This is a genomic window from Bifidobacterium psychraerophilum (genome assembly GCF_000741705.1).
GTDB lineage: Bacteria > Actinomycetota > Actinomycetes > Actinomycetales > Bifidobacteriaceae > Bombiscardovia > Bombiscardovia psychraerophila.
Genome location: NZ_JGZI01000011.1, coordinates 1 through 57,671 on the forward strand (window position 1 = coordinate 1; position 57,671 = coordinate 57,671).

Genomic DNA, 57,671 nt, shown 5'->3' on the forward strand with positions numbered 1-57,671 from the left:
GTCACCAGTTCAGTGACACGGCGCCCCCAGGCGCACGACGATGGTTTGGTGGGCAGACTACCCCTTGTTGTTGGCGCTCTCCACGCCGCTGTCTCCGGCGTAATCCACACCCTTGGTCTCCTTCATCAGGATCAGGGAGATCAGGGTGAGCACCGCCGCCACGGCGAGATAGACGCCGACCAGCCATGTGCTACCACCTGCGAGGGTCCACAGGGCCGTTGCGATGATCGGCGCGAGGGCCGCACCGAGGATGGAGCTGACGTTATAGGCGATGGCCGAACCGGTGTAACGCACATTCGTGGGGAACATCTCCGGCAGAAGCGCACCCATCGGGCCGAAGGTAACGCCCATCAGGGAGAAGCCGATGATCAGGAAGGACTCCACCATCGCCCCGTTGAACGATGTGCCGCCCTTATTGTCCAGGAACAGCGGGAAGGCGAGTGCGAACACGATGATGATCACCGTGATGATGAGCAGCAGCTTGCGCCGCCCCATCGAATCGGCCAAGGGACCGGAGAACATGGTGAATATGCCGAAGAAGACCACACCGATGATCTGCATGATCACGAAGTCCGTGTAGGTGATACCCAATCCGGCCGGCGATGCGGTCGTGGGTTTCGTGCCATAGGTCAGGCTGAAGGTGGTCATCAGGTAGAAGAGCACATAGGTGGCGAGCATGGCGAAAGTACCGAGCACAACCGCCCTGAAATGATGCTTCATCGTGTCCACGAAGGGCACCTTGACGATTGCGCCACGCTGCTGCGCCTTTTTGAAGGCATCCGATTCCACGAGTTTGAAACGCACCCACAGGCCGATGGCCACCATCACCGAGGAGAAGATGAAGGGTATGCGCCATCCCCACGAGAGGAAGGCTTCGGACTGCATCAGGCTGCTGGTCGGATGCGGCAGCAGGAAATTGATGATCAGGAACAGGCCGTTGGCGATGATGAAGCCGATGGGAGCACCAAGCTGCGGGAAGGTGCCGTACCAGGCACGCTTACCGGCGGGGGCGTTCTCCGTGGCCACCAATGCGGCACCCGACCACTCGCCGCCTATCGCGAAACCTTGCGTCAAACGCAGCAGCAGCAGCAGGATCGGTGCGACGATGCCGATGTGGTTGTATGTCGGCAGCAGTCCGATGACGAAGGTCGCGATACCCATGGTCAGCAGGGAGGCGACCAGGGTCGCCTTTCTGCCGCGCTTGTCCCCCATATGCCCATAGAACACGGCGCCGATGGGTCGCGCGACCATCGCGGCCCCGAAGACGGCGAAGGACGCCAGCAGTGAGGCGGTGTCATTGGCGACGGGGAAGAACAGCTTGGGAAACACCAGAACCGCTGCTGTCGCATAGACATAGAAGTCATAGAACTCGACGGTGGTACCGACCAGACTGGCGGCGATCACCCTTGCCGGCGAATTCAGAGGCTTGGAAACAGGTTTGGACACAGATGCAGGCGCGTTGGCCTGCGAGGACGCTGAAGACACGATGACCCTTCTGCTCGTGTAAAAAAACAAAAACCATGACCCAACCGTCATGGTTAACTCTCTGCTCAGGAGCTTCGTCCTTGTGGGATCCCGCTGGACAGTCACCATATCACCAGCACACCACATATTGAACATCTGTCCACGATGAGAACAATAAATTGTATTACGTCGCACATTCACATAAGGGTGCCCACCCGGAGGCATGTCATCCCCATCATTGCAGATGATGCCATCCCGGTGAGACGCTTAGGCCAAAGCTCCGGTCATGCGATCAGGAACGACGGTCGAGTTTGGTGTAGGATCCCTCAGCCCGTGGACGGATAACCAGTGAATCGACATCGACGGTGTCCGGCAGATCGACCGCCCAACGGATGGATTCGGCGATGTCACCGGCATGCAGAGGATCGGGGACGCCTGCATAGACGTCTGCCGCCTTATCCGCATCACCGCCGAACCTCTTGACGGCGAACTCATCGGTTTTGACCATGCCCGGCGAAACATCGATGATGCGTACGGGTTCGCCGATCTGCTCCAGACGCAGCACACGCGCCATCACACGCTCGGCGAACTTCGAGGCGCAATACCCCGCGCCCCCTTCGTATGGCTCGATTCCCGCAGTCGAGGAGACGATCAGTACCGTGCCTTCGGATTCCTTCAAGGTCGGCAGCAGCTTCTGCGTGATACGCAGGGTGCCGATCACATTGAGTTCATACATGGCCCGCCAATCATCGAGATCGGCACTGGCGACCGGATCCTTGCCTATCGCGCCGCCTGCGCAATTGATCAGCGCCTTGACCGGTCCTTCGGCGATGATCCGGCGAACGGCCGCGTCGGTCGACTCTTCATCCGTGATGTCACAGACCACATAACTGCCGACTCCGCCTGACGACTCGATCTCATCCACCAGGGCTTCCAACTTGTCCTGACGCCTGGCCAGAAGCACCACCTGCCATCCGTCCTTCGCCAGCACCCTTGCCGTCTCGGCACCGATACCACTCGAAGCACCGGTCACCACCGCACGTCTGCCCCCGTCGAATGCATGTTCCCGTGTCGTCGACACCTCAGTCATATCGCATCTCCTCAGATATTCGAGCATTGTTGCTCCCGCACCAACCATCAACAGGCTAACCCATCATGACCGGACCGCGCATCCCTTGATTCCAACGGCATATCCGCCGCGCGGCACCGCCAATTCACACAAGCCTCAGCATCCGGTCGCCGTCAGCACCTCGTCCAGTATCGCGATGCCCGCTTTCGCCTCGTCATCCGTGATCACGCATGGAGGCACCACATGGATGCGGTTGTCGTGCACGTCGACGAGCAGGCCCGATTCCTTCGCCTTCGTATGGATGGCGGCCATGGTTGCCGCATCAAGCATATGTTTATCGTCCCGGCTCGAAACCATCTCCACAGCCCACATCACGCCCTTGCCCCGCACATCGCCTATATGCCGATGCCTGAGCTTCAGATCTTCGAGACCCGGTCCGATGACCTTCTCGCCGACCCGACGGGCATTGGCGACGATGCCCTCCTCCTCCATGGCCTCCTGCGCCGCGACGATGGAGGCCATGGCCAGAGGATGACCGGAATAGGTGAGACCACCCGGGAATACACGCTCATCGAAAGCATGCGCCACCTCATCGGAGAAGATGACCCCACCGGCCGGAACATAGCCCGAATTGCATCCCTTGGCGAAGGTGATCAGATCCGGCTCATAGTCGAATGCATCCAGTGCGAACCACTCCCCGGTACGGCCGAATCCCGCCATCACCTCATCGGTGATCATCAGAATGCCGTACTTCCTCGTGATCTCACGCACACCTTCGAAATACCCGTCCGGAGGCACCATGACCCCGGCGGTTCCCGGAATGGACTCCAGCAGCACCGCGGCAACGGTGTCCGGCCCTTCAAAACGCAGCACCTGTTCGAAATGCTCCAGGGCGCGGGCGCATTCCTCATCCTCGCTTTCGGCGAAGAAAGGCGAACGGTAGAGATACGGGGTCATCACATGCACATGGCCACGCGAATAGTCGTTCGGCTTGCGTCTCCAGTCACCGGTCGCCGCGATGGCCGCACCGGTGTTGCCGTGATAGCTCCGATATGACGAGATGATCTTGTCCCGACCGGTGAACTGCCGCGCCGCACGTATGGCATTCTCGTTGGCGTCGGCGCCCGCATTCGTGAAGAACACCTTGCTGAAGCCTTCCGGCGCCCGTTTCGCAACCAGGCTGGCCGCACGGCCGCGTGCCAGATTCGCATACCCGGGACCGAGCGTGCACATCAGTCTGGCCTGCTCCACGATGCCTTCAATCACCCGTGGATGCTGGTATCCGATATTCACATTCACCAGCTGGCTGGTGAAATCCAAGTACTCACGACCCTGCCCATCAACCAGGGTGGAGCCATGCCCGGAAACGATTTCGAAAGGATGCACCTTCCCCTGCGCACTCCAGGAGTGGAACACGTGCGCCTTGTCCAAAGCCGAAGCATCATCCCAAATCGTCGAATCTCCGGGAAAATCGTGTCCCATAGTGCACTCCCCCACCATTCATGTAGTCGATTACCTCAGTGACAGGTATTCATCGGATACATCACGATTCTTCGGCATGAACATTTCCCGGTGATTTCGGCTCGCGAAATTCTCTTCGCAGGAAGGCGCGTCTGCTCGCCCAGGATTTGTATCCATCGTGCGTGATACTGGGAATATGTGTGGAAGATTCGCCGCAAGCCTCGACTATCCCTCCCTTGCCGCCCGTTTCGGCACGGCGATGGAAGGCGGTCTCCCCTCTCCATCATGGAACATCAGCCCTTCCCAACGCATAGCGGTCATCGCCCAGGACGAGCAGGGCGGGAGGCATCTGACTGCCGCGACCTGGGGGCTGGTGCCGACCGCCTCACCCACCCGAAATCTTGGCTATCCGACGCATAACGCGCGGATCGAAAGCGCGCTGAGCAAACAGACATTCGCCGCCGCGGCGCGTGCACGCCGAGTCATCATTCCGGCGACGGGATACTACGAGTGGAGCAAGGACCATCAGCCCTACTATTTCCGCAAGAACTCGCAGGAGGCGCTGCTCATCGCCGGATTGTGCTCATGGTGGCGGGAGGATGAGGACTCACCCTGGGAGTTGACGGCGACGATACTGACGACCGAGGCCGTCGGTCGGGCTGCCGAGGTGCATCATCGCATGCCCGTGTTGATACCGGACGATCTTGCCGAGGAATGGATGGATCCGTCAAGCGACGCCGAGGAGGTCTTCGCACGCGTGGCCGAGGAAGGTCCCACGCTGTCGCGGCGTTTGCTCTCACACCCGGTTCGCCCGCTCACCGGTCGGGATGACGCCGGACTCACCGACGCGATCTCGATCTGAGCGCTGCGAAGGGCATCCGAGGGCGCAATGGACGCGGCTCGGGTGGCTACGGCATCCCCTAGAAGCCCAGGCGGGTACGTCCGAATTGGTCCAGCCAACGCAGGATGGCGCCTTCGCGCAACGCCCACGGGCAGATTTCAACCTGCTCCACGCCGAGTCTGCGCATGATCTCCGAGGCGACGATGCCGCCGCCGACGATCTGCACGGTGCGCTCAACGGTGATACCCGGCAGCGCGACCCGCTGCTCCGGGGAGATGGCGGCCAGGCGCGGGATCCAATCATCCAATTGCTCCCGTGTCATGATCCAAGTGTCATCACCGCCGGGCGAGCGCACCTGGTTACCGGCCAAACGCGCCAGCGAGCGGAAGGTCTTCGATGTGGCGACGGCATGGTTGGGGTTCGTCTCGCCGTCATACGATTTGCCGATCGGTTCCAGAATCTCCCGGACCTTGGCGCGGACGGAATCCAGCGCCTTGGAGGAAGCCATACCCTCCGGCAGCAGCTCCCTGGTGATTCTTCCGGCTCCGGCAGGAACCGACATGGCAAGGGAAGGGTCCTCATCGCTACCCAGCGCGACCTCCAGGGATCCCCCACCGATGTCCAGAACCAGCAGGCGCCCGGCATCCCAACCGTACCAACGTCTGGCGGCGAGGAAGGTGAGACGGGCCTCATCATTACCGGAGAGCACCGCAACCCCCTGGCCGATGCGCTGCTCGATCTGCTGCAGGATCTTATTGCCGTTGGGAGCCTCACGGAGGGCGGAGGTCGCCATCGGAAGCAGCTGTGTGACGTTGTATTCCTCGGCCAGTTTCATACCCCGGTCCACACCGCCCAGAATCGCCTCGGCGCCCGATTTCTTGATGCTGCCATCCTCTTTGAGGTACTGCATCAGCCGAACCGTGGATTTGGCGGATGCCTCGGGATCCGGTCTGGAACCGGGAGCCGCATCGACGATCAACATATGGATCGTGTTGGAGCCGATATCAAGCACACCCAAGCGGGTACTGTCCGAACGATGTTTAGCCATGATTCTCGACCTTAGCAAGCACCGTAGTCGTCGGGTCATTCACCACCGTGCGAGCACGGTCCTATCAGAGCGTGAAACCCAGTTCCTTGGCGGCATCGCGCGGAACAGGATCATAGGCCCATAGCTCTTCGAGGTTCTCATTGCTGGTCAGGCTGCGGATCTCCGCCTTATCGATATAGATTTCACCGGAGAGATGATCCGTCTCATGCTGGAATATACGTGCCGGCCACCCATGCAGATGTTCCTCGTGCTGCTTGCCTTGGGCATCCTGCCAGCGTGCAGTGATATCCAGCCAACGTCTACGGACCGCCTGGTAGCCATCGAAGGAGAGGCATCCCTCGTAGAAGCTCCTGGTCTGGGTCCCTATTGGCTCGTAAGTCGGATTGATGATCTCGTGGAAGGGGAGCTCCGCTATCTCACGCGGATCCTCGCCCGCGTCGTCGGGATCATCCCCACCCTCGTCCTCGTACTCATCGGACTCCGCTTCCGCATCGTCCTCATCACCGTCGTCACGCACATGGTCCTCGACAACCGCAATCGCCAGCCCCAGACCGATCTGCGGTCCGGCAAGGCCAACGCCCGGTGCCTCCAGCATCGTCGCCCGCATGGCTTCGATCAACCTGTGCAGGGTTCTGCGGGAGAGCTGCCCCCGCAACGCCTCGGTGGGCTGACGGAGCACCGCTTCGCCCATCTGCACGATGGGAAGCAGATGATTCCTTCCCGCATCATGCAGAAGCTGCTCCACCTCCCGGTCCAGCGTCGATCGTGTTCGCATCGCCATACCCCGTATCCTTAGTGTCTCTTCATGCCATGGTCGTCATCGATGCGGCCGCGCGGCCAAGCCGGTAACCCGGGCCCGAACTACAGGCTCAACTCGTCGGCCACAACCTGGGCCAGACGCTCGCATACCTCATCCGCCTGCTGTTGCGTCTCCGCCTCGGCCATCACGCGCACCAAAGGCTCGGTGCCACTCGGCCTGAGCAGCACCCGCCCGGTTTCGCCAAGCAGGGCCTCCTCACGCTTCACGGCTTCCTGAACCTTCGCATTGGTCGGCGCGGCGAGTTTATCGACATTCGGCACATTGATGAGCTGTTGCGGCAACTGTGGGAAGTCCGAAGCCAGTTCCTTCAGGCTGCGTCCGGTGCGCACCACTTCATTGGCCAGCGTCAGGGCCGTCAGGGTCCCATCGCCCGTCGTCGCGAACTCGCGATTGATGACATGCCCCGACTGCTCACCACCCAGTGTGAAACCGCCGCGCAGCATCTCCTCAAGCACATAACGGTCCCCCACGGCCGTCTGAACGGTGGCGATGCCCATGTCCTTCAACGCGAGTTTGAGACCGAGGTTGCTCATCACCGTGACCACCAGGGTATTGTTGGCGAGCTTTCCCTCGCGCTGCTTCGCGTGGGCGAGGATTCCCATGATCTGATCGCCATTGACCATCGTGCCCTCTTCATCGACTGCGAGACAGCGGTCGGCATCGCCGTCGAAAGCCACTCCCATAACCGCATCCGAGGCCTTCACCATCGCCTGCAGCTGTTCGGGATGGGTGGAACCGGCATGTTTGTTGATGTTGTATCCGTCAGGGGAGGCGTTGATCACCACCACATCCGCTCCTGCCTGACGCAGAGCCTCAGGTGCCACCACCGATGTCGCACCGTTTGCGCAGTCGGCTACGATGCGCAGACCCGCCAGGGGTTTCGGCCTGGTTTTATCCGTGCCCGTCGGGGCCACAGAACTAACCAGATGGTCGATATACATATTCGTCGCGGTTACGGTGTCATGGGATACGCGCCCCACACCCTCACCGGTCGGACGCTCCCATTCCTGGCCCAGGACCTTCTCTATATCGTCCTCTTTGGTGTCGGCGAGTTTGAAGCCGCCGCGCGCGAAGAACTTGATGCCGTTGTCGGGCATCGGATTATGCGAGGCCGAAATGACCGCGCCCATCTCCACGTTCAGCACCGAAGTGAGAAAAGCGATTCCCGGGGTCGGAATGATGCCGACATCGATCACGTCGAAACCACCCGAACTCATACCCGCAGCCAGTGCGGAAGCCAGGAAGTCACCGGATACACGGGTATCACGACCGATCAGCGCACGACGCCGCCCGCCGTTCTGGTCGCTGCTTCCCAGCACGCGCACGGCCGCATCACCCAAATCCAAAGCCAACTGCGCTGTCAGTTTTCTATTGGCCAGTCCTCGCACGCCGTCAGTTCCAAATAGCCTTGGCATCTTGCTCCTCGTCTCTGTGCCTACCACCAAACTACATGGTAACCATGAAGCCCTATGTCTCGGCAAGATGACGCGCAATCGCCCGGAACTCTCCGCAATTCGCACCCTCCTTCGATTCCCGGTGCCATGCCCCGGTCCACGCAATCGCCTGTATCACAGGGTTGCGGTCAGGCACCTCACCCGAAGTAGCCTTCCGAACAGAGCAACTCGCATGATTCCAGAAGACGTTCGGCATCCTGCTGGGTGAACACCAGCGGTGGTCGAAGTTTCAGCGTGCTGCCCTCCGCGCCGGCGGCTGAGATGAGCACCCTCTCGTCACGAAGACGGTTGATGATCGACCGTGCAGCCTGCGGATCGCCGCCGTGGCATCCGCTGGAATCCCGGCCGTCGCTAATGTCGATGCCGATGAACAGACCGGCATGTCTGATGCCGCCGAAGCGTGATCTTCCGGCGAGCAGGGATTCCAGCTCCGTGCTGATGAAATCCCCCATCCCTTTGGCGTGGGACTGCAGATGCATATCCTCGATCTGGTCAAGAACCGCGCCCGCTGCCCTCATCGAGACGGGATTGCCTCCGAAGGTATTGAAATATCTGGTGCTTTCCGCAAAGGCATCGCCGACGGCCTCCTTGTACACCACAGCCCCCGTGGGGATGCCGTTGCCCATCGGCTTGCCCATCGTCACCACATCGACCGCGGCATGATGCCTCTCGAAACCCCAGAATTCATCGCCTGTTCGGGCGAAACCCGACTGCACCTCATCGGCGATGAGTATGCCGCCCACCTTATGCACCGCTTCGGCTATATCGTCCACCCACCCGGGCGCGCCCGGAAGAACCCCGTCGGAGGAGAAGATCTGGTCGAGCAGCACGGCCGATACGCCATAACCCGCAGCGTGCAACTGCCGGAAGGCATGCTGGAAGCGGCTGAGCAGGGTGGCACGGATCTCCGCTTCGGGCAACCCGCCCGTGAGCAGGTCGCTGACCTCGACCGTGGCGAGGAACGGCGCCAGCGGCACACCCGTCCCGAAACTCGGCGACACCGAGGAGACCAATGATGTTATGCCGTGATAGGCGTTCGAAGTGACCACCACCCCTTGATGACCCGTGTACACCCTCGCCATGCGCAAGGCCAGATCATTGGACTCGGAACCCGAATTGGTGAAACTCACCCGGTTCAGCAATGCCGGAAAATGCCAGAGCAGACGTTCGGCATAATCCAGAACCTCATCCTGGAGATACCGCGAATGCGTGTCCTGGAGTCCGAGCTGCCCGTTGACCGCCTCGCGCACCTTGGCGTTGGCATGGCCGACGCAGGCCACGTTGTTGTAGCAATCGAGAAAATCGTCCCCCTGCGCATCGAAGAGGTGGGCGCCCTCCCCGCGGACCACATGGATGGGCCGGTCATAGAACAATGGCCCCAGCGTGCCCAGCACCCGCCTGCGCCTTTCGACCAGCGCGCGTTCCTGCGGATTCAGGGCCTTCATCCCCTGAGCGAAATCAAAGGCGTTCGACACCTGCTTCTTGCCCGATGCGGATTCACCCTGTGCTGATTCACCCCGTGACAGTGACATATTGCTTCCCTTTCCTCGACGTCCGTCCAATTCGAAAACATTCACTTCGCCATCATTCATTCCGATGCCCGTAGCCTCCCTGTGGGTTGCCCTCCGCGGGGATCAGGATCATCAGGTCGACATCCGATCTCCCGCGGCCCGGGGATCCTCCCGCCCGGCATCGCCCAGGCCCAGCATCTCCAGGAGTTCCTGCTTGCTGTGGCTTTGCATCACATTCAGGCGTCCCAATCGTGCCTGAGGTCCGGAGAGGTAGTGATCCGGGTCCACGCCCGCTTGCAGCTGCGCCATAATCGGAAGCACCAGGGCCAGGGCGCTGCGTGCCTCCATCAGGGTCGGCAGCAAGGCGAGTGTATCCTCGTCGCCGTGCATCACCTGTGGTGATGATGCATCATTGCGCACACTCCAGAGATACCCCTGCAGCAATCGTCGGCAGGCCTCCAAGGGGGCCTGGGAAGAGGCATCCGCATCAACCCCATAGCAGAGGCACGTCCCCACATCGCAGATCGGCGGCATCATATGCATATCCCCGAAATCCATGATTCCGGCGAGGGCATTCGGCCTCGACGGCTCGACCGTCAGGTTCCCCGGATGGAAATCTCCGTGGCACATGCTTTCGGGAAGGCTCTCCACCTGCGACGACACAGACAGGTAGCTCTCCACGGCATGCTCGACCGCGCTGCGGATTTCGGCATTGTCCATCTCGGGAAGGGTCCCCTCGGCGATCTCCGGCAGCAGACGAATATCCCAAAGCACTCTACCGAGTCGATCCTCGAAAGCCCGCTGGCGGGCCAGCACGCTTTGGATACGCGCCAAGGAGTCCCCCATGGCGAAGAGCAGCAGGTCGGAGGGCGCATGCTCCGACTGGGCAAGCACCTGCCCTGGAAGGAAGGTGGTGAGTGTGACGGCCCGACTCTCATCACCCTGCCGGTATGCGGATACCAGTTGCCCATCCGTGCCGGCCAGGATTCTCGTCACCGGCAGATCGGGCTCATGTTCCTGCAGCGATCGCAGGGCCTCGGCCCTCATCCTCACGGCCTCCCGGCTTTCCATGGGATGTTCGATCTTCAGAATCCACTGCGGCCCACTCCGCCCCGATGCCGTCACAGCGAAGGTGTCGTCTCGCTCCGTGGCGATGCGCCTGAGATTCGCCCCTCTGATCGCGTAGCCGTCTTCAAGCACCGCCAAGGCATCATGCTCGTCGACAGGACGATGCGGCACGCACAGCGCCTGGTACCCTTCATAATCCTGCATCCCCATGATGATTACCTCACTTTGATCATCGGTTTGATCGTGCGTCGCTGATCCATATCGGCATATGCGCGGGCGATGTCTTCAAGCCCGTACTCCTGCGTGTACACCATTCCGGGGTCTATCTGCCCATCGAGCACCGCGGGCAGCAGGGACCCGATGTAGTGATGGGCCGGCGACATACCGCCCGTGATGGTGATGTTCTTGTAGAACAGGGTTTTCACATCGATTTCCACCCCATGCGGCAGACCCACATAGCTGAGCGAAGCGCCCGCTGCGCACATGTCGATCGCCGTGGTGAAGGATTGGGCGGAACCGACGCATTCGAGCACCACGTCGGACATGCTGCCCGATGTGAGCGTCCCGACCATCTCCACGGCTTCCTGTCCCCGCGCTTCGATGACCTCATCGGCTCCGAAGAGGCGTGCAAGCCTGTGCCTGTCCTCATGGGAGCTCCCGGCATTGATCACACGCCCGGCCCCAAGGAGTTTCGCCGCCATGATCGCGCAGAGACCCACCGCCCCATCACCCACGACGGTGACGGTATCGCCGGCTTTCACATGGGCGCATACGGCCGCGTGATAGCCGGTGGTGAACACATCGGTGAGCGTCAGTAGGCTGGGGATCAGGGATTCATCAGGTCTGCCCCCATCGGGAAGGGCTTTGACCAAGGTGCCGTCCGCCTGCGGCACGCACGCGGCTTCGCCCTGACCGGCATCGATGCTTTCGCGGCCCCAGAAGCCACCGTTGATGCAACTGGTCTCCAAGCCTCTGCGGCAGTAGTCGCACTCACCGTCGCTGTACCGGAAGGGGACCACAACCCAGTCCCCCGCCTTCACACTGCTCACCTGCGAACCGACTTCACGTACCGTTCCCACGAATTCATGCCCGATACGGCTCGGCGCATCGGCCCCCTGGCCACGGTAGGTCCACAGATCGGAACCACATACCCCTGCGTATTCGATGTCCACGATCGCATCGGTGGGTCGCGCAATCACCGCATCGGGTACATCATCAAGCGTCACCGAGTGGTCTCCGTGGTATACAGCTGCCTTCATATTCATTCACCTTTCTGTTCCGTCATATACGGCAATCGTGTTCCCTGATCCCCGAGACAATGCACATGGCGCGATAATCGGGGGATCTTCGCACCACGACGGATGCGGGACCCTCGATTCGCCGCACCCGCCCGGGATGCTGGGATGCCACGGCTTTCAATATTCATTCGTCCAGCTCCCTGCGCTGATTTCGGCATTCCGCTGCCGAAGATTGCGCAAAGCCTTCGGCAGCATCACGCTGAAACCGATAAGACCGATGATCCAGATCGGATATTGCGCCAGCACCGCAATGCGCATCGTGTGATCCGAGTAGAGATTCGGATTGTCCGCACCCTGCCAGTCGAGCAGCAATCCCACGCCGAGCAGCACCAGACCGGATGAGAGGAAGCCTCCGATGTTCGCGAGCCCCGTGGCAGTGCCCAGATCCCTGGGAGCGTTGGCCTCCCGCGCGAAATCGAAGGCCAGACTCGAAGCGGCCATACCGCTGGAAATGGCAAGCAGCAGCGCGATCATCAGCACTCTGGAATGCGGTCCCTCCGTCAGCAGCAGAATGGTCCAACAGAGCATCTGCGCACCGACGGTCCCGTACACCAGCAGCACACGACCCCGCACCGGATGCGAACTGGCGAAACGGCCGAAAAACATCGCCAACACCACGCAACTGAGCGTGCCACTGGCCAGGTATGCGCTCGCCTGCGCATATGAATACCGCTCGACTGCGAGCAGGAAAGGGAAACCCCATAACTGGTTCATCATCGTATTGGAGAACCAGGTGATGCTGTGCACCCAGAAACCGCATACCGTTCCCGGTATCCTCGCCACGGTACCCAGATTCCTGATCGCATGGTGTCCGGTGCCGACGGGTGGCCGTATGGCGGGTGCGGATGGGTTCGCCGGGCTCTCTCGCAGCAGCGTCATCACGCAGAAGGCGATCATCAATCCGACGCCGGCGAGCGACAGGAAGGCGGTCTGCCATGATGTCAGATTCATCACCCACACGAAGGGGTATACCGAGATGATCTGCCCCAGATTACCGATCTGTCCTGTCAGCTGGTTCATCAGAGGCAATCGGCGCAAGGGGAACCAGGCAGCCAGCAAACGGATCACCGAGATGAAGATCAGGGCATCCCCTGCACCCACGATCGCTCTGGCCACAACCGCCATGCCGGTGACCGTGGAGACCGCCAGCAGCCCCTGTCCCAGTGACATCAGGCAGCAACCCGCCACAATCATGGCCTTCGGGCCGAAGCGGTCCAGCAGCATGCCGGCAGGAATCTGCATAATCGCATAGACGAAGAGCTGCAGATAGACGAATGATGAGAGCGCCGAGCTGGAGATGTCGAAATACAAGGCGGCCTGAATGCCTGTGGCGGAAAGCGATGACCGGCACGTCGCCGCGAAGATATATCCTCCCAGCGCCAGCGCCCACATCGCATATGCCATAGGGCTGCCGCGGCGTATCGTACTCATCTCACCTCTCTCCTCATGCTGCCATTCCTCCGCTGTTCATGACCGTGACCGGCCCCTCAGCGCTTTCACTGCGTGATGTTCCCTGCCGTCGGCGGTCAGGAACGCGTGTACCGCACGACTCCACCGATAATCGTCTGCATCACCGCGATCTCATGCAATGCTCCGGGTTCGACGCGATGGGGATCTTCGTCAAGCACGGCGAAGTCGGCGAATTTCCCGGGACTGACCGATCCGAGCACATCCTCCTTATGCGAGGCGTAGGCGCTGCCATAGGTGTATGCCTTCAAGGCATCATCAACACTCAGACGCTCCTGCTCCCCCAGGAGGAAGCCTTTGGCGGTCAGCCGTGTCACCATGCCCTCGATCGAGGTCAGCGGATCGACGGGTGCGCAGGGGGCATCGGTGCTGCCGGGGATCAGTGCCCCTCTGTTCACGAATGCCCCCATGCGATAGGCTCGGCGAGCCCGCTCCTCACCGAGCAGTTCAACGTAGGCGTCACCGTTGTTCTTGATGAAACTGCCCTGCGGATTCGGGATGATCCCATCGGCGATGATCCGCTCGACGGTGGCGTCGTCGGCGATGCCGCAGTGTTCCAGACGATGACGTGCATCCTTCCTCGGATACTTCGCCTGGGCGTATTCGAAGGCATCCAATGCGATGTTGATGGCCCTGTCCCCTATCGCATGGACAGCGACCCGCCATCCTTCACGCTGCAAGGTCGCCACGTGGTGTTTGAACTCCTCAGGATCCCAACTCAGCACCCCGTGGTTTTCAGGATGCCCCAGATACGGCTCGCTCAGCAGGGCGGACAGGCTGTTGAATGCGCCGTCCAGAATCACCTTGGCCGGGCCGATGTCGAGCAGTCCTCCTTCGAATCCACTGCGGATGCCAAGGTCGAGACCGAAACCTTCCGTGATGTCCCCGGTGAGCTGCCCAAGATCATGCAGCGCGCTGTAGTACGGCATCATCGTGCCGCGCTGATGGATGAGCCCACGATCATAGGCGCTCTGGAACAATCCGATATCATCCGGCGTCTGCCCGATGCCCTCCCAGTTATGGTCGGTGCCGGTACCGCCGTCGGTGAAGCTGGTGATGCCGAGGGCGAGGGTGTGTTCACCCGCCAGGCGCAGCTGGTGCAACAAGGTCTCCTCGGGCACGCGGTTCGCTACCCCGGTCAGCATGAAACAGAATTTGTCTTTTACCAGACCGGTGACCTTCCCGTGCTCCTGAATCACCAGATCGGTGTCTTCAATCTCCTCGGGACGCTCGAAGCCGGCGCGTCTGAACGCTTCGGTATTGACCACGGCCGCATGATTCGACAGATGCAGGATCAGCAGGGGGTGCCCGTGGGAGATGGAGTCGAGCCGCTCGATATCGGGGAAGGCTCCAAGTGAGAATTGGTCGAATCCCCAGCCAAGCACCCAGCCTTCACCTGGCGCGGATTCACAGGCGGATTCGACTTTTCGGTACAGCTCATCAAGCGTGCCGGTCGTCTGCTTGCGCAGATCGACCTGGTTGAGATTCGCCCCGAGCAAGGAGAAATGCAGGTGCACATCGTTGAAGCCCGGGCACACATACCTTCCCTGAAGATCGATATGCTCCTTGGCTTCGACGCCGTCCAACTCCTCGTCAAGGGCCACGATCCGACCGTGGTGGACGCCTATCGTGGTGGCCGTCGGATGTGCAGGATCCATGGTCTGCACACAAGCGTTTTCAAAAATCGTATCGATCGCAAACATCGTGTTTCGTTCCCCCTGATTCGTTTACCCGTATTCCGTGCTGTTCCCACCCGGTGGTATTCACCCGGCGTTATTCATCCGGTGCATCTACCCGGTGCCACCTACCCAGTGCCATCGACCCAGTGCCATCGACCCAGTGCCATCGACCCCGCTCTATATCAAGGAGGAGGTCGTCGCGCCCAGCCGTGGCATATCCCGAACCTTGACATCGGCTCCTATGGACCCGCCGCTGCCCGAGTACAACGCGACCACGGCGATGCGCCTCGCATCGAATATGGATGCAAGGGAGATCTCCCCGGTCCAGGGCTCATCACGTGACCACTCGTCGACCAGCATGCCGTTGATGAAGATCCTGCATGCGCAGCGGTGTTCCGGCTGTGCGGCATGGACACTGTATGCGACGGCACCGTTCCCGACCTCCACTTCAAGTGCCGCCTGCATCGCCGGACCGGACGCACCCGCACCCGCAGCGCCATAATCCATATCGATGCGTGCGAGCTTCTGTATCGGCGGGGTGCGTGCGGGGGCCGTGCGCCGGTGCCCCGACTGCTCATAGGCATACGCGCATGCGAGCAACAAGCGGTCGCTGCCCGAAGGAGCCATGAAGGTGAGCCCGGCTGGAACACCGGTGTCATCCATCAGTCCCATATTCACACTGACGGTCGGGATGCCCAGATGCCGTATCATGCGGTTGCCGTTGGAGAAGAAGGTGCCATCCTGCCATGCTTCGGTGTTATGCACCGTATCCACATCGGCATCGGCGCGCCCGATGTTGCTGTTCGTCGGGAAGATCAGCACATCCAAGCGCTGGGAGCGCATCCACTCCTCCAGATGCCGCTGGCGAATACTCTCAAGCCCCCGCAGCCCCTCGGCCAGTTTCGGTGTGCTGTCGAGGGGAAGCAGTCTGCCCGAGCGGATGTATTCGGCGGCCTGCTGGTAGAAACCGTATTGCCAGTGGGTGCGATGCGCCACCGAGTTGAAAGGGTTGGGGAAGATGTCATCCGGATTCACATCAAGCAGGCTGTCCAACCCGGACATATCGAATGAGGTGATGAACTCCTGCAATGCGGCTGCATTGAGTTGGAGCCACTCATGCTCCATCCAATCGCGCGGGATCAGGCCTTCGTCCGCGAAGGTCTTCAGATCGCGTGGGGCGGCTTCGTAGGCATCGCGCAATGGGAGCGAGGTCCACCGCACTTCGGCGCCGAGCGCTTCGAGATCGTCCACGGCGCGCAGCAGCAAGGCGCTGATGCTCGGTCTCGTGTAGACGGAGGGTATCACTCCCCCGATGCGACCGGCGTATTCCTTGACCACCCCGATGCGAAGCCCGGCCAAGGCATCCATATCCGCGACCCCGGCAAAGCCTTCCTCGCGGAATCGCCGTGCCCCCTCGAGCGGGACATATGATTGCCTGCGCCACATATCGCCCCGGGTGTCGTCATCCTCACGCGTGAGCGCCGGCAGCAGTTCCAACAGATCCGGAACCGTCCTCGTATGCGGTACGACTTCATCCTTGGTCGCGTGCAGCACCCAGTTGCCACGCAGCGAAATGACCCCGCGCGACGGCGTGTAGGCGACAACACCGTTATTGGCCGCCGGGGAGCGTCCGGAGGAAACCGTCTCCTCACCCATGCCGAAGGCCGCGAAACTGGCCGCGGTGGATACCGCCGATCCGTGGGATGAACCGGAGTACCATGCCGCGGCAAGGTACTCGCCGTTGTAGGGGTTCTCGGATCTGCCGTAGACCCCGCGCTGCACGCCACCGGCCGCCATCGGCGGCATATTGGTGCGCCCCAGGAGTATGGCGCCTTCCTGTCGCAGCGATGCGACCGAAAAACTGTCTTCGTTGGCGACGACGTGCGCGAATGCGGGTGAGCCCGCCGCCATGGTCATGCCCTTGGCCATATAACTGTCTTTTACGGTATACGGAATGCCATGCAAGGAGCCATGCGCCTTGCCTTGGGCACGCTGAGTGTCTTTGCGCATCGCCTCCTTGATGGCATCGGAGGCGATGATCGGTGTCGAATTGAGATGTATGCCGTTGACGTCGTAGAAGAACAATCTGTTCAGGTATGCGACCACGAGTTCCGTGGAGGTGCTTCGTCCGTCGGCCAGCATGGCTTTCATATCGCTGATACTCAGCTCACAGGGATCCTGGTACTGCTGCCCGATGGCGGTATTCCTCGATGAACGCATCACTGACTCCTTAGGACTCGTCGGCATCTCCCGCACCGGCCTGTCATCATGCCGGATCGGTCGGTCATATATGAGCTCGCAGTGCTGCCGCGACGCCTGTGACCAGGCGCCATAGCAGCATGCGAGATTGCTTATTGCTGATGAACGGCCAAGCCGCCCCTACTCCTTGAGCTGCAGGTTGTAATACACCGGTCCCTGCATCCCTGATGAATAGCCGCCGAGTTTGCTCGATACGGCGCTGATCTGCTGGTATTTGCTGACGATGATGTTCGGCACATAGTCGTAGAACCAGTCCTGGAGCTTGTCGTAACCGGCCTTCTGATCACTCTCCGAGGTGGCTGCATTGATGCTGTCCGCGATGGTCTTGAACTCGGGGTCGGTGTTCCAGCCCGCACCCGAAGCCTGGAAGAAGGAGTAGCTGATCGGGTTGGCGGAGTAGCTGTAGCTGGAGATGAGCATATCCCACGATCCCGGCTCGAACATCTTCTGCAGCACGCTGGCCCAGTCGAGTACCTGGATGTCGGTTTTGATGCCGACCGCATTGAGCTCGTTCTGGATCTCCATGCTCTCGTCGTACATGTATGGATAATCCTTGGTGGTCAGGAAGGTGATCGTGCTTCCGTCGTATCCCGATTCCTGGATGAGCTTCTTGGCCGCCGCGGTATCCGGGTTGTTGTACTTATCGAGGCTCGACTCCGAACGCAAGGGGCTGGTCTTGGGCATCAGACCGCCATCGGTGTTGTACAGATCCGAGTTCTGGTGTCCCGCCTTGGCGATCTTGCTCATATCGAGGCTTGCGAGAATCGCCTGGCGAAGCTTCTGGTTGTCCTTGAAAATGCCCTCCTGCTTGTTGAAGATCAGGGTTTCCAGCATCTCGTCCTTCTCGACCTTGACGTCCGAGCTGGCCTTCGCCTGGGCGTACTGGGAGTCCGCGAGCGAATATCCGATTTCGTATTGTCCGCTCAACGCTCCGGTCAGACGTGTGGTGCCGTCGGTGACGAAATCGAATTCCATCTTGTCCGCGTGAGGTGTGCGGGCACCCGAATAGCCGTCTGACTTCCCGTCTGGGGAGGAGTAGTCCGCGAACTTCTCCAGGATGATATTCGTATCCTTCTTCCACGAGCTGTACTTGTACGGACCGGTGCCGATATACTCCTGCACGCCGGTGTCGGTGGCCTTGTCGATAACCGTCTTCGGCATGATGGCCGCGATCCTTCCGGTGTCGGCCATCAGGTAGAGGCCTGTCGAAAGGGCCTTGGGGGATGTGATGACCACGGTATCGGCGTCGGGCGATGTGACCGTCGAGCCGGTGAAGAAGGTGCTGCCGATCTGGGAGAGCTTGATCCAGCGTTGCATGGAGGCGACCACATCCTCGGCCTTCATCGTCGCCCCATTATGGAATTTCACTCCGGTGCGCAGTTTGAAGGTGAAGGTCTTGTTGTCGCTGCTCACCTCATAGCTTTTGGCGAGCAGGGGCGCCACACTGCCGTCCGCCTTCAGCGTGACCAGTGATTCGTAGATGTTGCGCATGGTGTCACGGGCGACGTAGGCCCCCGTGATCATAGGATCGAGACTGGTGACCGTGGCATTGAGCGCGATGTGGACCGTGCCCCCTTCCACGCCTTCCCCTGATGATGATGAACTTGAACCGCAGGCCGTCAGGCTGAGCAGCGTTGCGATGGCCGCCCCGATGGCGATCACCTTATTCCTCAACTTGTTCATGGTTTCCTCTCTTATTGGTGTTGTAAGGGTGTGGAGTTACAGATGTGGTGTTATGCGGCCATCAGCTGGTGCCGCCGCGGGTCGGGAAGCGGGATGCTCCCCAGGAGATTGCGGGTGTAGTCGGTCCGGGGATTCCCGAAGATCTGCTCGACGGTGCCCTCCTCGACCAGCTCCCCCTTGCGCAGCACGCCGATGCGGTCGGCGATGAACCTGACCACGCTCAGATCGTGGGTGATGAAGAGATAGCTCAGTGAGAACTCCTCCTTCAGATCCTGCAGCAGGTTGAGCACCTGGGCCTGCACCGAGACATCCAATGCGGAGACGGACTCGTCGAGAATCAGAATCTTCGGTCTCACCACAAGCGCCCTGGCTATATTCACACGCTGCAACTGGCCTCCGGAGAACTGATGGGGGAAACGGTCGATCTGCTTGCTGGACAGTCCTACACGCTCGATCATGTCCACCGCCATATCGAGACGGTCACTGCGGGAATCTCCGATTTTTTGGATCTCCAAGGCTTCCACAATGGCGTTGCCCACGGCTTTGCGTGGGTTCAACGCCGAGAAGGGATCCTGGAAGACCATCTGGATATTCCCTCGGATACGCTCGCGCAGCAGCGATGGGGAATAATCGGTGTAATTGTTTCCCTCGAACACGATAGAACCGGTCGTCGGCTTCTCCAGGGCGCAGATGATGCGGCCGGTGGTGCTCTTACCGCTTCCCGATTCGCCCACCAAGGCATAGGTCTGCTTGCCCGCGAGTTCGAATGAGACATTCTGCAGGGCATGGAAGACCGAAGCGCCCTTCCTGGTCAGACCCCGGCTGATGAAGTCCTTGTAGATGCTGTTGACCTGGAGTATCGGATTCTCCTGATTCGTCATGACGCCACCTTCCTGAATTCACCGATTTCCGCGAGTCTGATGCACCGGGCTCCATGTCGTTCGGCGATGGATTGCATGTCGATGACGCTTTTCCTGCACTCGTCGGCGACGAAGGGACATCGTGATGCGAAGCGGCATCCACTTCCTGCCACCTCCGACAGCTGCGGAACGGAGCCGGGAATGGTGCTCAAGCGCTCGGGCCTGTCGCCATCCAGAGGCGGTGTGGCGGCGAGAAGACCCTGCGTGTAAGGATGCCGTGGGTGTGCGAACAGCTCATCCACTGGAGCGGATTCGACGATCTGCCCCAGGTACATCACCTCGACCCGGTCGCACATCTGCGCGACCACACCCATATCGTGGGTGATCAGGATGATGCTCATGCCCCGCTTGTCCCGGAGACCCCGCAACACCTTCAGCAACTGCATCTGAATGGTCACATCGAGTGCCGTGGTGGGTTCGTCTGCGATCAGAAGCTTGGGATGGTTGATCAATGCGATGCCGATCACGACGCGTTGCAGCATGCCACCCGAAAGCTGGTATGGATACCGTTCCATCCATGCTTTGGGATCGTCCGAACCGGCATCCTCCAACGCTTCGATGCAGCTGGCTTCGACCTCCTCCTTGCCAAGGGAGGTCTGATGGGCGTGCACCGTCTCCCTGAGCTGCTGACCTATGGTCATCAGGGGGTTGAGGCTCGACATCGGATTCTGAAAGATGAAGCCGATATCCCCGCCCCTGAGCTCCCTCAACTGTTTGGGGGACAAGGAGAAGATATCGCTGCCATCGAAGGTGATGCTGCCCTGGTACTTCGTGCTGCGTTCGTTATGCAGGCGCATGATCGAGAAGGAGGTGACGCTTTTCCCGCAGCTGGATTCACCGACGATACCGAGGATCTCACCTTGGCGGACGCTGAAATCAACTCCTTCGACCGCGTTGTTCCAGGACTTTTTCGCTCCCTGGAAGCTGACCACGAGATCGCGCACCTCCAACATCGCGCTCATGGCACCCGAATCCTGCCGACCGTCAGGCATATCCTCCCCCGTCCCTTTGTGCGCATCCACGGATCCGCCGATTCTTGTCGCTTCCGCAATACCCGTCATGCCAATCACCTTCTTCTCTTGGGATCGAAGACCTCACGCAGGCCGTCGCCGAACATATTGATGACGAAGACGGTCAAAGCCAGCGCGACACCTGGGAACACCGTCATCCACCAGGCCGAGTAGATGTAGGTGCGGCTGTCGTAGAGCATGTTGCCCCAGCTCGCCTGGGGCTGTGGGATACCCGCGCCGATGAAACTCATCGCGGCCTCGACCAGGATGGCGTCGGCGAACACGAAGGTGACTTCCACGATCCACGCGCCGATCACGTTGAGCACGATGTTCTTCCACAGGATGCGGAAGCTGCCCGAACCGAGATTTACCAATACCTGCACGTAGTTTTCGTTCATATTGGTCATCGTCGCGGAACGGACGACGCGTGCGACCATCGGCACGAACACGATCGACAGGGCCAGCACCACGCTTCTGGTGCTTTGGCCGAAGGAGCCGATGAATACGATTGCGAACAGGATGGCGGGGAAGGCCATCAGGCCATCACAGATACGCATCAGCAGATAGCCGATTTTGGGATAGTAGGCGGCGTACAGACCGACCACGAATCCTATTACCCCGGAGATCGCGGCGACTGAGATGCCCACCGTCAGCGATGCCTTGCCACCCAGCAGCACACGGGTGAAGGTGTCGCGTCCGACGTTGTCCGTTCCCATCGGATGCCCGGCACTCGGCGAGAGCAGCATGGCCGAGGTGTTGGTGGTGTAGCCGTCCATATTCCCCAGCCATGGCACCAGCACACAGGCCAGTGCGATCAGCAGCAGCAGCCCGCCGCCGATCATGGTTGATGGGGAGGAGAGCACCGCATTCCACCAGGAATTCGAGCCCCTGCGTGTTTTCGCGGGCTTGTTGTGCGTGACAGCAGTTGCTTCGGTCATGATCAGAACGACCTTTCTCGTATTCTCGGGTCAATGACCGCATACAGCACATCCGTGATGAGATTGACGATGATGAATACCAAGGCGACGAAGATCATGATGCCCTGGATCATCTGGTAGTCACGACGAAGAATCGAATTGACGACCAATTGCCCGATACCCGGCACGTTGAAGACGGTTTCGACCACGATGGCCCCTGCTATCAGCTCGCCGAAGGACTGGCCGACAATGGTGAGGATGGGGATCGATGAATTCTTGAAGGCGTGTCCCCACAGCTGCTTGGAACGCGGGAGGCCTTTGGCCGCTGCGGTTCGGATATAGTCGCTGCCGAGGGCGTCGATCATCGAGGATCTGCTCATCCTGGAGATCAGTGCGATCTGCAGTGTGGCCACGGAAACCGCGGGGAGTATCAGATGGGTGATGTATCCGGCGAAATCGTCGGAGGGGTACACGAATCCGCTGGCCGGCAGTAGTTTGAGCTGCAGCACGAAGAGGATCATCAGCAGCAGACCTGCCAGGAAGCTGGGCAGTGATGTGGTCAGTGTGGCGAAGGCCAGCACGATCTTGTCCGCCAGCCTGCCATGCTTGTCGGCGGCGAGCACGCCCAGAGGTATGGCGATCGCCAGCGCGATCAACTCGCCGAACAGGGCGACCGAGAGGGTGGGGAACACATGGGACAGAATCGTCGGTGTCACCTTCTCGTTGAGGATGTACGAATACCCCAGATCACCGTGCAGCATATTGACGAACCAGGTCCACAGCTGATTCGGCAGCGAGGCATTCAGCCCCATCTGCTCCCGTATGGCCTCGACCTGTTCGGTGGTGGCATCGTTCCCGGCCACCACCCGGGCCGGATCCCCGCCGCTCAGATGCGACAGAGCGAAAGCGATGATGCCGACGATCATCAGTACGGGTACTGCGGAGAGCAGCCTTTTCATCACATATCTACCCATTGGTCACCCCCCTTTTCAGACAGCTTCGTGCTGCTTCGCATCGCCCTGTTCCCCAACACCTTGTTCCCAGACAATCTGTTCCCAAACATCCCGCTCCGAATCACCTTCACACCGACGCAAGCACTTCCTCCAGCACGCCAAGCCCCTCATCCACCTCTTCGACCGTGGAGTTCAATGGAGCCGCGAATCTGACGGCGTCATGGTCGGCACCGCATCCCAACAGCAGCAGTCCTCGTTCCAGCGCTTTCTCGGACACCGCATGGAAGACATCGGAGCCGGTCATCCCGTCTTTGTCGCCGAATTCGATGGCGAGCATCATGCCCACGCCCCGCACATCGGTGATCCAGGGGAAGCGTGACTGCAGTTTGACCAGGCTGGCTTTGAAGTATTCCCCGAGGGCCGAGGCGTGCTCGACGATGCCTTGTTCCTCGAACTCGTCGAGTACGGCGAGACCGGCCGCGGCTGCCACCGGATTGCCCCCGAAAGTTCCACCGTGCATACCGGGGAGCCACTTATTCATGTTCTCCTCGGTGGAGATCACCGCACTCATCGGGAAACCACCTGCGATGGCCTTGCCGACGGTCATGATGTCCGGGACGACACCTGTATGCATACTGGCGAACATTTTCCCGGTGCGCCCGTATCCTGATTGGATTTCATCGAAGACTAGCATGATGCCGTGTTCCGAACAGATTTCGCGCAGCCCTTTCAGGAAACTTGGATCCGGGACCACATAGCCGCCCTCGCCCTGCACGGGCTCGACGTAGATGCATGCCACCTCATCCGGCGAGACGCAGTACTTGAAGAGTCGGGCGATCTCATCGAGGCACCACGATGCGCGCTGCCCGGCGTCATATCCCTCCGGGCACAGATCCTTGGAGGGGTAGGGGGCGAAATAGACGCCACCCATCATCGGCTCGATGCCTTTGCGATAAAAGGAATTGGAAGCGGTGATGCTGACGGCGCCCATCGTCCGACCGTGGAAGGAACCCTTGAAGGCTATGACCGCAGGCCGTCCGGTAATCACACGCGACAGTTTGATCGCCGCATCGGTGGCTTCCGCACCACCGTTGGCGAAGAGCATCGAATCGAGCTTGCCGGGTGTGACCTGCGCGATCCGCTTCGCAAGCTTCAGCGTCGTCGGATAGTTCACGACATTGAAGGATGCCGTGATCAGATGGTCGATCTGCTGCTTCGCCGCGGCCGCCACCTTGGGGTGCGCGTGGCCGAGCGCATTGACCGCGATGCCCTGGACCCAGTCGATGTATTGTTTGCCATTGACGTCGGTCAGGTACATCCCATGTCCTGATTCGGCGACCAGTGTGGTGGCCTTGGACAGTGCCGGACTGAGATATTCCTTGTAATCGGCGAAGACCACATCCGAATCCTTGATTTCCTGTGATGTCTGCAACACTCTTCCTCCTGACGGCTGCTGTTGGCATTGAACGCCTGTAAGCGGCATTCTTCATGACTACGGATACGGAAACAATGGAATATTCAGCACACGCGGCCTTCCGATTGGACATTCTGTCCATGCTCGAAGCCTTGTAACATAACGCCGCCGCCGCGGCATCAGGCCCGCTTTTCCTTGTGCCCGCAGTCTTTTCGAAGCGGGCGGACCGAACACCGTCCGTAGCGGGCAACAGGACGCTCACTTTGGAACGAGCATGATGTTAACGTGATGTTGACATTTCGGCGTCACGTATGAACGAGCAGGCTATCCAGACTTTCACCCTCGCCGACTCATCGTTGAAATCCAGTCCCAGCAGGGATTCCAACTTGCTCATCCTGTTCTCGACGGTATGGCGGTGCACGTCGAGCCGTTTCGCCGCCGCACCGACGTTGAAGGCCGTGAACAGCAACTCACGCAAGGTCCCCATCAGCAGGTGCTGTTCGCCCGGAGGCAGTTTTCTCACCAGCGCGAACAGCTCATCCGCATACACCGCGGCTATGTCGGGGCTCACGAGCTCGTGCGGCGAAAGATCCACGACGGACTCGTGACTGCCTATACGTCTCAATCGCAGATTGCGCAGGGCCTGCCTGAAGGCTTCGGGGGCCGTCGAGAAGGCGCTCATCGTGCAGGAGCCGTAGACGGTGGAGTCCAGGTCATCAAGCAGGGCCGCCACATCGGCACGACGTGTCTGCGAGACCAGAATCCACAGACGATCCTGATACCGGCCCACCATGCTGCCCGTGCCCGTCACATCGCCGGCCAGGGTGAGGGCGAAGTCATCGTCCGCGCCGGCATGCTCCACGCAGAAGAGCTGGGCGGGAAAGGTCAGATTCGCCTCTCCCAGCTCGTCCATAAGGGCCGTGGCTATCTGCGTATGCCCTGCTGCGAGTTCCTCGAAAGCCAGATCACGAATCCTGGATTGCCGCTTGTACTGCTCCAGACGTGGGGGAAGGCTCCACGACAGAGCATCCGCCGCCGCAACACCCACGGCCCTGGAGACCGTGTTGTTTCCATTGTTGCCGAGCGAAGACACGATGATCGTCCCCAGACGCTGCTGATCATGTTCGACGGCGCACATGTAATAGCGGTTACGGCCTCTGGCTATGCCGAATATGGCCTTCGCGTTGTTGGCGCGCTGCTCCTCCTGCTGGCGCATGTGCAGGGCAAGCTGTGTGGCCTGATGTTTCATCGCCTGGTTGGATATGGCGGCTATCCTGCCACGGGAATCCAGGAAGGCGGCCCACCCGTCCACCAGTTTCGCGCTCTGCTGGATCACCGACTGCACCACGTCGGGACTGTCGGTGGCCCTGAACAGATCACGTTGCGCCGCATACATCAGGCGCTGCACGCTTTCGCTTTCCTCGGCCTGCCGGCGCAGCACGGTTTTCACGATCACCGAGAAATTGATCTCCTCAGGCACTTCGAAGAGGATGATGTGATGCTCTTTGACCGCACGCAGCAGGGCCTGCGGGATGGTGGGATGCTTCATTTTGACGCCGAAACCGATCGCCATCACCCCGGCACGGCTGAGATCCGCGACGTATTTCATCCACAGCGACTTGTAGGCCGCCTCCACGTCGGCAAGGGATGTGGAAAGTCCGGCCTTGCGCAGATCGCGCTTCAGCAACGACAGATCATTGGCGTTGCTCATGCTTTCCAGCGGGAAGTTCGTGGAGCAGGTCAGCAATATCTCGCCTGGTTCGGCGAAGTCGGCCGCATTGATGACATCGGTCGGATGCACCCAGATGATACCCGAATCCATCGCATGGTTGTCGCCATCGTAGATGAGATTGAGATGGAGTTCAGGTGTCGCCAGCAGTTGTCTGAATGTAAGGGCCATACCGACATGCTCCATAAGGTGCATGTCGGTATGGTTGCCGGAACGTTACCTGTACATTATTTCCAAGCCTGGCCCTGCGGTCAGGACCTTGATGCGTGCATCACAGGATTGCTGACCGCAAGGCGTGCCCCCGCTCAGGAAAGCTGTTCGTTGTAGTTGCGAACGGTCAGCGTACGGCGTGATTCCTCGGTGTTCTTGGTGATCATGCCTTTGAGTGCGCGGTCCGCATCCTGGTGGGATGCCAACCACTGCTCCCCCGCCGCGACCAGCTGTGCAGGGTCGGCATAGCGCGGGTAGAGGCCACGACCGGAAAGCGGATCGATCAGGCTTTCGGCGACGTGGAAGGACTTGTTCTTCCAAATCCAATCGACGCTGTCGAAATAGCGCTGGACGTAATCGACGTACAGGGCGGGGACGGCATTATCCGAGAAACCGCCCGCGACTTCCTCGATCTGCGAATTGGTGAGGCTCTCGTCATGCAGCGCGGCATCCCAAGCCCAGGCCTTGACACTGTCCGTGGGCACGGAAGCCTTGGCACCAATGGCGAATTCCCTGTTCTCGGTGGTGTCCTTCTTCGCCAGCTCGGCATCTATCTCACCATCCGCCAGCAGATCCTGGGCCGCAAGCGCGGTGATGATCGCCCAACGCAGGTTGTTATCCACCGTCAGCCCCTCGAATTTCAGGTCGCCGCTGAGCAGACCCCGCGCATGATCCTCGAAATCGGGATCGACGCCATATCCGAGATAGGACCGGACCAGCTGGAACTGCTCATCGGAACCGGCCTTGCTCTGCGTCGCCAAGGTCCACAGATTCTGAGCCACCAATGAGAGCACCGGCTCACGTCGACGTCCCGCCACATAGGAATGGGCCGCGGTCGAAAGCTGGCCTATGGCATAGCGGAATGTGGTCGAATGCTTCTCCGTGGACAGGGCCTTCAAGGACAGCCCGATGAAGTGCTCGGCCGGATATTCGCCGTCGCGCGTGATATCCCAGAAGCTCAGCCATACCAGGGCGCGGGCGAGGGAATCCTCGAAGCGGTAGAGATTCTCCTGAGCGAATTTGCGGGATTCCTCATCGAGACGGATCTTGGTATAGGTCAGATCGTCATCGTTGATCAGAATGAAGGCCGGACGCTTCCTGCCCACGACGGCGTCGACCGCCGTGTGTTCGCCATCCACATCGAGCTCGAAGCGTTCGGTGCGCACGACCGATCCCGCTTCGTTCAGATCGTAGAAGCCGACTGCCAGACGGTGCGGACGCAGTACCGGGTGTTCCTCCGGTGCGCTCTGCGTCAGGGTCATCGCGGTGATGATGCCCTGATCGTCGCTCCGCACATCCGCGCTGATCGTATTGATGCCCGACTGTTCGAGCCAGAGCTTCGACCAGGCATTGAGGTCGCGCCCCGAAGCCGCGGCGAGTTCGGCCAGCAGGTCGTTCAGCGTGGCGTTGGAGTATGCATACTTCTCCAGATAGTTGTGGATGCCCTTGAAGAAGTCCTCGCGTCCGACGTATGCGACCAGCTGCTTGAGCACCGAAGCGCCCTTGGCATAGGTGATGCCATCGAAATTGACGTAGGTGTCGTTCAGATCGTTGATCGGCGCGACGATCGGGTGCGTCGTCGAAAGCTGATCCTCGCGCAGGGCCCAGCTTTTCTCGCCTGAGCAGAACGTGGCCCAATCGCCCGACCATTCGGTGGCCTCCGCGGTGGCCAGAGTGGACATGAACTCCGCGAATGACTCATTGAGCCAAAGATCGTTCCACCATTTCATCGTCACATAATCGCCGAACCACATATGGGCCAGCTCATGCAGCACGGTTTCGACGCGACGGTTCGCCACAGCGTCGGTGACCTTTGATTCGAAGATGTATGAATCACGGAAGGTGACCATGCCTATGTTCTCCATCGCGCCGGCGTTGTATTCCGGAACGAAGACCTGATCGTATTTCGCATAGGGGTATGGCACGCCCCAGATGTTGGCGTAGAAGGCGAAGCCCTTCTTGGTGATGTCGAAGAGATACTCGGCATCCTTGTCCATCGCGTCCTTGAGCGCCTGGCGGCAATAGAGAGCCATCGGCACGGTACGGCCGTCCTCGTTGGCGTACTCGCTCGTCCACCGGGCGTATGGCCCGACGGCGAATGAGGTGAGATAGGAGCTCATCTTCGGCGTGGATTCAAACACCCAACGACGCACGCCCTCGGCCTGACGGCCCTCTCCCAAGGTGCCGTCCTCGGTGAGACGATCGAGGTTGTCGACCTTCTCAAGCGGCATATTCGAGATGGCTTCCCAGCTTTGCGGGGCCTGCACGGTGAAATCGAACACCGCCTTGAGATCGGGCTGGTCGAACACCGCATAGACGCGTCGGGCATCCGGAACCTCGAATTGGCTGTACAGATAGATGTTGCCATCCGAAGGATCGACGCTACGATGCAGCCCTTCACCCGTGTTCGAATACTGGCAGCTGGCCACCACGTGCACGGTGTTGTGCTCGTCCAAGCCCGGCAGTTCGATTCTGCTGTCAACAAACACCTGGGATACGTCGAGCTCCTCGCCGTTCAGCGTGATCGTCTCAACGGTGTCCGCTATGAGATCCAGAAAGCTGCTCGAGCCCTTCTTCGCGTCAAAGGTGACAGTGGTGTCCGAGACGAAGTTCTTGGGCCCGACGGTGAGATCCAGCTCCACCGCATAGTGCGGGTTGGCTATGACGGCACTGCGTTCCTGCGCTTCGACTCTGGTGAGATTTGCTCCTGGCATTACACTCCTTTTACGTATGGTGTGCGGCTTCTGACCGCTTCCCCGACTCTGTCCGGTCAAACATATTCATGAGACTGCTTCCTGAGATAGCCTATCGCGTTCTCAAACAAATGTCTGTAAGCATAGGGGCCTCGCACGAGGTCGGCCCCACTGCCACGGACGCCACGGACCTCCCAAGCAAGAAGAACACATGCCGGATTGACCGGCATGTGTTCTTGGAGGATAAGAGGAAGGCTGAATTCAGCGCTCCTGCTTTTGGACATCCTGCGCGAGATCAGCGACCACCGGCACGATCATCGGACGGCGGTGCAGCTTGCGGGAAACCCATCCCCCAAGCGTGCGGCGCATGATCTGCTGCAGCTGATAGGTGTTGCGGGTGCCCTGCATCATCGCATCCTGCAACTGTTCGGTGATCTGCTGACGCACCTTGACGAATTCGCTCTCATCCTCGGCGACGGCGTTGAGGAATATCTTCGGCCCGGAAACGACCTCCGAGCTTTCGGTGTCAACGACCGCGAACGCGGAGACGAAGCCTTCGGAACCGAGGATACGGCGCTTCTCGAGCTCGTCGTCGGTGAGTTCACCAACCGAATCGCCATCAACGTACACATATCCGCATGGAACCGAACCGACCACTGCGGCCTGCCCATGATAGAGGTCAACCACATCGCCGTCCTCGGCAAGCACCACATTCTTCGGATCGACACCGGTCTTGACCGCGATCAGTCCATTGGCCACCAGGTGGCGGTTCTCACCGTGGATCGGCATCGCGCATTTCGGCTGCACGATGTTGTAGAAGTAGAGCAGCTCGCCCTCGTCGGCGTGGCCGGAGACGTGGATTGCGGCATTGTCCTTGTTGATCACCCTGGCACCCATTCGGATGAGCTTGTTGATGACCTTGTAGACGCCGTGCTCGTTGCCCGGGATGAGCGAGCTCGCCAGCACCACGGTATCGAACTCGTTGACCGTGATGTCACGGTGCGTGCCCTCCGCGATACGACCAAGGGCGGCCATCGGCTCACCCTGCGAACCGGTGCACATGTAGACGATCTTATTGTCCTGGATGTCATGCGCCTGCTTGAGATCCACAACCGTGTTCTCCGGCAGATGCAGATAACCCAGATCCGAGGCGATGCCCATGTTGCGCACCATGGAACGGCCGACGAAGACGACCTTGCGCCCGTTCTTGTGCGCGGCGTCCACAACCTGCTGAACACGATGCACGTGGCTTGAGAAGCTGGCGACGATGATCTTACGCGTCGCTTCCGCAAAGGCACGGTCCAAAGCCGGACCGATCGTGGTCTCGGGCTTGACGAAGCCTGGGACCTCGGCGTTGGTGGAATCCACCATCAGCAGGTCGACCCCCTGCTCGCCCAGACGACCGAACTCGCGCAGATCGGTGATCTTGTGATCCAGAGGCAGCTGATCCAGTTTCATATCACCGGTGTCGATGATGTGACCGGCCGGGGTCTTGACCGAAACAGCCAGGGCATCAGGGATCGAATGCGTCACGGTGATGAATTCGAGGGTGAAGGGACCTACCTTGAGCTTGTCACGCCCCTCGACCTCGACCTTCGTGGGGTTCAGTCGGTGCTCTTTGCACTTGGCATCAACGAATGCCAATGTCAGTTTCGAACCGATCAGAGGAATGTCCGGGCGCAGCTTCAACAGATACGGCACCCCGCCGATGTGATCCTCATGCCCGTGGGTCAGCACCAGGGCTTCGACCTCATCGAGCCGGTCCTTGATATAGCTGAAATCAGGCAGAATCAGATCGACGCCGGGTTGCTCCTCTTCGGGGAAGAGCACGCCGCAATCGATCAGCAGGATATGCCCGTTGTATTCGATCACATTCATGTTGCGGCCGATTTCACCGAGCCCACCGAGTGGGGTGATGCGCATCGAGCCTTTTCTGTACTTAGGCGGTGGGACGAGCACGACCTCCTGCTTCTCCACCTTGTTCCTGTTGTTGCGACCGTCTCCCTGCCGCGAGCGTCCGCGACCCGCTCCCCGTCCACGGCCTGAGCCTGATGACTGACGGTTTTTACTGCGTGTATTCGTTTCTTGTTCTTTTGCCATTCTCACTTGATTTTCTGCTGTGTGCTTCCGCCTATACGGAAGCGACGTCCGACATTCGCCGAATACAAGGAGCCATCAGCGTATGCATCAGAGCAAACCCGCCTGACGCATACCTTCCTCGGCCTTGTCCAATTCCTTCGGACCCGGCTCCATATTCGGCAAGCGCATTGCTGCACTTGGTATATATCCTTTGATTTTGAGTGCGGCCTTTGCCATCACCGCTTGGTACCCATCCCCGTTCAACGCTTCGATGACCGGGCAAAGCTGCTCCGCGATCCGCTGCGCCTTGCGGATATCCCCTTGGTTGAAAGCGTCGACAAGACCCCTCATCGGCCTGGCCGCCACATGTGCAGCCACCGAGATGATACCGACGGCACCGATGGAAAGGAAGGGGAGGAACAGCCCGTCGTCGCCCGAATACCAGTCAAGGCCGGTTGCGGCCTTTTTGGCTATCGCTGCCGCGAGATTCCCGGTGGCGTCCTTCACGGCTTTGACGTGTTCCAACTCCGCCAAGCGGCGATAGGTATCCAGATTCACATGCAATCCGGTGCGTCCTGGAACGTCATAGATCAGAATCGGCTTTTCGGCGACCTCATCCACGGCCCGATAATGCTCGACCACGCCGTTGCCGGAAGGCCGCGAATAGTAGGGCATGACGATCAGGAGTCCATCGGCCCCTGCTTCCTGCGTCATCTGTGCCATGCGTACGGTATGGGCGGTGTCGTTGGAGCCTGCGCCCGAAATAACCGGCACATCGACGGCCGCCTTGACGGCCCTGACCAGATCGACCTTCTCATCCAGATGCGTGACGGGCGACTCACCCGTGGTGCCATTGACCACAAGACCATCAGCGCCATCAGCCACAAGATGCTGGGCAAGCGCGGCCGCGGCATCGAAGTCCACCGAGCCGTCAGCCCTCATCGGAGTAGCCATAGCAGGAAGGACGCGTCCAAAAGGAGCCGCGTCCAGCAGTTGCATCTCACCGTCACTCATATATCTCAAGGTACTTCTGGGCTGAGACCAGAGCAAGTCCCCTTCCGATCACAGATCGAGGAAATTGTTCAATCCCACCGTCAGACCCTGGTATTTTCCTGAAGACAACTTGCGCACGGCCAGCAGCACTCCGGGCATGAAGGAGGAACGGTCGAAGCTGTCCGCACGTATGACCAGCTGCTCACCGGCGTTACCGAAGAGCACCTCTTCATGGGCGTTCAGACCACGCAGACGGACTGCATGCACATGCACCCCATCCACAAGCTGCCCTCTGGATCCCCCATCGCTTTTCGTGTCGTCCGGAATAGACCCGAGTCCGGCTTCGCGGCGTGCCTCGGCTATGCCCTTGGCGGTGTGGATTGCCGTACCCGAAGGGGCATCGACCTTATTCGGATGATGCATCTCGATGACTTCGGCGGACTCGAAGTACTTCGCCGCAATCGTCGAGAAGTAATCGGCGAGCACCGCGGAAATCGCGAAATTCGGAGCGATGAACACACTCGTCCCCGGATGCTTGCCTACGGCCTCGCGCACCTGATCCAGCTTATCGTCCGTCCAACCGGTGGTACCGACGACCACGCTGACCCCATGGGAGACCAGCGAGAGCACATTGTCCAAGGTCGCCGACGGAACGGTGAAATCCACCGCCACATCCGTATTCTCCGGGGTGATCGCGTCAAGCCCGTCCCCGGCATCCACCGTGACGGACAACTCCATATCCTTGGCGCCTTCAACCGCTTTGACGACATTGCCTCCCATACGCCCATGAGCGCCGACCACCGAGACACGCACCATCCCACACCTCCATCAACTGACTGTTCCGACCGAATCCACCATACAGTCCCTTTCCGATGAACGCCGTTGCGCCCCGTCACCAGACCGGAATGCGGATCCTCACCTCCGTGGGCTGCAGGCAGACGCCCCGCTCGCGATGGTGAAAGACAATCAGGCGGCACCCAGATAGATGTACCTGGTGTCGTCGGATGGCCAGAAGGGCTTGTCATCGTCACCGGCGACAACGGCGTCTTCAGAGGATGGCCGTTCGGCGATGCGTTCCAGGCCCTGATGGTCATAGAAACTGTAGTTGCAACTGGTATCGGTGTGCAGATAGTAGCGTTCCACGCCATAGGCGCTCAAGCGCTGCTTCATCCTGCGGAAGAGGGTGCCGCCCACCCCGTGCCCGCGGGAGCGTGAGGAGACCACGAAGAGTTGCAGTTCCGCACCGCTGCGCTCCTGTACATCGGCATCCTTGTCCATGCAGACCTCGATGCCATGCCAGTGCATCAAATCGGACAATGCGCGCGAGCCTTCCTCATCGGCCGAAAGCCTGGCGTCGACGATATTCAGTTTCGTCCCGGCATCCTTGAACAGCACGGGGCGCTGCGGGACCCTGAGCAGCACGACGCCCGCGATATGCCCGTCGAGCACCGCGACCTCGCCATCGGTGCTCTCGCACAGATAGCGCAGCACACTGCGCCGTGCGCTCAAGGCAGCGATGGGCGTGCCTACATGAGGTTCGATATGGAACCACATATCCTCGAACAACTTCGTGATCTCATCCACATCGGACCATGCCACGTCGCGGTATTCCACCTGCGACCGTTCTTCCGCGGCCGCCGTCGAAGCGGCGTCCCTTGTGGTGTGTTCGGCGCCTGTCGCGTCATTCGTTCCGGTCATCATCATTTCCTGCGCATCTGCGTCTTGCATGATGCTCCTTATGTTGTTTTGCTATGTCGCGTCCTTCGACCGATCAGCGTCTCATGCCCTGTTGCATTGCAGGGACCACCGGTCTCTAGTCGTTATCGGACGCTTCCGGGACACCCACTGTCACGATGTCCATGATCTCTTCCCGCGTCATGCCCTTCACGGGGATTTCGGCTCTTTCCGCCCCAGCCTCACTCAGATAGTAGAGGCACGCGTCGATAGTGTCCAATTCGATGTTCTCTATTACCGAAAGCAGGAGGCGGTATATTTCGAGCTGCAGGAGCTTCTGATCGCTCTCGGGCCCATCGGAGGGACGCCTGCCTGTTTTCCAATCGACAACGGTGAAGCGCTTGGCCGGATCGGAGGGATCAAGACCGCCTTCGAAGACGGCATCAAGCTTCCCATTGACGACGGAGTCACCAAGATATGCGACGATGGGCCGTTCGACCCAACGAACCGGCCTGTGCGCCCAATGGGACTGCGCCAATCGCTGCTGCCAGAGGTGCAGCTTCGCCGACTGCTCCGAGGGCAGTATATCCGTAGCGGGTTCGGGCTGCTGGAGCATCGACTGGCGGATCAGTTCGACATCGGGCATCGGGCCGTCGTCCACCGGCACGGATCCCTCCGCATCGAAGGAGGGTATGAGGAATTGGCTGGCCCAAGCATGGAAGACGGTACCGGCCTGTGCGGATGGTGAAGACACCCGTGGAACAGGTCGGACGATTCCTTGCCAGTAGCGATGCTCACGTTCTTCGGAAAGGGCACCCGTACGGGCCTGTATCGCCGTCACGTTCTGGGTGCCGTGCATAAGGATCCGGCCACCGAGCTCGCGCAAGGCGGATATATCATCAGGGTCGATCGCTGGGCCGCCGAAGCGTCCGGCATTGGATTGGACGACTCTCACGGCCTGGGCCAGAAGCGAAGCATCCGCAGGCAGCGAATCCACTGCACCGTCATCGCTTTCCCGCGCATCGCGAAGCAGGGTCGCGGAGCGTTCAAGAATCCACGACAGCGAGCGATCCAGCACAACAGGCCACCTGTTCACCTGTGGCCGTTCAGCGCTCAAGGAGGGTGCGTCACGCTGCGCAGCATGCACCACAGCGGATTCATAGGCCTCGGCATCAGCCCCCACGAACACTCCGCTCGGAGGCTGTGCGTCTCCTGCTTCAAGCGTGCGATCCGCTCCCGCGGGGACGCATCCTGATCGCCCGCGGAAGAGATCCCAGAGTTCAAGCCAGAAGTTGGAGGCTTTGGACTCGGGGTCAACCTGCTGATCATCCAGTGCCACACGGGGGTCACTCGGTGTCTCGGCGAAAGTGAGCAGGAGGTCATGCTTCGCGCGGGTAAGCGCCACATACGCCAGACGCCGTTCATCGGCAAGCAGCCGAGCGCCGTATTCCTGCTCCTGGGTGAGATATCCGGGATCGCCGCGTTCGGTGCGAACGTCGATGTCGGCCTCGACGTCGCCCGCATCCTCCTCATCGTATCGGGGATAGGCGCGCAGAGTGCCGAAGGCCTCATCGACGACGGTATGGATGTTCAAGGTCCGCAAGGAGCTGATCGGATCGACCCCTATTGCGGCGTCATGAGGGAATCGCGGCAGTATCATCGCATCCGCGCGCACAGGCACCGGAACCGCCGTGGGATCGGTCAGCCAGGTATGGGCGGTCTGTTCATACCGACGAAGCCCCTCCTGTGAGCCCTTCGGATCGACACAGGTGACGCTGAGTCCGTCCCCTTGGCTGCTGGGGAAACTCCCCGCCTGCAAACCCACCAAGGCCACGGCATCCCACTCAAGGCCCTTCGCCTGGTGAATCGTCATCAGCACCACATCGGCATGGCTGTCAGCCCCGCTTGCCGGCTCATCAGGGCTTTTCTTCATCGAATCGATCCACGAGACGAAAGCAGGCAAGGATGCGACACTTCCCGCAGGCAAATCGGCGATAAAGCTATCGGCCAGATCATACAGCGCACCCAGTGCGGCCGTCGATTCGCTTGGCTGCAGGGCTTCATCGGGATGATGCAAGGCATGGGCGAGAACGACGTCGATATCCAGGTCCAATGCCTGAACGGCCCCACGCACCGCCTGCCTCAAGCCGGTTGTGCTCTCCGCCTGCGCACGTCGCAGCACCTCGGAGGCTCTGAGCAGCAGTTTCCGCCCCGTCTCGGTGAAGCTCGCCCGCGCTCTCGGCTTCGCCAGGGTCTCGGCGCAGTGATCGTCAAGAAGCACATCGGTGAGGAACACACCGTCGGGTACCAGATCCCTATGGGCGACCACCGCACGGCTCATTGCCGAAGCGCGCAATCCACCCGGCACAACACCGGCCTCGACAAGGGCACGGTACTGATGCTCGGTATTGAGACGCTCACACATCCTGGCCAAGGCGTTCAAATCCTTTGGCGCGATATTGAAGCGTGCCGAGGCCAGCAGACGCATCAGTGACCCGGAATCGGTGTGATCGCTGATCACATGGAGCACCGCGAGCGCATCCATGATCTCAGGCTTGTCAAGCAGGGCGGAATACCCGACGACCTCACAGCTCAGACCCGCGGCGAGCAGTGCGTCCCTGTATTGCGGCATCGTCGACTTGGCGCGGAACAGCACCGCGACATGGGGTGCCGAGGTGTCGGCTCCCCCTCTTCCGTCGCCACTGGAAGCATGCCGTGCGATCGCATGTTTGGCGAAGCGCAGCACGCCGTCGATCTCCTGGGCGAGCGTGCGGTACCCGAGCAGTCCCAGTGTGCCCTCATCGGCACCATCACGAGGCCTGAGCTTGAGTACATCCACCTCCCTCATGGAGGCGCTGGATAAGGATCCGGAATCCTCACGAAGATCGCGGGTCAGGGCGTTCGCGGCCTCCAGTACGATCCTGGGATTACGGAATGTGGCGGATAACGAGGCGGCTTCCTGCCGCTGGCCGAACTGTTGCTGGAAAGTTCTGAAGGCTCCTGGGCTCGCACCTCTCCAGGCATAGATCGACTGGAAGGGATCACCTACGGCGGTGACCGAAGTCCTGCCATAGGAGCCCCGCTGACCCTGTACTTGCTGACCATCCCCGCTCTGATGCCGATCCGACCGCGGTCCGTCGATATGGAACAGCGCCGCAAGAAGCATCGCCTGGGTGGTTGATGTGTCCTGGTACTCATCCAGGAAGACGTGCGAGAAACGCTGCCGATAGTGTGCACCTATGGATGGGAATCGAGTGACCAGCTGGAATGCGGCCAGTGTGAAATCACTGAATTCGGCCATATTCGCTGCACGCTTGGCCTCTTCGTACTGTCCGGCGAGATCAAGCAGCACTTCGCGCTGACCTGCCACCTGCAGCAGACGATTCACATCGAAGAGCTCCTGCAGATGTTGCCTGTCGCGCATCAGCCTCAGTTTCTCGACGTAATCGGATTCGGAATCCTTCTTGTTCCTTCTTGGCATGCCGAGGGCACTTGCCGTCAATTCCTTCTCCGGTATATCCTCACCGTCGATCGCCGCACGCAGGGAATCGATGAAGGCCTCGTCCCAAGCGCTCACGCGTTCGGCCGCCTCATCGAAGCTCGGGCAGTCCTCGCTGATCATCGCATTCGTACAGGCGTGGGCAAGAGACAGGATCTGTCCCACGATCGTGTCGAAGGACGTCGTAGGCAAAGCGCCAGGCGTCATGAAGAGACGGTCCAGGTTCTCGTGCACCACCGAAGCCGCGAGCTGATAAGCGCCTGCTTCACTCAAGGGCTGTGTCTGCTGGTCCATGCCCACGAGCAAACCATAGCGACGCACGATGGATTGGAAGAAGGCGTCGTAGGTGTACACCTCGGGTTTGAGGAAGCCGTAATCGGCATCCGAGGCGTTTTCACCATCCTGATCGAGCACGGCGGCCGACACCCGTGACAGCAGTTCGGAGGCCGCTTTCCGTGTGAAGGTGAGCCCAAGAATACGCTCGGGGGCAACGCCCTCCTTGATCAGATGGATGATGCGCATCGTCATCGTCATCGTCTTGCCCGATCCGGCACCTGCCACAACCAGCAGATCACCCTCGATCGGCGCTTCGATAACCGCCCGCTGCTCCTCGGTCCCCCTCATCGTCCGTCCTCCATCACGTTGCCATGCAGCTTCATCCAGGCCGGGCACTCACCCCTGCCATTGTTCTGGCAACGATCCGCATCGAATTCCGCCAGATCCGTGCCGAGTGAAAGCTTGACCCCGGCCGCGAAGAACACCCTCGCCATCATCGTCAGCGACCATATCCCCTGCTGCCCCTGCTGCTGCAGCACGAAGCGCCATGTCGAATCGCTCACTCCCTCCGGTGCATCTTCAGGGAGTTCAGGACCCTTGAACACGCCGGCGAGCTTGGTAACCCCAGAGCGTGGTGCGAATACGGTATTCAGCCCCTTCCCACGGATAAGCGCAGGCTGGTAGCTGGATTCCTCCTGCCTCGAATAAGCAGGGGCGCTGTTCTCGGAGACATCGAACAGCACGGCTTGGGATATCTGCGGGGCAGGATGCTCCTCGGCTCCGAAATACTGTCCCAACTGGTAGCAGACCAGTTGCAGATCACTGAAGACCTTCGCCCGGGCATGCGCCTTGCCCGTTTTGTAATCCAACAGCCGGACCACAGGTGCTCCGTTGACGATACGATGCTCCAAGCGGTCGATACGTCCCGAAAGTCGGACGACGAGCCCCTCATCCAAGGCTTTGGGAAATCCCCCGACCAAAGCCGACATCACGGCGAAGAGCTCATGCTGGTCGAGCGGGCATTGATCGCCGTAGCTCGTATTCCATAAGGGCAGTATGTCGGACATCGAGAATGCTGCCATGAAGGGCAGCTCGCATTCGACCCCGGCCAGTTCACCGACCGGCACCGGCAGCTTGCCGGATTGCGCATAGTCATCCTGCACGCTGCACACGAAATATGATGCGATATTGCTCATGATCGTTTCGGCGATGGCATCCCTGCGACGCAGATCATAGGACTGCACATAATCAGGCGGTTTGATCAGATCAGCGGAGTATTCACGGTATATGCCCATCATCTGCTCCGCGATATCAGCAATCAAGGCCTGCTGCCCGGATGAGGGCAGATGCTGATGGATCCACGAGGATCCATCGAGACCGCGCTCGCTGGCAGCCTGGGCGACATGGTGGATCACCGTGCCGAAACTCATGTATATGGAACCCGGACGCGGACCGCTGAGTCGGTTATCCACAGCCCATTCAAGCGGGCACATCCAGATGCTGTCGACTGCGGAGGGAGACAGGGTCACAGACGGTGCGGCGCTTTCCACCGTGTTGCTCAACACAGTGCCACCGAAGGCTGCGCCGTCGCCGTTGCCCACGGCATCCTCAGCCTGTTCGGGGAGCGTCGGATCGGCCGGCTCGCTACCGGCCGACGAAGGGGCTGAAGGACTGCGGAAGGCCCACGCATCAGGATCCGCGGATGAATATCCGAGTTTGGCAAGCATGCCCAAGGTGGCCACCGCATCCTGGACGCGCGCATCACCATGGTCACCATCATGCATGCCGATCTCCTGCGCGAGAACGCTGCGCGCAATGGTGACCAAGCCGCGCGCGCTGACCTCAAGCCCACCGAAGGGAGCCTTCTCCCCCTGGCCGGATCCGACCTCGGTGAATGCGGCCTGCGTCGAATCGGAGACACGAGGGCACAACTCCGGCAGATAACCGAAGACGAAATCGGAGGGTACCGAATCGTCATTCCACACCGCACTGACGATCACCCGCTGCGAGGCTCTGGTCAAGGCCATCAGCAGATTCTTCTTCTCCGCATACAAGGTCGCACGCAGTCGACGATTGCCGTAAGCAGCGGATGGCCTGCGGGAGTCATCGCCGTAGCGCATGACCAGCTCGGCCAGGTCCTCCGTCCCGAACAGGGTGTCACGCTCGGTCAGATTCGGCCACACACCTTGCTGCACCTGGGGCAGCCACACCAAAGGCCAACGTTGGTCTTCGGCGACCGCACCGGCTGGCGTGGTCAGGGTGACCGCCTGCTCGACCGGACCTATATGCGCCAGGGAGTCCGCCTCGATCTGCATGCCACGGACCTGTTCGATGAATGCAGCGACGTTCTCGAAGGTCTGTGAACCGGAGGCGAATTGGAACAGTCTCATCACGGCATCGAGACGGTCATTGGCCACCTCGCCCCGATGTGTGGCCTCAAGGGAATCACGCTGCCATTGCTCCGCCTTGCCGCAGGCATCCCAGGCTTGCCAGAGCGCATACTCAGGCTCTTCGGAGTCCAAGGATGCAAGTCCCTGTGCCGTTCGGGACATCATCGTGCAGGCGGCACGCAAGGCCTCGACGTCCGGATCGCTGCGACCACCCGATGCAATCGCCCCCATCATCGACAACAGACAATCGCGGCTCTCCTGATCGCCCAGCAGCAGGACGGCATACAATGAGGCACCGTTGAGCGTCTCCTCACCGCCATACCCGGCACCGCCGCCTTGCCGACGGCGCGATGCAGTCAGTGAATCGTCGATGGTGATGCCACTCGCTTCGAAGCGTTGCCGTCTGCGTGACTCGATGGCCTCGCGTATGCCATGCCAGGCGGTCTGAAGTCTGCGGGCATTGGACAGCTCCACATCCGAGGATGCCTGCCCTGGCTCGCCGCCATCGGGTTGAACGGTCTCATCGTGCAGGGCCTCACCTTGCAGAGCGTCATCATGCGGAGCATCGCCCAGTGTCGCGAGCGCGGCGCAGGAGTCCATCAGCATCTCCAGACGCTGCACACGTACCGGTCGCTGGGTGCTTTCATTGCCGGGCTGCACCTTCAGCAGAGGACTGGAGAGCAGTATCCGCATACGTGCACCTATCCATTCCGCCTGTTCGGCGGCATCAGGCATCGCGCCGACACGTGAGGCGGAATCAAGCAGGGCGTCGTCGCACTGTCGCTGCGAGAGTTCGATCAGGGCGAACAGCCCTTGCACGACCGCCTCATCCTTCAATGGCCTGGTGACCGAGGAGTAGCGGACGGGCACACCTTCCTCACGCAGACGTTGGCCGAACACCTCCACGGTGGCGTTGTCATGGGCGATGATCGCCATATCGTTCCAATCCCGGCCGCGGGACAGCGATTCATGTTTGATCTGCCACACGATATGCGACAGCTCCTCATCGGCTGTGCGGAACAATCGTTGCTCCACACTGCCGTCGGATGGCAATGCACTGTCCGGCAGAAGCTTGCGAACAGGCAGCGTTCCCTCCCATTGCGGCAATTTCCCAGGACGCAGCGGCAGGGCGAGATTCTCATCCTCCTCGCTTGGGATGCCAAGGGACACCCTGGATGCCAGAACATCAAGATAACTGTGCTTCCTCTGCTGCATGGGAGCGGACTCCCCGATGGTGGAAGCGTTGACATCGTCCTCACGGTCCTGCGGCCGCATCGCTTTGGCCACAAGCACCGCACGCTTGGCACCCAGACGCCCGAGGGTATGCGCGTTGGCGTATAGGCGTGAGGATGCCGTCGCACCACCGAATCCCTGTGGGCCCGAGGCATCGTGCACCTGGGGGCTCGTGGTGACCCTGACCTCAAGATATTCGGGGTACGATCCCCTGAATATCTGGACCGCCTCATCGCTGTTGCCGACCAACACCAGCCGGCAACCCTCATTCGCCAAGGATTGCAGCAGCGTCATCCCCGCAAGCGTCACATCCTGCCAATCGTCGACCACCAGCACAGCCGGGATATCCGATGGCGCCTCACCCACCACCTCGGCAGCCTCGACCAGCAGACGCGAGGAGTCGAGACGCGCCTCCTTCGGGTAACGCCTTTCGATATGCTCCGCATATTCCCGCCAAAGTCTGAAGGTGAGCTGCCATTGCAGCTCCAACTGTTCGCGCTCGTTCACAGGCAGAGAGGAGGCTCGGAGTGCTGCGATCACCTCATCCTCGTCGCCGAATTCAAGTCCGAGTTCGTTGACGCGGGCCAAGGTGTCCCTGAGCTGGGCCACGAAATCGGCACTGATTCCTGCGGCCTCAGTCGCCAGGGACAAGTCTTCGAAGGTATTCCCGTCTTCACGCGGAGCAGCGCCGGATTCGCCGCCTCGCCCCTTGGCACCAGGCGCATCGGCAGCGCTAGCCGCACCATGCATCGCTGGTGACCCCTCTGCACGCTGTGCGCCCGTCTGGTGGGTGCTGCGACCGCCGGCTCCTCGTCCTCCCAGCAGATCTATCCATGAGGGGACATTGCCGTAGTACCGAGCGATCAGGGAACAGCTGTCGCAGGGCTCACCCCTGAGCACATGCTGCACATGTTCCGCCAGAACCCGACGCAGCAGTGCCTCCTGCTCGGCACCATTCAGCAGCTTGGGCATCGGCTGCCCCTTGCGCAGGTGAGCCGCCGAGAGCACTCGGAAGGCGAGGGCGGCCAGCGTGCCCACCGGGCGCGACTGATCGACCACACCCCTGGCCTCGATCACCCTGCGGCTCATCCGCGCCGCCGCCTTGCGCCCTGACACCACCATCACCGCATCCTCGGCTCCGAGGACGCGCATCCCCTCAAGCAGAGCCCCGAGTGCGAAAGAGGTTTTTCCACTGCACGGAGGGCCGGTGACCACCAAGGTATTCGTTGGCTTCCGCTCCTCATTAAGCAGTCGACCGTTCAGCAGATCTCGAGTCCAGGACAAGGCCTGCTGAATGTCTGCGTACCCATGAGCTGTCATATTCCAAGACTATGACCTGGCATGGTCGCCACCGCAAGCCCGTCATCCTTCACGCCGACCGCAGCGCAGTGAACCGGCCCTGTCCTCGGCGTTGCACGTGAGGCGTGCGCGGCCATACCGCATAACAAACACGAAGGGCATTCGCTTTCGTGGATAGTGTGTACGACTGGGGCAAAGACTGTTCACGGGAGGCCGACGCGGCGAGGATATGTTAAGGCATCGGTCGGGGGACGATGTGGGTGGGATCCCCCATGCATGCCAAGGCTATCGGTATGCTCGCGTACCGCAAAGCGGTGTAGGACAGAGCACCTGAGAACGACATGGGAGATTATGAAAACATCAAGCTACGGCTGGGCAATGAAACTATCCTTGCTTTCGATTTCGATGCTGCTGACTTCATACAATGCCATCGCGGGCGCATTGCCTGCGCTGATCAAGCAATTCCCCGAACAATCACGGACGAATGTCGAGCTGCTGAGCACGGCTCCGACCTGCGCGATGATCGTGATGATCATCGTTTCGGGCTTTCTCGCCAGGACGGTGAGTGATCGCGCACTGGTGATCACCGGCATCTGCATCGCCACGGTGTTCGGCATCATACCCTTCTTCCTGACGAGTAATTTCTGGCTCATCATGGCTTCCCGCATCGGCCTGGGCATCGGACTCGGTCTGATCAATTCACTGGCCGTGAGCCTGATCGGCAAGTATTTCTCCGGCGAGGAGCGTGCGACGCTGATGGGATTCCGGAGCGCCTTCGTCGCCCTTGGACAGGCCACGCTCACACTGATCGCAGGACTCCTGCTCAATCTGGGATGGCATGGACCCTTCCTGCTCTACGTGCTGGCCATACCCGTGCTCATCCTGTTTGTCAGCTTCGTGCCGAAGGACCCGGCGACACCCGCGACCCCGGCTCTTTCCGACACCCCGCAGAAGCAACGCGTCAATGCCCCGATACTGCTGATCACCGCTTTCCTCTTCGTCACCGTCACGATGTACACAGGTGTGACGGTCAGGCTTTCTTCGATTATCACCACCAATGCCTTCGGCAGCATGCAGCAGGCCAGCACGCTGTTGAGCGTGATGATCTTCTGCGGCATGCTGATGGGTTTCGCATTCGGCAGGCTGCATAGGATCCTGAAAGGTCAGACGCTCACCTTGGGCGTACTGTTCCTCACCGTAGGATGTTTCCTGATCTTCCTCGCACCGAATTTCCCGGTATTATGCCTCGGTGCCCTGGTCTCAGGATTGTCCTACCCGACGATGATCGCCTACTGCTTCAACAAGATCAACGAGGTCTGTCCTCCGCGTTCCGCCAACCTGTGCACCTCGGTCGTACTCGTCGGCTGCAATCTGAGCATTTTCACCGCGCCCTACATGCTCAAACTCTCCTCGATGCTCGTCTCCTCCGAATCCCTGCAATCACCATTCCTCGTCTACGGCATCCTGCTCACGCTGATCGCACTGGTCTACGGATTATGGTCTGCCCGCATCACGAAGCGACGCAGCACCATCCCCGGTGATTCAGCCATCCCCCGCTAAGCCCACCGGGGTGCGGGCCTGGCAACGACGTAGACGGCAATGGCGTAGAAGGCTTTGGTGTAGAAGGCTTTGGTGTAGAAGGCAGTGGCACGCAGTCGGATGCGGACAGGCCCCACGGGTCGAAGCACCGTCTTCCCGCAGGGACTCAGCTGCGGACGCGCATGGCCCATTCCTGCAGTTGTGCGGCCTGACTCTGGTGGATGACGGAGAATCGCAGCTCCGTCTCCCCCGAATACACGAAGAGCGGCATGGTCAGTCGCTCCACTCCCCGACGCTGGCGCAGCACGGTGGTCTGCCGTTCCACGCTTTGGATTCTGGATCGCCGGGTGACCACCCAGAAGAGAGCGAAACCTCGGGCACCCGACACGATGATCCTCTTGTCGTCCAATAGTTGGAATCCTTCGTACCGGCCACGGATCCAACGGAAGAAACACCACAGCGCGCCGATCGCCAGCGGCAGCAGCGCCCACAGCAGAGCCATGCCATCATGTCTGAGCACTGCGAACAGAATGACCGCAAGCACAGCCAGCCCCGTCATCATGCAAGGCAGGAACAGCAGATACCTCGTCAGATGCCGTGAGGTGCGTTGCACCTGCGGATTCGGGATATCCCACTGCGGCAACACACGCGCGATCGTCTCGATGAGTTCACGCTGCCTGATGACCGGCAACAGACTGATGCTGGTGGAGTCCCCATCGTCATCTTCACCGTGCGACGCGCTGAGTGCCACAGCCACCGAATTCAGATGCAGCATGCGGCGAATCACCGATTGGCGGATGCCCACACTCTGGATTCTGTTCACGGGAACGGTAACCCTCCGTCTGGTCAGCAGACCGCGCACGATGACAAGATCATCCTTTCTGCGCCACACTTCAAAACCATAGAATTGCAGCATGCTGTTGACCACGCTTGCCACCATGAGAACAATCACCACGAGCACGATGAGAGCGATCACCACTACCGTCCCACTGGTGAAGACACTGGTGACCCTGCTCGCGGCCTCGTCGAAGAGCCGCTCGGAAATCACATCCTTTATCCTGTCCAGCAGACCGATCAGGGCGACGAAGGCGGCCAGGAACCGCAGATCGGTGAGGGCATAGAGCAGGATATCAGCGGTCGAAGCCCTGTACAGCATCTCGCCATGGCCCTGCTCCTCCTCAATGGATGCACCGGGCCTGACGTGTCCGGTGACTATGGCAGAAGCCTCCGCGCCGATGCCTGCGACAATCCCCTCCTGAGCTGAGGCCTGAGACGATTGAGCTGAGACCCGTGCATGCCTCAAATGCTCCAGTTCATACTGCACATCCGATGGCACGGCCTTGAGCTGCATGTCGGCAGCGACCGTGCCCGCACTCGCGATATTGAGTTTCACCACGGAAAAGGGCTTGTAATAGAAAGGTTCGTCACTGCTGATGGCATGGATATGCGAATAGGCGATGATGTTATGTTTACGCACCACGATGCCGCTACGGTATTCAACCGATTCACCGGTCATGCGGTATCTGGTGCTGAAATAACCCACCATCGGAGCGATAAGACAGGCGCAGACCACCACGAATGCGCCAAAGGCCCAGATCACCCAATGCGGTGGATTGAAATGAAAGATGACCACCGCCGCAGCGATGATCAGCGATACGCTGCTTTTGACGCCGTCTATCGCATCCTCGACCAGCACCAAGGGGTGGAGCAGACGCCACTGCCCCGACTCTTGGCTTCCGGAAGCATTCCGGGGCTTCTGATTGCTCCCGTCGCTCCGCTCCCCTTGTCCGGACTCGTCCGCCTGATGCGTGCCCGCGGCGGGGGCGCTCACAGGTCCTCCTTCTCGCTACGCACCTTCGCGGTGATCTGGCCGACCACGCTCATGGCATCGTCAATCTCCAAGGCATCGATGACATGCGCCCCCACCGCGGTATGGATCTCCACGGACATCAGTGAAAAGGCGTGCAGGAAGGGACCCTGTTTCGTCTCCACGTGCTGGACGCGGTTATAGGGAATCACCGTCAGTTTGCGCAGGAACCAGCCCTTGCGAATCGAGACCTCATGTTCACCGAGTATGAATTGGTTCACCGCATATTCATACCGTGAGACCAGCGGTCGAAGCATCAGATCGAGCAGGGAAAGCACCGCAGCGATCACCACCACCGTCCGTTGCCACACGCCCCACCATTCCAGATGCATCAGCACCACGACTGCGACCGCGCAGATCAGCAACACCACCACGTCCGTCAATGCCGAGGAAATATACCATACCCGTTTCACCCTGCTGGGCAGCTTGGTCCACTGTCCTTCATCACGCCAATCCTGCTGCAAATACCCCAACCCCTTGAGCCTTAACCATGTGTTGCGACGTGCGCCGTCGCTGAATTCTCCCACATCAAGCCTAACAGCAGCGATTGTTCCTCAGACGGAGCTCCCCCGAGCCCCCGGATCCCGGGCAACCGCGAGCCGTGCCGCTTCCCCGCAGGGATCACGGCACCGGCTCACGGCAATGGATGTCTCATTGCGCGTTGTCATCCAAGGTGAGGGTATCGTCGTCCGAGTCGTAGTCGAAGAGCTCACCGTAGCGTCCCCATTCGACCGCTATGCGGAACTGCTGTTGCGCGGCCTCATCGTTATGCTTGCCTCGCAGCAGATCCACTATCAGATCACCCCTGACCTTGCCGTTCTTGGACTGGCGCAGGGTTCTGTCTATGGCGCGGATCAGCGGGACATGGCTTATCGCCATCCTGGCGAAGATCATCTTGCTGTCCAGAATATCGGCGTCATTCCACTCACGGCCGGCAGGGGTCAGGCTGACGTGCCCCTCCTCGACGTCCAGCATCCCCAGAAGCGTTCCCGCATCGAGCAGCGGGAACAGATCATCCACCTCGAAGGTCAACGCCGACGCCAGATCCGCAAGGTCCACGCCATCCTCGTGGTCGGCCACGATCTCCAGCAATCCCGCCATACCACCCGGGGTGGCGTCAGGCAGTGAATGGCTGCCTTGGGAGGAGTCGGCGAACATCTGCTGCAATCCCGAAAGAGCCTCCTCACGGTGTCCGCCGCGCGCGGCGTCGGCTTGTCCGGTAAGAATCGCATACAGGGAATCCACGGTGGATTCGAAGGCTGCGGTGTGCTTGTCCCTTGGCCGGGGAAGCGTTATGGGCACATCGGCTATGACGTGTCCCGGATGGGAACCCAGCACCACAACCCTGTCAGCCATCTGCACCGCTTCCTCGATGTTGTGGGTCACGATGAGAATCGAACGCAGGGCGCCGCTGCCATCCGCCCATAGCTTGAGCACCTCCTGACGAAGGTTCTCCGCGGTGAGCACATCGAGGGCGGAGAATGGCTCGTCCATGAACAGTGCATCCGGCTTGAGCACCAAAGCGCGAGCGATGCCGACGCGTTGGCGCATGCCTCCGGACAGCTCCTTCGGATACGCCGACTCGAAGCCGTCCAGCCCAATGGAATCAATGGCTTTGAGCGCGGCCGCCTTCCGCTCCTTGCGGCCGACGCCCTGCGCCTGCAGACCAAGCTCCACATTCGATTCAACCGTCAGCCAGGGCATCAGAGCGAAGGTCTGAAACACCATCGCCACCCCTGGATTCGGCCCGGTGAGAGGCTTCCCGCGATACTTCACACGACCATCGCTCGGGGGAACCAATCCCGCCAGAATACGCAGGAAGGTCGATTTTCCGGCGCCGGATCGACCGAGAATCGCCACGATCTCCCCTTCATGAAGGGTCATCGATATATGCGTCAACACTTTCAGATCCTCACCATTATCGGTGAGGAAGCTCTTGCTCACATGGTTTGCGGTGATCACCGGAAGCGCTGTGCCTTTCACGGCGGTATTCTCCATTGCGGTGTTCTCCACAGCCGTGTTGTCGATCACGCTGTTATCAATATTGTTGTTTGCTGTCAAAGTGTTCTTCATGGGTTTTCCTTCAAACGAATTGGAATGCACGCTTGCGCTGTGCGGGGTCATGCGGTCAGTGAGAAGCGACGATCAGCCAGGCGCTCCAGAGGGTGCCAGAACACTCGATTGACCACCACTACGAAAATGCTCATCATGGTCACGCTAAGCAGCGTGCGCGGCATATTGCCCTCCGCGGTGGAGGCGGCTATGTATGAACCGAGTCCTGTTGCGGTCAGCGTGGTGTGACCGTAGCTCACGGTTTCGGAGACGATCGAGGCGTTCCACGCCCCTCCTGCGGCGGTAACGCCACCCGTGCACCATGCACCGAAAACCGCAGGGAGAATGAGTGTCTTCCAGCGCTGCCAGGTGCCCATGCCCAGACTTCGGGACATTTCGCGTAGATCGTCGGGAATCGCACTCGCTCCTGCGATCACGTTGAACAGGATGTACCACTGCGTGCCCAAGGACATCAGCAGCAGATTGCCCCAGTTGATGTCGATATGCCACGCGATGAACCATAGCGTCACCAAGGGGAAGGTGAAGTTCGCAGGAAAACTCGCCAGAATCTGTATCACCGGCTGGAAGAAGCGTGCGAGCTTCGGGTTCATGCCTATCATGGCGCCGATGGGCACCCAGATGATCGAGCAGATCAAGGTCAGCAGCATCACGCGCAGAAAGGTCAGAAAACCAAGCCCGGCAACATGCCAGATCTCCGCGATTCCCGCTCCTTCACGGATGTAGTCGAACCATAGAACGACACCGAAGATGCTCACGGCAGCGGCGACGACGGCGAATAGGACGTCACCGATGCGGCTACGCGTGCCTCTGACATGCCAATGCGCTCCCGTCCTGCCCAAGGGCAGGGTCAGGCGATCCAACACATCCGCAATCGGGCGCCCGATTGTCGCCAGCACATCATTGAGGTGGGATTGCCTGATGACGCTCAGCACCAGGCTGCGCTTCTGGGAGACCGAGCTGTTCGAAGTGATGCGGAACTTCTCGGCCCATGCGGTCAGCGGCTTCCACAGACAGAAGTCGATGAGCACCACGACGATCACCATGGTGAGTATCGCCCAGCCGATATTACCAAGCTGCTGACGCTCCGAGGCCTCGGCCACGTAGCTGCCGATGCCGGGTAGAACATAGGTGCTGTTGTTGACGGATATCATTTCGGATGCCGTCAGGAAGAACCATCCTCCGCCGACGCTCATCATGCAGTTCCACAGCAGGGGAATCATCGAATTGGGAACATCGAGCTTCCAGAAACGCTGCCAGTGGCTCAGTTGGAGCAATCGTGCCGCTTCGTCCAGCTCAGGCGGCTCGCTCATCAGGGAGCGGTGGAAGGAGAAGGTCATATTCCATGCCTGACTGGTGAAGATGGCGAAAATCGAAGCCGCCTCCACACCGAGTATCGATCCCGGAAAGAGCACCAGCCAGATGGTGATGGTCGCGGAAAGAAAGCCCAGGATGGGAACCGACTGCAGGATATCGAGCAGCGGTATCAGAATGGCCCCGAGCCGCCTGCTCCTTGCCGCGGCAAGGCCATACACGACGGTGAACAGAAAGGAGAATCCCAGTGCGATGAACATTCTGAATACGGAACGCAAGGCATAATACGGGAGTAGGTGCGGGTCGGTGGATATGCTTGAGGGTATTCCCTGCGGACCGATGGCGGCATTCACCTGTGGCAGCAGCGCGGCGACCGCTCCCAGAACCGCCAGGATTCCTGCGACGACGATCACATCGGATATGACGGAACGACGCAGCCGGCCTGATGCCGAAGCGGGCGCATCACCTCGGATCAGCGCCCCTGCATGGGTTGAAAACAATGATGGCATGACGTAGCCTCTTCTCAATGGATGGATGTATCTATCCACTGCACGCCTGCGCATCCCTGTCATGCTGTCCAGGCTGGATCCACGATCCGTGCTGACAAGAGGTTCATCAACGCTTCATTGAGTTCGAGCGGCGCTTTCGATGGACCTTGAATGGGCATCCGACGTGAGTGGAATAGGTTGGTGATGGTCGTCTATAGGTTGCGGACTGTCGATGTCCATGACGTGCACCTCCCTCAGATTGATGTTTCGGCGATCAATGGTCATGATGATGAGCGTTGTCTTCGCCGCAATCTGTCAACTACCCCGGTGTGATTCCATCCAGGTGCCCTGTTGACTGCCCAAATATATACAGTCCATACCATTTTTGTCAATTCGCGACATGCATGGACCCCGGCGGGATACGACAGGGGGCTCCGATCCCATGATGGAATCGGAGCCCCTGTGTTGGCGGCAGGTGAGGCGGAGCGCTCTAAGGCGTATCCGCATCACCTTGGCTGTCAGAGTGTGGTGTCACTCGGTGTGGCGTCGTCGGAACCGCCCAATCCGGTCTGACCGCCCTGATCGTTGAGGAAATCATCGGGGTTGAAGTCGTCACCGAGCTTGAGGTCACCGAAGTCGATGTTGGAGAAATCAACATCGCTCAGATCCGCATCGCTCAGATCGACATCACTGCCGTCCCCACCCAGACCGAAGTTCGGGTAGATCGTGTCGCGGATGGCCTTGTCCGGCTCCACAACCGCATTGTGGTAGCGGGCGAGTCCGGTTCCGGCCGGGATGAGCTTACCAATGATGACGTTCTCCTTCAGACCCTTGAGATCGTCGACCCTCTGGCTGAGCGAGGCCTCGGTAAGCACGCGCGTCGTCTCCTGGAAGGAGGCTGCGGAGAGCCAGGAATCGGTGGCCAGCGAGGCCTTGGTGATACCCATCAGCTCCGGACGGCCTGCGGCGGGACGTCCACCGTTCTTCACGGCCTTGATGTTCGCGGCCTTGAAGCGTGCCTGGTCGGCCAGCTCGCCTGGAAGCAGGTCGGTGTCGCCGGAATCGATGACCGTCACACGGCGGAGCATCTGATGCACGATGACTTCGATGTGCTTGTCGTGGATATCCACACCCTGTGAGCGATACACATTGTGCACCTCTTCCACGATGTTGACCTGCGCGGCACGGGGACCGAGGATACGCAGGATCTTCTTCGGATCCATTGAACCTTCGATGAGCTGCGTTCCGGCTTCGACGTGATCCCCGTCCTTGACGAGCATCGGCGCACGACGCGTCACCATGTATGCGATGGCTTCCACGGAGGAATCATCGGGATTCAAGGTCACCTGACGTCCGCGATCGGTATCTTCGATCTTGATCGTTCCGGGGAACTCGGCGATTGGCGCCTCGCCCTTTGGCGTGCGTGCTTCGAAAAGCTCGGTCACACGGGGAAGACCCTGCGTGATATCGGAAGCCGAAGCCACACCGCCGGAGTGGAAGGAACGCAGGGTCAGCTGCGTACCAGGCTCACCGATGGATTGTGCGGCGACGATGCCAACGGCTTCGCCGACGTCCACGAGCTTGTTGGTGGCCAGCGACCATCCGTAGCACTTGGCGCAAACGCCGCGCTTGGATTCGCATGTCAGCACGGATCGTGCCTTGACTTCCTCCACCCCGTGGGCGACGAGGTTGTTCAGCACATCCATCGACAGCGCGTCACCGCTCTTGTACAGGACGGTGCCATCCTTCGGATCGAGCACATCGGCGGAGAGCAGACGGGAGTATGGACCACCATCGGCATTCTTCACGAGTACCAGATTGCCCGCCTCGTCACGCTCCGCGACCTTCATCGGCAGACCGCGCTTGGTGCCGCAATCGTCCTCACGCACGATCACGTCCTGCGAGACATCGACCAGACGCCGGGTCAGGTACCCCGACTCGGCGGTACGCAGTGCGGTATCGGCCAGACCCTTGCGGGCACCGTGCTGGGAGATGAAGTACTCCAGCACGGACAGGCCGTCGCGGTAGTTGGACTTCACAGGACGAGGAATGATCTCGCCCTTCGGGTTCGCCACAAGTCCTCGCATACCTGCGATCTGACGAATCTGCATCCAGTTTCCACGGGCTCCGGACTGCACCATGATGTTCACGTTGTTGTCGGAGGTGAAATGCTCCTGCATCGCGTCCGCGACTTTGTCGGTGCATTCGGTCCACAGGTTGATCAGCTCCTGGCGGCGCTCCTCGTCGGTCAGCAGACCCATATCGTACTGCGAGTTGACCTTATCGGCCTGCTTCTCGTAGCCCTGGACGATCTCATCACGCTCGGGAGGTGCCACGATGTCGGAGAAGGCCATCGTCACGCCGGACCACGGTGCGCGGGTGAAACCGAGGTCCTTGAGTGCATCAAGGGTGACGGCGACCTGTGCGGTGGAATAGCGCGTTGCGATGTCATCGACGATTCCTGCGAGCTTGCCCTTGGCGACCTGCTCGTTGATGAAGGGGTAGTCGGTCGGCAGGGTCTCGTTGAAGAGGATGCGGCCGTAGCTTGTGGCGAAGAGGTAGGAACCGTCGCTCAGACGCTCCTCCTTCACCACATCCGGGCTGCCTGGTTCTGGATCGATGACCTTGAGTTCTCCCGGCTCCCAGTTCTTGGGGGTCACGAAGTCTGAGGCCACACGGATCAGCACCTTGGACTGCATATCGATTTCGCCCAGGTCGAGCGCCATATGCGCTTCGGCCAGGGTGCTGAATATACGTCCCTGCCCCTTGCCACCTTCCTTGCCGGTGGTCAGGTAGTACAGACCCAGAATCATATCCTGGGAAGGCATGGTCACGGTGTGCCCATCAGCCGGTTTCAGGATGTTGTCCGAAGCCATCATCAGGGAGCGTGCCTCGGCCTGTGCCTCGGCGCTCAGAGGAAGGTGGACCGCCATCTGGTCACCGTCGAAGTCCGCGTTGAATGCGGCGCAGGCGAGCGGCGGGAGATGGATGGCCTTGCCCTCGACCAGGATCGGCTCGAAAGCCTGGATGCCCAGACGGTGCAGCGTAGGTGCGCGGTTGAGCAGCACCGGATGCTCCGAAATGACCTCTTCCAGCACGCCCCAGACCTCGGCGTCGCCACGATCGACCAGACGCTTCGCGCTCTTCATGTTCTGCGCGTAGTTCAGATCGACCAGACGCTTGATCACGAATGGCTTGAACAGCTCCAAAGCCATCGGCTTCGGCAGACCGCACTGGTGCATACGCAGGCTCGGTCCGACCACGATGACCGAACGGCCTGAGTAGTCCACGCGCTTACCGAGCAGGTTCTGACGGAAACGTCCCTGCTTGCCCTTGAGCATGTCGGAAAGCGACTTGAGCGGACGGTTGGAGGCGCCCGTGACCGGACGTCCACGGCGGCCGTTGTCGAAGAGCGAATCCACAGCCTCCTGCAGCATGCGCTTCTCGTTGTTGAGCATGATCTCAGGCGCGCCGAGTTCGAGCAGGCGCTTCAAACGGTTGTTGCGGTTGATCACACGACGGTACAGATCGTTCAGATCGGAAGTCGCGAAACGGCCACCGTCAAGCTGCACCATAGGACGCAGATCGGGAGGGATGACCGGAACGACGTCCAGAACCATCGCCTCGGGCCTGTTGCCCGTGGAGAGGAAGGCGTTGACGACCTTCAGACGCTTCAGGGCACGGGCCTTGCGCTGCCCGCTGCCGGTTTCGATCTCTTCGCGAAGCTGCTTGGATGATGCTTCGAGGTCGAAGGACTGCAGACGCTTCTTGATGGCCTCGGCACCCATGCAACCTTCGAAGTAATCGCCGTAGCGGTCCTCCATCTCACGCCACAGATCGACGTCACCCTCCATATCCCCGGGCTTCAGGTTCTTGAAGCGGTCGAAGACCGCGCTCAGACGCTGGATCTGATCGTCGTAGCGTTGACGGATAGCGGTCATATCCCTATCCGCGCCGTTGCGCAGCTTGGACTTGACGGCACCCTTGGCTTCACCGGAAGCCTCAAGCTCCGCGAGATCCTCTTCAACCTTCTTGGCGCGCTTCTCGATTTCGTTGTCGCGTGCCTTTTCCAGATGGTTGATCTCGGTATCGAACTCGTCCTGGAGATCCGGGATGTCCTGATGACGCTGGTCCTCATCGACCTTCGTCACCATGTAGGCGGCGAAGTAGATGACCTTTTCCAGATCCTTCGGGGCGATATCCAGCAGGTATCCCAGGCGTGAGGGCACACCCTTGAAGAACCAGATATGCGTCACCGGAGCGGCGAGCTCGATATGGCCCATGCGTTCACGGCGTACGCGGGAACGTGTGACCTCGACGCCACAACGCTCGCAGACGATGCCCTTGAAACGAACGCGCTTGTATTTGCCGCAGGCGCACTCCCAGTCGCGGGTCGGTCCGAAGATCTGCTCGCCGAAGAGTCCGTCCTTCTCGGGCTTCAAGGTACGGTAATTGATGGTTTCAGGCTTCTTAACCTCGCCGAAGCTCCAGCTGCGGATGTCCTCTGCCGTAGCCAGGCCGATTCTCAGTTTGTCAAATGCGTTGACGTCCAGCACTCTATGTCCTGTCTTTCGCTTGTTACTGCTTTATGCGTTTCTTGAGGGGCTGTGCGGGCGGGTGTCCTTCCTGCGCCCGCACAGCCGTGTCGATCGGTGTTCAGCGATATTCCGGTTGGGAATCGTTCGATGACATCGCAGCTCCGGCATCAGGTCGCGCATTGATGTTGAAACCGAGATCATCCGATGCCGATGCGGGATCGTCGTCCTCGTCCTTCATGTCGATGGCGACGCCTTCGGCGTTCAGCACCTCGACGTTCAGGGACAGGGACTGCATTTCCTTGAGCAGCACCTTGAAGGATTCCGGGATGCCTGCCGGCGGCAGGTTGTCGCCCTTCACGATTGCGCCATAGACACGCACGCGGCCGTCAACATCATCGGACTTGGTGGTCATCATTTCGTGCAGCGTGTAGGCGGCACCGTAGGCTTCGAGGGCCCACACCTCCATCTCGCCGAAACGCTGTCCACCGAACTGAGCCTTACCGCCCAGAGGCTGCTGGGTGATCATCGAGTAAGGACCGGTTGAACGTGCATGGATCTTGTCGTCCACAAGGTGGTGGAGCTTCAGCATGTACATGTAGCCCACTGAGATCGGCTTGGTGAATGGCTCGCCGGTGCGGCCGTCATACAGCACCGCCTTGCCGTGATCCCCAACGAGGTGCTCGCCGTCGCGGTTCGGCAGCGTGGTCTTGAGCAGACCGTGCAGCGCGTCCTGACGGACACCATCGAATACCGGTGAAGCGACAGGAGTGTCCGGATCGGCCTTCTCGGCGCCTGCCGGGATGTGCTTCTTCCACTCCGCCTCAAGGTTCGGATCGAGGTTGATATCCCAGCCTGCGTGGGCGATCCATCCGAGATGCAGCTCGAGCACCTGGCCGAGGTTCATTCGGCTGGGCACGCCCAAGGGGTTGAGCATGATGTCGATCGGGGTGCCGTCCGGGAGGAATGGCATATCCTCTTCCGGAAGGATCCTGGAGATGACACCCTTGTTGCCGTGACGGCCGGAGAGCTTGTCTCCCTGGGTGATCTTGCGATGCTGGGCGATGTAGACGCGAATCATCTGGTTCACGCCGTTGGGCAGCTCGTCACCGTCCTCCTCGGCATCCTCACGCGAAATCTCCTTGACGGCGATAACCGTTCCGGTCTCACCGTGAGGCACCCGCAGTGAGGTGTCGCGCACCTCGCGGCTCTTCTCGCCGAAGATCGCACGGAGCAGACGCTCTTCCGGCGTGAGTTCGGTCTCGCCCTTCGGCGTCACCTTGCCCACCAGGATGTCTCCGGCCTCGACCTCGGCACCGATGCGGATGACGCCACGCTCATCGAGGTTGGCAACCGCATCCTCGCCGACGTTCGGCAGATCGCGGGTGATTTCCTCGGATCCGAGCTTCGTCTCACGTGCATCGATTTCGTATTCCTCGATGTGGATGGAGCTCAGGGTGTCATCCTGCACCAGACGCTGCGAGATGATCACGGCGTCCTCGTAGTTGTAACCGTTCCAAGGCATGAAGGCCACCAGAAGGTTCTTGCCGAGCGCCATCTCGCCATTCTGGGTGGCAGGGCCGTCGGCCAGCACGGAACCGGCCTCGACTCGCTCGCCATCCTTGATGGTTGGCACCTGGTTGTAGCAGGTGGTCTGGTTCGAACGCTGGAACTTGGACAGCTTGTAGCTGGACTGCGTGCCATCGTCGTTCAGCACGCGGATGATGTCGCCGGAGACGTAGGTCACCACGCCGGGCTTGTCGGAAAGAATCACATCGCCTGAATCGACGGCTGCACGCCATTCGGAGCCGGTTCCCACCAGCGGGCGTTCCGACTTGATCAGCGGGACGGCCTGGCGCTGCATGTTGGTACCCATCAGCGCTCGGTGGCCCTCATCGTGCTCAAGGAAGGGGATCAGCGAAGCGCCAAGTGAAACCATCTGGCGTGGGGAGACGTCCATGTAGTCGACCTGCTCGACCGGAACATCCTCCGCCTCGCCCTCACTGTCGCGCACCAGGGCTGTGGACTCGACCAGATGACCCTTCTCGTCGATGATCTGGTTGGCCTGCGCGATCACGTGCTCGGTCTCCTGATCAGCGGTCATGTAGGTGATTTCATCGGTCAGCTGACCGTTGTCGACCTTGCGGTACGGGGTCTCGATGAATCCGAATGGGTTGATGCGACCGAATGTGGCCAATGATCCGATCAGACCGATGTTCGGGCCTTCAGGGGACTCGATCGGGCACATACGACCGAAGTGGGAGGGGTGCACGTCTCGCACTTCCATCGAAGCGCGGTCGCGGGAAAGGCCGCCGGGGCCCAGAGCGGAGAGACGACGCTTGTTGGTCACACCTGCGAGCGGGTTGTTCTGATCCATGAACTGCGAAAGCTGTGAGGTTCCGAAGAACTCCTTGATCGTCGCGTTCACCGGACGGATGTTGATCAGGGACTGGGGCGTAATGGCCTCGGCGTCCTGGGTCGTCATGCGCTCACGAACCACGCGTTCCATACGGGAAAGACCGGTACGCAGCTGGTTCTGGATCAGCTCGCCCACCTGGCGGATACGACGGTTGCCGAAGTGATCGATATCGTCCACGTCAACGCGCAGATCGACTGCTTCTCCGTTACGTGAGCCGGGGAAGGTCTTGTCGCCGGCATGCAGGGTCACCAGGTATTTGATGGTGGCGATGATGTCGTCGCGGTTGAGGCTGCGATCGTTGAAATCGGCTTCGAGACCAAGCTTGCGGTTGATCTTGTAACGGCCGACGCGGGCGAGGTCGTAACGCTTCGTGTTGAAGTAGAAGGAGTCGAGCAGATTTCGCCCGGCCTCTGGGGTCGCGGTGTCGGAAGGACGGATCTTGCGGTACAGATCGGTCAGGGCCGCATCCTGGTTGTCGATGGATTCCTTTTCCAAGGCATCCAGCACCAGCGGGTAGCCCTGGAAGGACTCCTTGATCTCGGACTTGGTCATGCCGATGGCCTCGAGGAACACGATGGCCGACTGCTTGCGCTTGCGGTCGACGCGCACGCCGAGGACGTCACGCTTGTCGATCTCGAACTCAAGCCAGGCGCCACGGCTCGGGATGATCTTCGCGCCGAATACTTCCTTGTCGGTCGTACGGTCGCGGTTGCGGTCGAAATAGACACCGGGCGAACGAACCAGCTGCGAGACGATGACGCGTTCGGTGCCGCCGATGATGAAGGTGCCGTGAGGGGTCTGCAGCGGGAAATCGCCCATGAAGACGGTCTGCGACTTGATCTCACCGGTGTCGCCGTTCTCGAACTCGGCGTTCACATACAGCGGTGCGGAATAGGTGTAATCCTTCTCCTTGCATTCGAGCACCGTGTGGCGTGGCTCCTCGAAGTATGGATCGGAGAATGCCAGGCTCATGGTCTGGGCGAAGTTCTCAATCGGTGAGATCTCCTTGAAGACTTCGTCGAGTCCTG

34 protein-coding genes (1 of these 34 running past the window's edge) are annotated in these 57,671 nt (G+C 60.2%); 2 read left to right on the top strand and 32 right to left on the bottom strand.

The features are described from left to right. Nucleotides 1-57: 57 nt before the first annotated feature. From BPSY_RS10575 to BPSY_RS10585, 3 genes are all read right to left on the bottom strand, one after another. Nucleotides 58-1,446 carry an MFS transporter gene (locus tag BPSY_RS10575; protein WP_033497146.1) on the bottom strand — a complete coding sequence of 463 codons (1,389 nt, stop codon included), beginning with the start codon at nucleotides 1,444-1,446 and terminating at the stop codon, nucleotides 58-60. Nucleotides 1,447-1,756: 310 nt separating this feature from the next. Continuing rightward, nucleotides 1,757-2,554 carry an SDR family oxidoreductase gene (locus tag BPSY_RS10580; RefSeq protein ID WP_033497144.1) on the bottom strand — a complete coding sequence of 266 codons (798 nt, stop codon included), beginning with the start codon at nucleotides 2,552-2,554 and terminating at the stop codon, nucleotides 1,757-1,759. Between the two features lie 135 nt (nucleotides 2,555-2,689). After that, nucleotides 2,690-4,015, bottom strand: a complete 1,326-nt coding sequence (locus BPSY_RS10585; protein WP_033497104.1) for an aspartate aminotransferase family protein — start codon at nucleotides 4,013-4,015, stop codon at nucleotides 2,690-2,692. Nucleotides 4,016-4,190: 175 nt separating this feature from the next. Here BPSY_RS10585 and BPSY_RS10590 point away from each other — a divergent pair, with 175 nt between their 5' ends. Next, entirely contained in the window at nucleotides 4,191-4,856 is a 666-nt protein-coding gene (locus tag BPSY_RS10590) for an SOS response-associated peptidase (RefSeq protein WP_033497103.1), read from the top strand. 58 nt (nucleotides 4,857-4,914) lie between these two features. Here the strand turns inward: BPSY_RS10590 and BPSY_RS10595 are convergent, their stop codons facing one another. From BPSY_RS10595 to BPSY_RS10705, 23 genes are all read right to left on the bottom strand, one after another. Then, a complete protein-coding gene (locus tag BPSY_RS10595; protein WP_033497101.1) occupies nucleotides 4,915-5,883 on the bottom strand; it encodes a Ppx/GppA phosphatase family protein in 969 nt (322 codons plus the stop codon). Nucleotides 5,884-5,947: 64 nt separating this feature from the next. Then, on the bottom strand, nucleotides 5,948-6,664 hold the full coding sequence (locus BPSY_RS10600) for a peptide deformylase (protein WP_100841054.1): 717 nt from the start codon (nucleotides 6,662-6,664) through the stop codon (nucleotides 5,948-5,950). 80 nt (nucleotides 6,665-6,744) lie between these two features. Further along, nucleotides 6,745-8,118 carry a phosphoglucosamine mutase gene (gene glmM, locus BPSY_RS10605; RefSeq protein ID WP_033497099.1) on the bottom strand — a complete coding sequence of 458 codons (1,374 nt, stop codon included), beginning with the start codon at nucleotides 8,116-8,118 and terminating at the stop codon, nucleotides 6,745-6,747. Nucleotides 8,119-8,294: 176 nt separating this feature from the next. Continuing rightward, nucleotides 8,295-9,689: an aspartate aminotransferase family protein gene (locus tag BPSY_RS10610; protein WP_157809750.1), complete on the bottom strand. Its 1,395-nt coding sequence runs from the start codon at nucleotides 9,687-9,689 to the stop codon at nucleotides 8,295-8,297. A gap of 111 nt (nucleotides 9,690-9,800) precedes the next feature. After that, the gene (locus BPSY_RS10615) at nucleotides 9,801-10,946 is read right to left on the bottom strand and encodes a phosphotransferase (RefSeq protein ID WP_034886904.1); all 1,146 of its coding nucleotides are present in this window, start codon (nucleotides 10,944-10,946) and stop codon (nucleotides 9,801-9,803) included. A gap of 5 nt (nucleotides 10,947-10,951) precedes the next feature. Further along, the gene (locus BPSY_RS10620) at nucleotides 10,952-11,995 is read right to left on the bottom strand and encodes a zinc-binding dehydrogenase (protein WP_033497095.1); all 1,044 of its coding nucleotides are present in this window, start codon (nucleotides 11,993-11,995) and stop codon (nucleotides 10,952-10,954) included. 156 nt (nucleotides 11,996-12,151) lie between these two features. Further along, nucleotides 12,152-13,465, bottom strand: a complete 1,314-nt coding sequence (locus BPSY_RS10625; protein ID WP_081884441.1) for an MFS transporter — start codon at nucleotides 13,463-13,465, stop codon at nucleotides 12,152-12,154. 95 nt (nucleotides 13,466-13,560) lie between these two features. Continuing rightward, complete coding sequence (locus BPSY_RS10630) at nucleotides 13,561-15,159, bottom strand: amidohydrolase (RefSeq protein ID WP_157809751.1); 1,599 nt, start codon at nucleotides 15,157-15,159, stop codon at nucleotides 13,561-13,563. A gap of 198 nt (nucleotides 15,160-15,357) precedes the next feature. Next, nucleotides 15,358-17,400: an amidase gene (locus BPSY_RS10635; RefSeq protein WP_051921977.1), complete on the bottom strand. Its 2,043-nt coding sequence runs from the start codon at nucleotides 17,398-17,400 to the stop codon at nucleotides 15,358-15,360. Nucleotides 17,401-17,559: 159 nt separating this feature from the next. After that, nucleotides 17,560-19,122 carry an ABC transporter substrate-binding protein gene (locus BPSY_RS10640; RefSeq protein ID WP_033497059.1) on the bottom strand — a complete coding sequence of 521 codons (1,563 nt, stop codon included), beginning with the start codon at nucleotides 19,120-19,122 and terminating at the stop codon, nucleotides 17,560-17,562. Nucleotides 19,123-19,172: 50 nt separating this feature from the next. After that, the gene (locus BPSY_RS10645) at nucleotides 19,173-20,003 is read right to left on the bottom strand and encodes an ATP-binding cassette domain-containing protein (RefSeq protein WP_051921978.1); all 831 of its coding nucleotides are present in this window, start codon (nucleotides 20,001-20,003) and stop codon (nucleotides 19,173-19,175) included. Further along, nucleotides 20,000-21,103: an ABC transporter ATP-binding protein gene (locus tag BPSY_RS10650; RefSeq protein ID WP_202961817.1), complete on the bottom strand. Its 1,104-nt coding sequence runs from the start codon at nucleotides 21,101-21,103 to the stop codon at nucleotides 20,000-20,002. The genes BPSY_RS10645 and BPSY_RS10650 overlap by 4 nt, the downstream gene beginning before the upstream one ends. 5 nt (nucleotides 21,104-21,108) lie before the next feature. Beyond that, nucleotides 21,109-21,990, bottom strand: coding sequence for an ABC transporter permease (locus BPSY_RS10655; RefSeq protein WP_033497057.1), 882 nt, complete (start codon nucleotides 21,988-21,990; stop codon nucleotides 21,109-21,111). A 2-nt stretch (nucleotides 21,991-21,992) separates the two neighbouring features. Continuing rightward, nucleotides 21,993-22,943 (bottom strand): ABC transporter permease, encoded by a 951-nt coding sequence (locus tag BPSY_RS10660; protein ID WP_033497055.1) that lies wholly within the window; start codon nucleotides 22,941-22,943, stop codon nucleotides 21,993-21,995. A gap of 106 nt (nucleotides 22,944-23,049) precedes the next feature. Continuing rightward, on the bottom strand, nucleotides 23,050-24,354 hold the full coding sequence (locus BPSY_RS10665) for an aspartate aminotransferase family protein (RefSeq protein ID WP_202961818.1): 1,305 nt from the start codon (nucleotides 24,352-24,354) through the stop codon (nucleotides 23,050-23,052). Nucleotides 24,355-24,616: 262 nt separating this feature from the next. Further along, nucleotides 24,617-26,236: a PucR family transcriptional regulator gene (locus tag BPSY_RS10670; protein WP_033497053.1), complete on the bottom strand. Its 1,620-nt coding sequence runs from the start codon at nucleotides 26,234-26,236 to the stop codon at nucleotides 24,617-24,619. Nucleotides 26,237-26,370: 134 nt separating this feature from the next. Then, on the bottom strand, nucleotides 26,371-28,989 hold the full coding sequence (gene pepN / locus BPSY_RS10675) for an aminopeptidase N (RefSeq protein ID WP_033497051.1): 2,619 nt from the start codon (nucleotides 28,987-28,989) through the stop codon (nucleotides 26,371-26,373). 240 nt (nucleotides 28,990-29,229) lie between these two features. Continuing rightward, nucleotides 29,230-31,068: a ribonuclease J gene (locus BPSY_RS10680; protein ID WP_033497049.1), complete on the bottom strand. Its 1,839-nt coding sequence runs from the start codon at nucleotides 31,066-31,068 to the stop codon at nucleotides 29,230-29,232. Nucleotides 31,069-31,155: 87 nt separating this feature from the next. After that, complete coding sequence (dapA, locus tag BPSY_RS10685) at nucleotides 31,156-32,061, bottom strand: 4-hydroxy-tetrahydrodipicolinate synthase (protein ID WP_033497047.1); 906 nt, start codon at nucleotides 32,059-32,061, stop codon at nucleotides 31,156-31,158. Nucleotides 32,062-32,109: 48 nt separating this feature from the next. Continuing rightward, a complete protein-coding gene (gene dapB / locus BPSY_RS10690) occupies nucleotides 32,110-32,856 on the bottom strand; it encodes a 4-hydroxy-tetrahydrodipicolinate reductase (protein WP_033497045.1) in 747 nt (248 codons plus the stop codon). Between the two features lie 150 nt (nucleotides 32,857-33,006). Further along, complete coding sequence (locus BPSY_RS10695) at nucleotides 33,007-33,768, bottom strand: GNAT family N-acetyltransferase (RefSeq protein WP_051921980.1); 762 nt, start codon at nucleotides 33,766-33,768, stop codon at nucleotides 33,007-33,009. Between the two features lie 85 nt (nucleotides 33,769-33,853). Continuing rightward, nucleotides 33,854-37,837, bottom strand: coding sequence for an ATP-dependent helicase (locus BPSY_RS10700; protein ID WP_033497043.1), 3,984 nt, complete (start codon nucleotides 37,835-37,837; stop codon nucleotides 33,854-33,856). Then, nucleotides 37,834-42,432, bottom strand: a complete 4,599-nt coding sequence (locus BPSY_RS10705) for a PD-(D/E)XK nuclease family protein (protein ID WP_081884444.1) — start codon at nucleotides 42,430-42,432, stop codon at nucleotides 37,834-37,836. Before BPSY_RS10705 ends, BPSY_RS10700 begins: the two co-directional genes overlap by 4 nt. Before the next feature lie 330 nt (nucleotides 42,433-42,762). Between BPSY_RS10705 and BPSY_RS10710 the strand changes: the two genes are divergently transcribed. Then, the gene (locus tag BPSY_RS10710) at nucleotides 42,763-43,971 is read left to right on the top strand and encodes an MFS transporter (RefSeq protein ID WP_081884445.1); all 1,209 of its coding nucleotides are present in this window, start codon (nucleotides 42,763-42,765) and stop codon (nucleotides 43,969-43,971) included. A 145-nt stretch (nucleotides 43,972-44,116) separates the two neighbouring features. Here the strand turns inward: BPSY_RS10710 and BPSY_RS10715 are convergent, their stop codons facing one another. The 6 genes from BPSY_RS10715 to rpoB form a co-directional block, all read right to left on the bottom strand. Continuing rightward, nucleotides 44,117-45,781, bottom strand: coding sequence for a PH domain-containing protein (locus BPSY_RS10715; protein ID WP_033497041.1), 1,665 nt, complete (start codon nucleotides 45,779-45,781; stop codon nucleotides 44,117-44,119). Continuing rightward, the gene (locus tag BPSY_RS10720; RefSeq protein WP_033497039.1) at nucleotides 45,778-46,344 is read right to left on the bottom strand and encodes a PH domain-containing protein; all 567 of its coding nucleotides are present in this window, start codon (nucleotides 46,342-46,344) and stop codon (nucleotides 45,778-45,780) included. Before BPSY_RS10720 ends, BPSY_RS10715 begins: the two co-directional genes overlap by 4 nt. A gap of 124 nt (nucleotides 46,345-46,468) precedes the next feature. After that, nucleotides 46,469-47,815, bottom strand: coding sequence for an ABC transporter ATP-binding protein (locus tag BPSY_RS10725; protein ID WP_051921984.1), 1,347 nt, complete (start codon nucleotides 47,813-47,815; stop codon nucleotides 46,469-46,471). Nucleotides 47,816-47,937: 122 nt separating this feature from the next. Next, nucleotides 47,938-49,710 (bottom strand): ABC transporter permease, encoded by a 1,773-nt coding sequence (locus BPSY_RS10730; RefSeq protein WP_033497073.1) that lies wholly within the window; start codon nucleotides 49,708-49,710, stop codon nucleotides 47,938-47,940. 497 nt (nucleotides 49,711-50,207) lie between these two features. Further along, nucleotides 50,208-54,245, bottom strand: a complete 4,038-nt coding sequence (locus tag BPSY_RS10735; RefSeq protein ID WP_033497037.1) for a DNA-directed RNA polymerase subunit beta' — start codon at nucleotides 54,243-54,245, stop codon at nucleotides 50,208-50,210. A gap of 100 nt (nucleotides 54,246-54,345) precedes the next feature. Next, nucleotides 54,346-57,671, bottom strand: partial view of a DNA-directed RNA polymerase subunit beta gene (gene rpoB / locus BPSY_RS10740; RefSeq protein ID WP_033497035.1) — the 3' portion only. The gene runs 241 nt beyond the window's last position; only the last 3,326 of its 3,567 coding nucleotides appear in the window; the start codon falls outside the window, past its right edge — the gene reads right to left on this strand; the stop codon is at nucleotides 54,346-54,348.

Coding starts and splice junctions, on each gene's coding strand:
- BPSY_RS10640 (WP_033497059.1), bottom strand. CDS start 19,122: ATGAACAAGTTGAGGAATAAGGTGATCGCCATCGGGGCGGCCATCGCA.
- BPSY_RS10695 (WP_051921980.1), bottom strand. CDS start 33,768: ATGCAAGACGCAGATGCGCAGGAAATGATGATGACCGGAACGAATGAC.
- glmM (WP_033497099.1), bottom strand. CDS start 8,118: ATGCCAAGGCTATTTGGAACTGACGGCGTGCGAGGACTGGCCAATAGA.
- BPSY_RS10700 (WP_033497043.1), bottom strand. CDS start 37,837: ATGAGGGGGACCGAGGAGCAGCGGGCGGTTATCGAAGCGCCGATCGAG.
- BPSY_RS10625 (WP_081884441.1), bottom strand. CDS start 13,465: ATGAGTACGATACGCCGCGGCAGCCCTATGGCATATGCGATGTGGGCG.
- BPSY_RS10600 (WP_100841054.1), bottom strand. CDS start 6,664: ATGGCGATGCGAACACGATCGACGCTGGACCGGGAGGTGGAGCAGCTT.
- dapB (WP_033497045.1), bottom strand. CDS start 32,856: ATGGTGCGTGTCTCGGTGGTCGGCGCTCATGGGCGTATGGGAGGCAAT.
- BPSY_RS10620 (WP_033497095.1), bottom strand. CDS start 11,995: ATGAAGGCAGCTGTATACCACGGAGACCACTCGGTGACGCTTGATGAT.
- BPSY_RS10655 (WP_033497057.1), bottom strand. CDS start 21,990: ATGACCGAAGCAACTGCTGTCACGCACAACAAGCCCGCGAAAACACGC.
- pepN (WP_033497051.1), bottom strand. CDS start 28,989: ATGCCAGGAGCAAATCTCACCAGAGTCGAAGCGCAGGAACGCAGTGCC.
- dapA (WP_033497047.1), bottom strand. CDS start 32,061: ATGAGTGACGGTGAGATGCAACTGCTGGACGCGGCTCCTTTTGGACGC.
- BPSY_RS10610 (WP_157809750.1), bottom strand. CDS start 9,689: ATGTCACTGTCACGGGGTGAATCAGCACAGGGTGAATCCGCATCGGGC.
- BPSY_RS10615 (WP_034886904.1), bottom strand. CDS start 10,946: ATGGGGATGCAGGATTATGAAGGGTACCAGGCGCTGTGCGTGCCGCAT.
- BPSY_RS10680 (WP_033497049.1), bottom strand. CDS start 31,068: ATGGCAAAAGAACAAGAAACGAATACACGCAGTAAAAACCGTCAGTCA.
- BPSY_RS10730 (WP_033497073.1), bottom strand. CDS start 49,710: ATGCCATCATTGTTTTCAACCCATGCAGGGGCGCTGATCCGAGGTGAT.
- BPSY_RS10725 (WP_051921984.1), bottom strand. CDS start 47,815: ATGGAGAATACCGCCGTGAAAGGCACAGCGCTTCCGGTGATCACCGCA.
- BPSY_RS10660 (WP_033497055.1), bottom strand. CDS start 22,943: ATGGGTAGATATGTGATGAAAAGGCTGCTCTCCGCAGTACCCGTACTG.
- BPSY_RS10630 (WP_157809751.1), bottom strand. CDS start 15,159: ATGGATCCTGCACATCCGACGGCCACCACGATAGGCGTCCACCACGGT.
- BPSY_RS10580 (WP_033497144.1), bottom strand. CDS start 2,554: ATGACTGAGGTGTCGACGACACGGGAACATGCATTCGACGGGGGCAGA.
- BPSY_RS10645 (WP_051921978.1), bottom strand. CDS start 20,003: ATGACGAATCAGGAGAATCCGATACTCCAGGTCAACAGCATCTACAAG.
- BPSY_RS10585 (WP_033497104.1), bottom strand. CDS start 4,015: ATGGGACACGATTTTCCCGGAGATTCGACGATTTGGGATGATGCTTCG.
- BPSY_RS10710 (WP_081884445.1), top strand. CDS start 42,763: ATGAAAACATCAAGCTACGGCTGGGCAATGAAACTATCCTTGCTTTCG.
- BPSY_RS10590 (WP_033497103.1), top strand. CDS start 4,191: ATGTGTGGAAGATTCGCCGCAAGCCTCGACTATCCCTCCCTTGCCGCC.
- BPSY_RS10650 (WP_202961817.1), bottom strand. CDS start 21,103: ATGACGGGTATTGCGGAAGCGACAAGAATCGGCGGATCCGTGGATGCG.
- BPSY_RS10705 (WP_081884444.1), bottom strand. CDS start 42,432: ATGACAGCTCATGGGTACGCAGACATTCAGCAGGCCTTGTCCTGGACT.
- BPSY_RS10670 (WP_033497053.1), bottom strand. CDS start 26,236: ATGGCCCTTACATTCAGACAACTGCTGGCGACACCTGAACTCCATCTC.
- BPSY_RS10595 (WP_033497101.1), bottom strand. CDS start 5,883: ATGGCTAAACATCGTTCGGACAGTACCCGCTTGGGTGTGCTTGATATC.
- BPSY_RS10635 (WP_051921977.1), bottom strand. CDS start 17,400: ATGCGTTCATCGAGGAATACCGCCATCGGGCAGCAGTACCAGGATCCC.